Below are 53,530 nucleotides of genomic sequence, written 5' to 3' on the forward strand. Positions count from 1 at the left end.
CAGCGCCTCGGCCACATCGGCGGACGTCGCCGGGCCGTCCTGCCCGGCCCGGCGCCCGGCCAGCCCGTGGACGTACGCGGCCGAGACCGCCGCCCGGTCCGCGGGGAGCCCGGCGGCCAGCAACGACCCCAGCAGCCCCGCGAGCACGTCACCTGAACCCGCGGTCGCCAGCTCGGCGCTCCCGGTCGGATTGACCCACGCCTCGCCGGCCGGTGTCGCCACGATGGTGCGGTCGCCCTTGAGCAGCACCACCGCGTCGAGCTCGGCCGCCAGTCCCAGTGCCGCACCCAACCGATCGGCACCGGGCGCCGCCCCGGTCAGCCGGGCGAACTCCCCGTCGTGCGGTGTGAGCACCAACGGCGCGTCCCGACGCAGCTCATCGGCGTGCTGACCGTCGGCGAGCAGGGTCAGCGCGTCGGCGTCGAGCAGGACCGGGAGCGACGTCGCCAGGACACCGCGCAGCTCGGCGCGGGCATCCTCGCCGGTCCCCAGCCCGGACCCGCACACCCAGGCCTGGACCCGGCCGGACTCCGAGACCCGTTCCGTGGCGACCACCGACGGGTGTCCCGCCAGCACCTCCCGGGCCGCTGAGCCCGAATACCGGACCATGCCGGTGGGACCCGCCTGCGCACCGGTGACGGACAGCACCGCCGCGCCCGGATACCGCGCGGAACCGGTAGCCACCCCGACCACCCCGCGGTTGTATTTGTCCGACGACGCGGAGGGCCGTGGCCACCAGGACGAGATGTCGGACACATCAGCCACGCGTACGGCCGGATCAGCCCGCAATGTCGCACCGAGCCCGATATCGATCAGCTCGACGTGGCCCGCCAGAGCCGCGGCCGCACCCACCACATGGGCGGGCTTGAGGCACCCGAACGTCACCGTGACATCTGCACGCACCGCGTCCCCGGGCACGTCGCCGGTGTCGACAGTCACGCCACTGGGCACGTCGACGGCCACCACCGGAGCCCGGGCCCCGTCCCGCCCGCGAAGACCGGCGAGCCTGTTCACCAACGCGGCCGCCGGGGCACGTAGCCCTCCGGTGGCGCCGATGCCCACGATGCCGTCCACGACGAGGTCGGCCCTCGGTGGCAGATCGCCGGCCGTGCGACCACCGGCCCGCCGCAACGCCCGCAGCCCTTCGGCGTGCACCCGGTCGGGCTGGAGCAGGATCGCGAGCACCGCCGCACCCCGGGACGCGAGCCGCGCCCCGGCGTAGAGCGCGTCGCCACCGTTGTCACCACTGCCGACCAGCAGCACGACCGTCGCGCCGTAGACACCGCCGCTCTCCTGGAGCAGCAGCGCGCACCGGCGGGCCAGACCTGCCGCGGCACGCTGCATCAGGGTGCCGTCCGGAACGGTCGCCATCAGTGCCTTCTCGGCGGAGCGTACGTCCACCACCCGCCATGCCTGTCGCATCCGCTGCTCCCCTCGCCGTTGTGTCTCAGGTCTCGGCGACCACCATCGCCGAGGCAATACCGCCGTCGTGGGACAACGACAGGTGCCAGCGGTTGACCCCCCGCGCGGCCGCGGCGGCCGCGACCGTGCCGGAGACGGTCAGCCACGGCCGGCCGTCCGGATCCGAGACGATCTCGCAGTCGTGCCAGCGCAGCCCCGCCGGAGCACCCAGCGCCTTCGCCACGGCCTCCTTGGCCGCGAACCGGGCGGCCAGGGATTCCGGCGCGCGGGGGTTGCCGGACGACGTCGTCCGTTCCGAGTCGGTGAAGAGCCGGTCGGCGAGCAGAGGCGTTCTTTCCAGCGCCCGGCCGAACCGTTCCACCAGCACCACATCGATCCCGACAGACACGATCACACGGCCAACCCTATCGGGACCGAGTTATCCACAGCCCGGCTCCGGCGGCATACGAGGGTTATCCACAGGCCGGTCCCGGCCGGGCCCCGGACCTCCTAACGTCATCGGCCCGACTCCCCGTGACAAGGAGGTGGCCGATGAGATCCGATCTCGAGGTGGACACCGAGGCTCTGCGCGCCTGGGCCGCAACGCTGCGAAGAAGAAGTGACCGGATGGACCCTGATCCGCTGCCGCCGGCGGCCGGCCCGCGCTGGTCCTCGACCTCCGCCGGTGCCGCCGCGGCGCAGGCCGCACGCCGGGCGCTCACCCTTCTGCTCGGCGATCTGCAGGCGATCGGCCGGGCCGCCGAGGCCGCGGCCGGCGACTACGAGGACGTGGACGCTGGGGTCGCGACCCGGATGCGGGGCGAGCGATGACGCTGCTGCAGCAGACCGATCCCGCCCACTGGCGGGAGCTCGCGCTGGCCTGGCGCGGCTGGGCCGCGATCGCCGGCCGCTGGGTGGCCGAGATCAAGGAGTGCTCGGCGGCGCTGCGCGACATCTGGGTGGGCCGGTGCGCCGAGGCGGCGACCGCCGCCCTGGGCCGGATCGTGCTCCGGCTGACCCTGTTCCGGCTCGGCTGCTGGGCGGCCGACCAGGCGCTGAGCGAGTTCGCGGCGGCGCTGACCCGCGCGAAGCACGCCGATGATCCGATGGCCGCGCAGACGGTGGATGCCACTACCGCTGGGTTGCTCGACGACCTCTTCGTCAGCACGGCGACACCACCGGCGGTCGATCAACCGTCCTGCACCGCCTCGGCGACCGAGGTCCGCCGCTGGTGGGAGCGGCTCGGCCCGGCTCAGCGGGATCAGGCCCTGGCCACCCATCCGGGCCGGCTCGGCTCGCTCGACGGCATCCCCGCCGCCGCAAGGGACCGGGCCAATCGTCTGTTGCTCGACGAAGAGGGGCAACTGGCCGCGCGGCTCGCGGCGGGGGACGGGCCCCGGGCATACCTCATGGGTGTCGACCCGGCGGGCGACGGCCGTGCGGTGGTCGCACTCGGCGACCCGGATCGGGCCGGGGCCGTCCTCACCCACGTGCCGGGCATGACCGCGGACCTCGCGTCGTTCGATGGCGAGCTCGCCCGCGCGGAGCGGGTCGCCGTGCGGGCGGCCGAGATGGCACCGCAGAGCGCCACGAGCACGATCATGTGGCTCGGCTACGACGCGCCGGACGGCATCGTGCAGGCGGCGAGCCCGGCGCAGGCGATCTCCGGGGCCGACGGGCTACGGCGCTTCCAGGACGGGCTTCGCGCCACCCACCAGGGCGGACCCGCCCGGCAGACCGTGCTCGGGCACAGCTACGGATCGCTGGTGGTCGGCGAGGCCGCGGCGCGCCCTGGTCTGGCCGCCGACAGCGTGGTCTTCGTCGGCTCCCCGGGGGTCGGGGTGGATTCCGCGGCGGAGCTGGCCGTGCCGCGCGACGAGGTCTGGGCCGCCACGTCCCTGACCGACGTCATCCAATGGGCGGCGGTCTCCCCGGGCAGTTTCGCCGAGGATCTCGCGCTGAGCCGCACCGGCCCGATCGGTGCGGCGATCGCGTTCCTGACTCCCGAGAAGGACCTGTATTTCGGCACCAACCCGGCCGACCCGGCGTTCGGCGCCCGCACGCTCGCGGTGCAGCCGGGCGCCGGGCACCTCGGTTACTGGGATGAGGGGCGCCCGGCGCTGGACGCCCTCACCCGGATCACCCTGGGGCGGGGCGATGTCATTCCACAGTGACGGATTTGGCCAGGTTGCGGGGCTGGTCGACGTCGTGACCCCGGGCGGCGGCGATCTCGCAGGCGAGGATCTGCAGCGGCACCGTGGTCATGAGCGGCGCCAGCAACGTGGGCGTGCGCGGCACCGGGATCAGGTGGTCGGCGTATGCGATCACCTCGTCGTCGCCTTCCTCGGCGATGACGATCGTGCGGGCCCCGCGGGCGCGCACCTCCTGAATGTTCGAGACGACCTTGTCCCGCAGGACCCCCCGGCCGGCCGGCGACGGGACCACGCAGACCACCGGGGTGCCCTTGTCGATCAGCGCGATCGGGCCGTGCTTGAGCTCGCCGGCCGCGAAGCCCTCGGCGTGCATGTAGGCGAGTTCCTTGAGCTTGAGCGCGCCTTCCAGGGCCACCGGGAACCCGACGTGGCGCCCGATGAAGAGCACGGTCGACGCGGTCTTCAGGTCCCGGGCCAGCTCGCGGACGGATTCCATCTGGGTCAGCAGCTCACGCAGGTTGTCCGGGGTGCGCCGCAGACGGGAGACGACCGCCGCGACCTCGTCGGCGTACATCACGCCGCGGACCTGCGCGAGGTGCAGACCGATCAGGTAACAGGCGACCAGCTGGGTCAGGAACGCCTTCGTCGATGCGACGGCGATCTCCGGCCCACCGTGGGTGTACAGAACCGCGTCGGACTCGCGGGGGATCGTGGAGCCGTTGGTGTTGCAGATGGCCAGCACACGGGCCTTCTGCTCCTTGGCGTGCCGCAGCGCCATGAGCGTGTCCATGGTCTCACCCGACTGGCTGATCGCGATGACCAGCGTCGAGCGGTCCAGCACCGGGTCGCGGTATCGGAACTCGCTGGCGAACTCGACCTCGCACGGGATCCGGGTCCAGTGCTCGATGGCGTACTTCGCCACCATGCCGGAGTGGTACGCGGTGCCGCAGGCGATGATGAAGATCTTGTCGACGTCGCGCAGGTCCTGGTCGGTGAGGCGCACCTCGTCGAGGACGATCTCGCCGCGCTCGGAGAGCCGGCCGAGCAGCGTGTCCGCGATGGCCTGCGGCTGCTCGGCGATCTCCTTCAGCATGAAGTAGTCGTAACCGCCCTTTTCCGCGGCCGAGGCGTCCCAGTCGATATGGAATTCCTTGCCCGTGGCGGCTTCACCGTTGAAGTCGGTGATCTCGATGCCGGCCGGGGTGATGAGCACGACCTGGTCCTGGCCCAGCTCGATCGCCTCGCGGGTGTGCTCGATGAAGGCGGCGACGTCGCTGGCCAGGAAGTTCTCCCCCTGACCGCGGCCCACCACCAGCGGCGAGTTGCGACGGGCGGCGACCACCGCGTCGGGGACCTCGACATCGATCGCCAGCAGCGTGAACGCGCCCTCCAGGCGGTTCACCGTGCGGCGCATCCCCTCGGCCAGCAGGTGCGGACCGGTGAGGTCGGTGCCGGCCTCGCGCAGGGCCCGCATCTGGGCGGCGAGCAGGTGCGCGGCGCACTCGGTGTCGGTGTCGCTGACGAACTCGACGCCGGACGCCTCCAGCTCGGCCCGCAGCCGCCCGAAGTTCTCGATGATGCCGTTGTGGATCACGGCGACCCGGCCGTCGGCCGACAGGTGCGGGTGCGCGTTGCGGTCCGTCGGCCCACCGTGGGTGGCCCAGCGGGTGTGCCCGATGGCGGTCGAGCCGGTCGAGATCCCGTCGCTGCTCCGCTCAGCCAGAGCCTTTTCGAGGTTTGCCAGCTTGCCGGCCTTCTTCTCGGTCAGGATGACGTTGTCGTCCACCACCGCGATACCGGCGGAGTCATAGCCGCGGTACTCCAGGCGCCGGAGTCCGTCCAACACGATCGGCAGCGCCGGGCGCCCACCCACGTAACCCACGATCCCACACATGTGGGGCAGCGTAGCGGACTTTCGCTCACGAGGGATGCTCGAGAACCACACTTTCGAGCACGACTCTTGATCGAAAGGACCGTTGGGCGGCTGCTGCGCCGACGCCGGTGCAGGTCAGCGGCGATCGCGACACGTCCGGGTGATCCGCGACTGGCAGCGGGGGCGTACCGTCGGGCACAAGCCCTGCCAGGAGAGACAATTGAGCTACCCACCGCCGCCTTCGGACCCCACCGGTCCGCCCCCGCCCGAAGAACCGCACGCGCTCTCCGGCCCGCCCCCGTTCCAGCCGCCCCCGTTCCAGCAGCCCCAGTTCAAGCCGGGGCATGCGGCACTGCCCCCGAGCGGCCCGCCGGACGGCTACCCGCGCACCGAACAGTTCCCGGCGACCCCGCCCTACGGACAGCAGGGCTACGCCCCGCCGCCGAACTACGGCCCGGGTTATGGCCAACCCGGTTACGCCCAGCCGGGTTATGCCCAGCCGGGGTACGGCCCGCCACCCGGTCCGCCGCCGAAGCGCAACAAGGCGCCCCTGATCCTGGTGCTCGTCGCGATCACGCTGCTGCTGTGCGCGGGTGGGGTGACCGCGATCGTGCTGGCCGTGAACAAGGCCACCGACAAGGCCAAGGAAACGATCAACTCGCTGCCGGACGTGCCGGAGGTCCCGGACATCCAGGTCCCGGACGAGCCGACCGAGCTGCCCACCGACTTCCCGACCCTGCTGCCGAACCTGCCCGGCGAGGGTCCCGAGATCACCGTCGAGTACGAGGTCACCGGCGACGGCCCGGCCCAGATCCTGTACATCGACCAGCTGGACCAGGCCCCGAAACAGCTCCGGAACCAGGAGCTGCCGTGGAGCACCACGGTGAAGATCCGTGGCGCGGGCCTCGTCTCGGTGATCGCCGTCCGCGGCAACGTCACCACGGGCACCATCAGCTGCACAGCCACGGTCGACGGCGAGGAAGTGGCCCAGAAGACGGCCACGGGCGGCATCGTCACCGCCGGCTGCACCAAGCTCGTCTACTGAGCCGGGCCGCCCCAGGGCCTAGGCTGATCGATGTGACGTCGTCAATCTCGGCCGACCCGCTCGTCAGCCGTATGCGCCCGTTCGGCACCACCATCTTCACCGAGATGTCCGCGCTGGCCGCACGGACCGGAGCGGTCAACCTCGGCCAGGGGTTCCCGGACACCGACGGCCCGCCGGAGATGCTCGCCGCGGCCGCCGCGGCGCTGACCTCCGGCGCCAACCAGTACCCGCCGCTGCCCGGCATCCCGGCGTTGCGTCAGGCGGTCGCCGCTCACGAGCAGCGGTTCTGGGGGCTGTCGCGGGACCCGGACACCGAGGTCGTCGTCACCGCCGGCGCGACCGAGGCCGTCGCCGCCGCGATCCTCGGGCTGTGTGAGGCCGGGGACGAGGTGGTCTGCTTCGAGCCCTACTACGACTCGTACGCGGCCTCCATCGCGCTGGCCGGCGCGGTCAGGAGACCCGTCACGCTGCGGCCGGGGCCGGACGGCAGGTACGCCTTCGATGCCGGCGAGCTGCGGGCGGCGTTCGGGCCCCGGACCCGGATGGTGCTGCTCAACTCCCCGCACAACCCCACCGGCAAGGTCTTCACGACCGAGGAACTGACCCTGGTCGCCCAGCTCTGCCAGGACCACGATGTGTACGCGGTGACGGACGAGGTCTACGAGCATCTCGTCTTCACCGACGCGTCCACGCCGCACGTGCCGCTCGCCACCCTGCCCGGCATGCGGGAGCGCACGCTGCGGATCTCCTCGGCGGGCAAGAGCTTCTCGTGCACCGGATGGAAGGTCGGCTGGGCCACCGGGCCGGCCGCACTGGTCTCCACCGCACTGCGCGTGAAGCAGTTCCTGACGTTCGTCAACGCCGGGCCACTGCAGCCCGCGGTCGCCGTGGCCCTGGGGTTGCCGGACACCTACTTCACCGGTTTCCGGGACGGGCTCGAGGCGCGGCGGGACCGGCTGGTCGCGGGCCTGACCGACGCGGGGTTCGGGGTGCTGCCGTCCGAGGGCACCTACTTCGTGACAGCCGACATCAGGCCGCTGGGCGGGACCGACGGTGCTGACTTCTGCCGCGGCCTCCCGGAGCGTTGCGGCGTGGTCGCGGTGCCCACCCAGGTCTTCTACGACCGGCAGGAACACGGCCGGCACCTGATCCGCTTCGCCTTCTGCAAACGCGAGGACGTGATCGACGAGGCCGCTCGCCGCCTGCGCACCCTGGCCTGAGCACCCTGGGCTGAACACCCTGGCCTGAACACAGCGAAGCCGGCCCGTCGCGCACGGCGGGCCGGCTTCGGTGTGAAGGGTGGGTCAGGCGGGGCTGGCCGCCCGGACCTCGGCTGCGACGCGCTCCGCGACCGTACGCGCCTGGTCCTCGGTGGCGGCCTCGACCATCACCCGGACGAGGGGCTCGGTGCCGGACGGGCGGAGCAGGACCCGGCCGGTCTCGCCGAGTTCGGCGTCGGCCAGGGCCACCGCGGCCTGCACGGTGGGGGCGTTGGCTCCGGCCTCGCGGTCCTTGACCGCGACGTTGATCAGGACCTGCGGCAGTTTGTGCACGACCGACGCGAGGTCGGCCAGGGACTTGCCGGTGGAAGCGATCGTCGCCATCAGGTGCAGGCCGGTCAGGACCCCGTCGCCGGTCGTGGCGAACGCGGGCATGACGATGTGGCCGCTCTGCTCGCCGCCGAGGGCGAGGTTGCCCGCGGTGAGCTCTTCGAGGACGTAACGGTCGCCGACCTTGGTCTCGATCAGGCGGACACCGGCCTGCTTCATGGCCAGGCGCAGGCCCAGGTTGCTCATGACCGTGGCCACCAGCGTGTCATCCGTAAGAGTGCCCGCGTCCCGCATGGCGAGCGCCAGGATCGCCATGATCTGGTCGCCGTCGACGACCTCTCCGGTGGCGGTGACGGCGAGGCAGCGGTCCGCGTCACCGTCGTGGGCGAGGCCCAGGTCGGCGCCTTCGCGCAGGACCGCCTCGATGAGCGACTCCATGTGGGTCGAGCCGCAGTTGTCGTTGATGTTGAGGCCGTCCGGCTCGGCGTGCATCGAGACGACCTCGGCGCCCGCCTCCTGGTACGCGGTGGGGCCGACCTCGCTGGCCGCGCCGTTCGCGCAGTCGACCACGACCTTGACCCCGGCCAGCGGGTGCGGCGTGGCCGCGATGAGGTGCTTGATGTAGTGCTCGGCACCGTCGAGCAGGTCGTGGACCCGGCCCACGCCGGCGCCGGTGGGGCGGCCGACCAGGCCGTGCCCGTCGGCGACCGCGGCTTCGATCTTCTGTTCCAGCTCGTCCGGCAGTTTCAGGCCGCCGGGGGCGAACAGTTTGATGCCGTTGTCCGGCATCGGATTGTGCGAGGCGGAGAGCATCACGCCGAGGTCGGCCTGTGCCTGGCCGACCAGGTAGGCGACGGCCGGGGTGGGCAGCACCCCGACCCGGACGACGTTGGCGCCGGCGCTGGTCAGGCCGGCCACGACGGCGGCTTCCAGCATCTCGCCGCTGGCTCGTGGGTCGCGGCCCACGATCGCCAGTGGCTGGTGGCTCCGGTCGCTCTCGATGAGGACCCGGGCGGCCGCCACCGCGACCGCGAGCGCCAATTCCGGTGTGAGGAGCTCACCGTTGGCAAGTCCACGTACGCCGTCCGTGCCGAAGAGTCGCCCCATGGCGCCGTTCCTTTCGCCGATCCGAACCGCGGCCGGACCGGAGTGTCGTTCGGGGAGGGAAATGCGAAACGGCCGGGCGCGCCCCAAGCGAGGGGGCGCACCCGGCCGTCCCGTTCAGACGTGGTGCAAGTCGAGCGCTGCGATCAGCGCTTCGAGTACTGCGGAGCCTTACGGGCCTTCTTGAGGCCGTACTTCTTGCTTTCCTTGACCCGCGAGTCACGGGTGAGGAAGCCGGCCTTCTTGAGCGCCGGACGGTCGTCGGGCTCGTTGGTGATGAGCGCACGGGCGATGCCGAGGCGCAGCGCGCCGGCCTGGCCGGTGATGCCGCCACCACGGAGGTTCGCGATCACGTCGAACTGCTCGGTCTTCTCCGAGGTCACGAACGGCTCACGGATGAGCTGCTGGTGCACCTTGCTCGGGAAGTAGGCCTCGAGGTCGCGACCGTTACAGGTGATCTTGCCGGTGCCGGGCACGAGGCGCACCCGGACGATGGCCTCCTTGCGGCGGCCGACGGTCTGGATCGGGCGGTCACCCGGGCGGGCGACGCGGACGGTGGGCGCGGGCGCCTCGACGACCACGACGGTCTCTTCGACCGGGGCCTCGGCGGCCGGGGTCTCCTCGACCGATTCTTCAGCGACCGGAGTCTCAGCGGCGGGCTGCTCGACGGTCTCGACGACCTCGGGCTCGACGTTGTCGGACATGCTGTTTCCTTCGCCCGCGCTCACTGCGCGATCTGCTTGATTTCGAACGGCACCGGCTGCTGCGCGGCGTGCGGGTGCTCGGCGCCCGGGTACACCTTGAGCTTCTTGATGACCTGGCGGGCCAGCTTGTTGTGCGGGAGCATGCCCTTGACGGCCAGCTCGACCGCGTGCTCGGGGCGCTTCGTCAGCAGCTCTTCGTAGCCGACCTGCTTGAGACCGCCCGGGTAGCCCGAGTGGCGGTAGGCGACCTTGGTCTGGCGCTTGTTGCCGGTCAGAGCGACCTTGCCAGCGTTGATGATCACCACGAAGTCGCCGGTGTCGACGTGCGGGGCGAACGTCGGCTTGTGCTTTCCACGCAACAGCGTGGCAGCGTGGGTGGCCAGGCGGCCCAGAACGACGTCAGAAGCGTCGATAATGTGCCACTGACGCTCGATCTCACCCGGCTTCGGGCTGTACGTACGCACAGAATTACCTTGTCTCGTCGTCGGTCTGGGGGCGCGCGCTGGTCCGTAGCGAGCACGAACATCAAGCGTACCTGAAGCGGACGCTCGCAGCTGTCGCACAACAGCAGGCAACAATACCCGCCAGTGCGGCGCGCGGTCAAAACGGGCCGTAATCAGAACGAACCAGTGGCCCGTCACGGCGACGGACCGCCTAACTTATCGGTCCAGGATAGGGCGTGACGCACGGCACGCCGTCAGCGGGGGCAGTGATTCCACCCACCGGTGGTACCAGCGGGGATGAATGCCTCTTAGCAGGCTCGAAACATACGGGACCCGAGGCCGAAATTCCACAACGGCAGTCTTCCGTCATGGCGAGTGGTGCTTTCACCCCGATGACGCGGCCCGGGCTCCGGCCCGGACCCGCGCACGGACGCACCCTCGCCCCCGAGCCACCGCCAGGGTTGAGGACGGACCTGGCGGTGCCCACCGGGACGGGTGACCGTTCCGGCGGAGGGAAGCCGCGGTGTGTGCCGCCCGGAGGTACGGCGGAGAACGCAGGCGTGACATGGGAGCGGGTCGACGCTGAGGACGGCGGGCTCCGAGCGTGCCCTTCGGTGGACCGGTCGGCCATGCCGCGGCTTTTCAACAGGCAACGCAGAAGATGATCACGGCGGCCGCGCTCGCGGAGCCGGCGGCGTCGTTGTCCGGGTACACCATCGGGGTGACCTCCGACCGGCGCCGCGACGAGCTGGCGGGTCTGCTGGAGAGCAGGGGTGCCCGGGTGGTGCTGGCTCCGGCGCTGCGCATCGTGCCCATCGCCGACGACGCCGAGCTGCGGGCCGCGACCCGGGCCTGCCTCGAGACTCCCCCGGACGTCGTCCTGGTCAACACCGGCATCGGCATGCGCGGCTGGCTCGAGGCCGCCGAGGGCTGGGGCCTGGCCGAGGCACTGCGCGCGGTGCTCTCCCGGGCGTACCTCGTCGCTCGCGGACCGAAAGCACGCGCCGCGATCCGCTCCGCGGGTCTGCGGGACCACTGGTCTCCCGAGGGCGAGAGCTACGAAGAGGTCGTCGACCATCTGGCCGGCCGCGGCCTCGCCGGCCTGACGGTGGCGATGCAGCTGCACGGCGAGAGTCAGCCGGAATACACCGAGGCGCTGCGGGCCGTCGGTGCCCGGGTGATCGAGGTGCCGGTGTACCGCTGGGCCCCGCCCGTCGACCCGGCGCCGCTGCACCGGTTGGTGGATCTGATCACCGGCCGCCTGGTCGATGCCGTGACGTTCACGTCCGCACCCGCCGTCGGCGCCCTGCTGCGCGCGGCCGGGACCACCATCGATCCACTGCTGGAAGCCCTGCGTACGGACGTCCTGGTCGCCTGCGTGGGCCCGGTGACCGCGGCGCCGTTGCGCAAGCACGACATCCCGGTGGTGGCGCCGGCCCGCGCCCGGTTGAGCGCACTGGTCCGGACGATCGTCGACGAACTCCCCCGGCGGGCACTCAGCCTGGAGGTCTCGGGGCATTCGCTGACCCTGCGCGGCCACGCGGCGATCGTCGACGGTGATCTCAAACCGCTGGCCCCCGCGCCGATGGCGGTCCTGCGGGCGCTGGCGACCATGCCGGGGCGGGTGCTGTCACGCGCGGCGCTGCTGCGGGCGCTGCCTCGTGGCGCCGACGAGCATGCGGTGGAGATGGCCGTCGCCCGTCTCCGGGCCGGCCTCGGCACGCCCGGAGTCGTGCAGACCGTGGTCAAGCGCGGATACCGCCTGCCCACCTGACGGTGTGGCAGGCCCGCGAGGGAAAACGACCGGCGCCGACCGGGAAGGCCGGCGCCGGGTTCAGCCGACCGGGGTCGGGAAGCCTCTGCCCTGCTCGGCGACAAGGGTGCGCATCGCGTGTTCCACGACACCCACCAGCACCGCCTTGACCGAGTCCCGGTTGCGCGCGTCGCACAGGATCAGCGGCACGTGCGGTGAGATGGCCAGGGCCTCACGGACCTCCTCCGGTTCGTACCGGGGAGCACCGTCGAAATGGTTGAGCGCCACCAGATACGGCAGGTGGCGGTTCTCGAAATAGTCGAGCGGGGCGAAGGCGTCCGAGATGCGCCGGGTGTCCACCAGGACAGCGGCACCCACCGCACCTCTGATGAGCTCGTCCCACATGAACCAGAAGCGGGTCTGGCCCGGTGTTCCGAACAGGTAAAGGATCAGGTCGTCGGCCATGGTGATACGGCCGAAGTCCATCGCCACCGTGGTTGTCTCTTTGCCCGGCACCTTGGACGCGTCATCGATCCCCTGACCGGCCGAGGTCATCACGGCCTCGGTGGTCAGGGGCTCGATCTCGGAGACCGCGCCGACGAGCGTCGTCTTACCGACGCCGAAGCCACCAGCGACAACGATCTTCGCGGAGGTGATCTCCTTGGGTTGCGCCCCCGCCCGCTTAGAGCTTGCGAAGTCCACTCAACACCCTTTCCAGCAGATCCATCCGCTCCGTGAACCCTTCCTTGGGAGCGGCGCTGTGCAGCGACAACATCCCGTCGGCGACCATGTCGGCGACGAGTACCCGGGCGACTCCCAGCGGGAGCCGGCTGTAGGCCGCGATCTCGGCCAACGACTGAGCCCGCGGCTCGCACAGCACGGCGATGCGGTACTTGTCATGCCCGGCGAACCGGGCCTCCTGGACAGCGGCCTGGCTCGCGACCAGGACCGCTTCGATCGGTATGTCCCGGCGCGGCTCGGTCCGGCCCCGGGTGACCGCATACGGACGGACTAGGTTGCCACGGGGGTCATGCGGCTGGCCCATCGTGCGGTCACCTCCTTCCGGCTGTCGTCGGACGCGCTTGGGGACTCATTTCAGTGATTGGCGACGGCCTCGCGCGGGGCCGGCACAAGTGCCGCACCGACGCGCTCGACCAGCAACGCCATCTCGTAGCCGACCTGACCGACGTCGCAGCTGCGCGCGGCCAGAACGGCCATGGACGATCCGTCGCTGATGGACATCAGGAAGAGGTACCCGCTGTCCATCTCGATGATCGTCTGCTGCACCGCGCCGGCGTTGAACATGCGCGACGCGCCGTCGGTCAGGCTGACCACGCCGGAGGTGATCGCGGCGAGCTGGTCGGCACGATCCGCCGGCAGATCCCGCGAAGAGGCCAGCAGCAGCCCGTCTGCGGAAACCGCGACCACGTGGGCGATACCTGCCACGCTGTCGGCGAAGTTGCTGAGCAGCCAGCCCATGTCCTGCATGGTGGGGGGCCTGGTCACTGTCCGTTCTCCTTCGGAGAGGGGGCGCCCGCGGCAGCTTCCTCACTGCCAGCCGTACGCCCTCGTTGCACGCCTCGGTGATACGCGGAGAGGAGCCCGCGTACCTGGTCCGGGCTGCGCCGTGTCTGGTCGAGCGGAGTGTTCTGCACCCCACCCGGCACTAGCTGGGCCTGGGGTGTCCGCTTGGGCAGCCCGGAGCGGGTGGTGTCGTTGACGGTGGGTTCCGCCGCCGCCATCGCCCGCTGCCATCCTTCATCGGCGGCGGTGCGCCAGGCATCCTCGGCAGACCTGCGCTGCCGCGGGAGGGCCTGGGTCGCACCGCTGTCCGGACCGGCTTGCGCCGGTCGCGCTCCATTCTGCCCCGCGATTCCGGGACCTGTCGCGGCCGGCGCTGGGGACGTCGGTGCCGCGGGAGAGACCTGAGCCGCCGGAGCCGGGGCGGAGACCGCCGCGGCCGGGGCGGAATTGGGGGATGCGGCCGGTACGGCCTGGGGAGCAGCCGGGGCGGCGACGGTGCCGTTCGGCTGGTTCGGCGGTGGGGCGTAGCCCGCTGTCGGCATGCTCCACTCCTCGTTGGCGGCGTCTTCTTCCTGACCCTTGAACCAGCTCTGCTGCATCTGCAGGAAGATCGGCGCGGCCTCGGTACGTTCCTCGGTCTGCACGGACGCGAGCGGCGGGGCCGGCGGCATGGCCGCGAGCGCGGCACCCCAGCCGTTCCCGTTCGGGGCGGCGGCGGGTTCCGGGGCGGTGTACGCCGTCGGGGCCGGGATCCGCTGGGTGGCCGAGAGGTCCGTCGCGGCCCGTTGCTGCATCGTCGGGTACGCCATCGTGGGCGAACTGGTCGCCGCGTCGTACGTCGGGGTGGGCGCCGGAGCCGGAGCCGGTTCGGCCGGCGGGGCGACCCGGGTCGGGAGTGCCCGGTCCTCGGCCCCCCGCTTCGGCAGCATCGGGCGGTTCGGGGTCGGGAAGCCTTCCCCGGTCGCGCCGGTCTGCGAGGGCTGTGCCGGGAGCAGCGGGTGGGCCGCGGGCGCGGGCGGCTGCGGTGCGGAGATGCCGCTGGAACCGGCCCGGGCGAACGTGTCCTCCGGGCGCTGCTGCCAGGGTTCGGGTGCGATGGCCGGGAGGGTGGCGGTCGCCGAGGTGGAGCGGCCGATGGTCATCGGGTCGTTCCAGCCGGTCGGGGCCGGGTCGAGCTGGCGGGCACCGCGTCCCGGCGGGTCCAGCGGCCGGTTGCTGGGCAGCTCGACGATGCTGTTCGGCAGGATCACCTGGGCGACCGTGCCACCCTCGATGTTGGCGCGCAGCTCGACGCGGATGCCGTACCGGTTGGCGAGCCGGCTGACCACGGCCAGGCCCATGAGCCGGAACGCCGCCACGTCGACGTCGGGCGTCTCGGCGAGCCTGCGGTTCAGGCTGTCCATCTGTTCCTCGGACATCCCGAGGCCGCGGTCCTCCACCTGGATCACCACGTAGTCACGGATGCGGCGGCCGTCGGCCACCACCACCGTGTTGGGCGGCGAGAACCGGGTCGCGTTGTCGAGCAGTTCGGCGACGAGCCGTACGACGTCGTTGACGGCGATGGCGGTGATCGAGATGTCGGTGTCGACCGTGCCGAACTCGATGCGGTTGTAGAGCTCGACCTCCGACTGGGCGGCGCGCAGGGCGTCGACCACGAGGGCGTCCTCGCGACGCGGCGCGCTGGAGTCGGCACCGGCCAGCACCAGCAGGTTCTCGTCGTTGCGGCGCATCCGGGTGGCCAGGTGGTCCAGTTCGAAGAGCTGGGCGAGCCGCTTCGGGTCCTCCTCGCCGCGCTCGATCTGGTCGAGTTCGCCGATCATCCGGTCGACCAGGCTCTGCGAGCGGCGGGCCAGGTTGAGGAACATCGCCGAGACGCTGGTCCGCAGTGCGGCCTGCTCGGCCGCGATCCGGACCGCCTCACGGTGCACGACGTTGAACGCCTGGGCGACCTGCCCGATCTCGTCCCGGTTGGTGAGCCGGATCGGGTCGCGGACCTGGCGGACGATGTCGTCGGCACCGCCGTCGCCGAGGTTGCGCACGTCGCGGAGCCGGGCGACGGCGTCGGGCAGGTCGCGGTTGGCCACCGCGAGGGCACCCTCCCGCAGCCGGCGCAGCGACGTGTTGAGCGAGCGGGCCAGCATGATCGCCAGGGCGACGGCCAGGACCAGGGTGAGCAGCACCAGACCGGCTTCGACGGCGGCCTGCCGGCTGACCGTGGCACTCTCGTCGATGGACTGCTGCAGGGCCTGCGACTCGAGCTGCTGCTCGGCCCAGCGCATGAGGTCGACGACCGAGCCGAGCGAGTCGGTGATCTCTTTCGGCTGGACGCTCTCACCGCGGTTGAGCAGGCTGGAGGTCTGGTCCGCGAGGTTGACCGCGTCGCCGGTGACCGTACGGTCGACCAGGCTCTGCTGGTCGGGGGAGGCCACGAGGGAGAAGCTCTCGAGCGCTTCCTGCTGGCTGGTCTGTGTCGCGGTGAAGACGGAGAGCTGTTCCTTGCTGATGGCGCTGCCGGACAGCAGGGCGGCGTAGGCGACGGCTTCCTGCTCGGCGGTGCCGGCCTTGGCCCGGGCGAACGCGGAGACCGCGCGGAGGCTGTTGGCGACCCGGCCCTCACCGGCGTACTGGCCGAGGGTCTCGCCGTAACCGATGAGGTCGGTCATGACGACGCCGTAGCGCAGCACCGCCTCGGAGACGGCGATCCCTTCCCGCTTCTCGATCTGCTTGCGGGTGGAATCCATGAGGCGCAGGTGGTCGTCGATGCGGCCGAGCGGGCCCGCCACCGAGGCCGGCGGGCTGTCCAGCTCACGGCGGTCGGCGGTGTACCGCTGGATCCGGTCGTCGCTGTCGCCGATAGCGATCTTGTACTGGTCGACCTTGGCGGCGGGGTTCCCGAGATACTCGGCCGCGGCCATCCGCTCCTTGTGAAAAGTCTGGGTCAGTTCGGAGACATCGGTCGAAAGCCGGGTGAGATCCTCGACCCGGCTGGCATCGATGGCCTGACTACCGACGTCGAGAAGACGCACCGTAGCCAGTGCCAGAACCGCAAGCAGCGGCACGAAAAGAATTAGAGCCAGTTTCGAACGGATACGGGCGTCCTGGAGCCTCGGCATACGGCTCCGGCGCTCCCGCCCGTCCGTGCCATCGTCCCGTGCCCCGTCGTCGCTGCCTGCGGCAGGACTGACGGCGGAGCCGGCAGGATGCGTCGAAGCCTGGGTCGAAGATCCGGTGCTCACGACATCTCCTCGCTGATCATTCCCCGCATCTCGTCGCCCGCCCGGAAATGAATCACCGGGCTCAGCCGACCCTTCGCGGCAAGGCATGTGCCGCACGCGACACGGCCGCGATTTCATCAGAGTCGGGAACCCTTTGGGAAGTCCGAGAAGGCCCTTAGGAGGGGTTCACGAACCGGAGACAATGGCCCGAACATGTCGACAATCGACAGTCGGTGGGCGTTGACGTGCACTGATGTAACACCAGACACGTTCCGTGTTGGGGCAGTTACAGGTTTCCATCAAGATTCCAACCACTATGTGAGATGATCATCCCGCGAAGCACACCTATCGCGGCTTGACCAGGGACCCTCACGTTGGCAAGGTTTGGCGCGATCGGACGGACGGACTGTCCGTGTTCGCACGGTCCATTCCGGACAACGTTGCGTTCCGCGGGACACATCGCGTCCCGTCTCCGCCCCCTAGGAGGCACCCCCAGTGAGGCTCCCCCGTCGTCTGACGGCGTCCATCACCGCCTCGGCGCTCGTCCTGCCCGCCCTGGCGGCCTGCGACTCGGGCTCCGAGTCCAGCGGCGCCAAGACCGACATCGTGATCGGCGCCGACCTGGCCCTCGGCACGGCGTCCGACACCGCGTTCGCCCGGGCCCTGCAGCTGCGCGTCGACCAGGTCAACGCGTCCGGCGAGCTCGCCGACCACAACCTGGTGCTGCGCATCCAGGACAACCGGTCGGACTCGACCGCGTCGGCGCGCAACATCAGCACCCTCGCCGATGACCCGCAGGTGGCCGCGCTGATCGCCGGCTCCTGCGACAAGTGCATCGAGGACGCCGCCAAGACCATCGACGACAGCAAGATCCCGACCATCTCGCTCGGCGCGTCCGACCAGATCGCCACGCCGCTCGACGGCCGTCGATACGTGTTCAAGGTCGGGCCCAACAGCGCCGACAACGCGGCGGCCCTCACCTCCGAGCTGGTCCGCACCGGCCGCAAGAAGGTGGCACTGCTCTACTCCGACGACCTGTACGGCCGGGGCGCCCACGAGCACATGGTCTCCGAGCTCACCGGCGCCAAGCTGGACATCAGCGACGAACTGCCGGTCAAGCCCACCTCCACGGACCTGTCCGAGAGCATCGCCGACCTGGTCGGCGGAAAGGCTGACGCTCTGGTGGTGCTGACCGGATCTGATCAGGCCACACTGGCCGTGACACAGGCCAAGAAGGCCGCTTTCAAGGGTCAGGTCTTCTTCGACGCCGCGGCGGCCGGCGACCTCTTCCTGCCGCAGCAGGCGGCCGCCGCCGCCGAGGGCACCACGATGGTCTTCACCCAGATCCTCGCGATCGACGACGTCATCGCCACCACCCCGGCCAAGGCCGCCAGCAAGCAGTGGTTCCGGGACTACACGTCGCGGTACGGCAGCTACTCCGGGGTCGCCTCGTTCGGCGCCGACGCGGTCAGCCTCATCGCCGACGCCGTGCTCCGGGCCGGCGGCGACCGCCAGCGCATCCGCGACGTGCTCGAGACCTCGCAGACCGACGGTTTCTCCGGCCCGCTGCGGCTCACCCCGGACAACCACTCCGGGCTGATGCCGCAGGCACTGACGCTGCTGGTCGTGCGCAGCGGCCGCTGGCGCCTGCTCAGCTGAGCCGATGCGAAGAGGGGGTGCCGGACCGACCGACCGGCACCCCCTCTTCGCGTCCGCGTCAGCGGGCCGAGGTGGTCGCCCTGACCCAGGGCAGGGCCATGCGCTCGGCCAGGGTCAGCAGGTAGAACAGCACGATGCTGAGCACGGCCAGCAGGATGATCGCCGCGAACGCGGTCGCCGTGTCGCCCTGGCCGCTGGTCTGCACGATGATCATGCCGAGACCGGTCTCGCCGTACTGCATCTCGCCGACCACCACGCCGATCACCGCGAGCGGCAGGCCCACCTTGAGGCCCACGAAGATCTGCGGTAGCGCGGCGGGCAGCCGGACCCGCAGGAACGTCTGCACCCACGACGCGTCCATCGCCCGGGCGAGTTCGGCCAGCTCGGCGGGGGTGCTGGCCAGGCCGGTCGCGGTGGAGAGCACGATCGGGAAGAAACAGACCATGAAAGCCATGGCGAGGACGGGGGTACGCCCGTAGCCGAACCAGATCAGCATCAACGGAGCGAGCGCCACCTTGGGTACGGCGTTGAACGCCACCAGCAGCGGCGAGAACATCCGCTCGAACGGGCGCCACGCGGCGATCGCGACGCCGATGAGGACGCCGACGGCCACCGACAGGGCGAAGCCGAGCAGCGTCGCCACTGTGGAATGGCCCAGCTCCTTGAACAGGGTGTCCGAGTAGCGCCGGAAACCGTCGGCGACGTCGGACGGCGCCGGCAGCACCACCGGGTTGACGGCGAACACGATCGTGGCCGCCCACCAGGCACCGACCGCGACGGCCAGGCCCAGCAGCGGCCAGAGGACCAGCGAGGCCCCGGGACGGCGGCGCGGCACCGTGGTCGCGGGTGCGACCGCCAGATCAGTAGTCATGTCTCATCGTTCCCTTCCGCCCCGGGCGGGGCCTGCGTGACGGCAGGCCCCGCACCGGACGTGGATCAGGCGTTCGGGACCAGGTCGAACGAGATGACCTGCTCGGGGGTCAGACCGGCCGGGATCTGGCCGGCACCCTGCAGGATCGCGATGCTGCGGGCGACCCGCTGGCTGTCCAGCGCGCCGACCGGCACGCCGGCGGCCTCCGACTTGACGAACGCGCCCATCAGGGTCAGCTCGGCGGCGGCGGATTCCGGGACCGCGGTGTCGACGTACTTCTTGAGAATGGTGCCCGCCTCGGTCGGGTTGGTGATCGAGTCCTGCAGACCCTTGAGCAGGGCCGCGCTGAACTTCTTGACCTTCTCCGGGTCCTTCTTGGCGTACTCGCTGTTGGTGATCAGCACGTTGCCGTACAGGTCCTGCAGGACGTCGCTGTAGGGCAGCAGCACCGCGGGCTTCTTGGCGATGTTCTCGATGGTGGGCTTGCCGACCACGAACTGGCCGATGCCGTCCACCTTGTGCTGTGCGAGCGTGCCGAACAGCGTCTGCGCCGTGCCGGGCACGAACTTGACCTTGCTGGCGTCCACGTTGGCCAGCTTCGCGTACGTCGGGAAGAGGTTCTTCACGACCGAGCCGGGAGTGTCCGCGATGGTCTTGTTCTCGAGGTCCTTCGGCGTCTTGATGCCGTAACCGTCGAGCGACATGATCGCCGCCATGGTGCGCTGCTGGATCGCGGCGACCGCGGTGAAACCGGTGAGCTTCGGCGCGTTGTTGGCGCCACCGGCGGCGAGCAGGCCACCGGTGAGGTCGATCGGCGTGAACTGCACCTGGCCGCCGACGATCGCCTTCGCGTTCTCGAGGCTGCCGTTGCCGGGCTTGATCTCGACGTCGAAGCCGGCGTCCTTGAAGTAGCCCTTCTCCTTGGCCACGTACGCGTACGAGTCACGGCCGAAGTTGCCGAACGAGGTGAGGTACGTGACCTTCTCCAGCGACTGCGAACCGCCGGAACCACTACCCGCGTCGTCCGCGTCGTCGCTGCAACCGGCTGCGGCGGCGAGCGTCATGGCCAGAGCACCGGCCATGAGCGTACGAGTGAAAGTCCTTCTTTGCACCGTGATCCTTCCCAACCGAGGGGTGTTGAGGGGTCCGGTGCCGGGGCGGAGGGTGCCCCGGCATCGGAGGGTGTTCGAGTGAAACTCGCGCGTAACTGTAGGGGAAATACGGGCCGTCATCGATGACAGGTCGGTCTCGGAAACCCTTGTGGACAGCCAGGTCGACACGGCGCACCATGGTGTGGCTAAAGTGGCAGCCCACCGAGTAGATCTGCACGGGAGCACGCACGGATGATCAGTCTCACTGGCGTTTCCCGAACCTTCACCGGACGTTCCGGCACCGTGGAGGCATTGCGGGGAATCGATCTCGACGTCGCCGAGGGAGAGTTCGTCGCGATCCTCGGGCGCTCGGGTTGCGGCAAGTCCACACTGCTCCGGTTGATCGCCGGGCTGCTGCCGGCGACCGGTGGCGAGGTGCGGGTGTCCGGCGATCGGGTGACCAGACCACGCCGCGACATCGCCATGATGTTCCAGCGCCCGGCGCTGCTGCCGTGGCGTACGGTGCTCGACAACGTGCTGCTGCCCGTGCAGATCTTCGGCTGGAAGAAGGCCGATCACCGGGAACGCGCCGATCAGCTGCTGACCATGACCGGCCTGGCCGGGTTCGAGAAGCGACTGCCGCACGAGCTGTCCGGCGGCATGCAGCAGCGGGTGGCGCTCTGCCGCTCGCTGATCGCCAACCCGCGCGTGATGCTCATGGACGAGCCGTTCTCCGCACTGGACGCGCTCACCCGCGAGGAACTCTCCGGCGAGCTCCAGCGGGTGCACATGGAGCTCGGCACCACGATCGTGTTCGTCACCCACTCGATCGACGAGGCGGTGCTGCTCGCCGACCGGGTCGTGGTGCTCAGCCCCCGGCCGGGCCGGATCCGCGAGGTGCTGGACGTGACCATCCCGCGCCCGCGCACCCTGGGCCGCGGCGCGCACCTCGAAGACGTGGCGCTGGCCAGCGCCGAGCTGCACGAACTCCTGATGGCATAAGGACCGGGAATGCGCGTCACCCTTTTCATCGAACCCCACCGCGGTGCCACGTACGACGATCAGCTGCGCATCGCCCGGCACGCCGAGGACGCCGGTTTCGAGGGCTTCTTCCGGGCTGATCATTACCAGTCGATGGGCGCCGACCCCGGGCTGCCCGGGCCCACCGACGCGTGGCTGACGCTGGCCGGACTGGCCCGGGAGACGACCCGGCTGCGGCTCGGCACGCTGGTCAACTCCGTCACGTTCCGGCTGCCCGGACCGCTGGCGATCATGGTCGCCCAGGTGGACGCGATGAGCGGCGGCCGGATCGAGGTGGGCATGGGCGCGGGCTGGTTCGAGCGCGAGCACACGTCGTACGGCATCGACTTCCCGCCGGTCGGCGAGCGTTTCGACCGGCTGGCCGAGCAGCTCGCGATCATGACCGGGCTGTGGGCGACGCCGGACGGCGCGACGTTCTCCCACGACGGCAAGCACTACCGGCTGCAGGACGCTCCCGCGCTGCCCAAACCGCTGCAACGACCGGGCCCGCCGGTGATCATCGGTGGTAAGGGCCCGAAGCGCACCCCGGAACTCGCGGCCCGCTTCGCGGACGAATACAACGTGCCGTTCAAGTCGGTCGAGCTGACGGCGGCGGCTTTTCAGCGGGTACGGGACGCCTGTGACAGGTACGAGCGTCCGGTCGAACGTCCGTTGATCTTCTCGGCGGGGGTTGTGGCGGCCATCGGGCGCACGGACGCGGAGGCCCACCGGCGGGCCGCACCCCTGCACGTGCCCAGCGCCCTGCCGCCCGAGGACCCGGTGATCGGCTCGCCCGACGCCCTCGTCCAGCGCCTCGGCGAACTCGCCGCGACCGGTGCCTCCCGGGTGCACCTGCGGGTGATCGACATGTCCGACCTCGACCACGTCAGCCTCATCGCCGACACGGTCCTGCCCCAGCTAGGAGCGCTGTGACCGAGCAAGTCCTCGGCCCCGTCGGCCAGGAGATCATGCTGGACAACGACAAGGTGCGCATCTGGCACATCTCACTGAAACCGGGTGAGACCCAGCCGCTGCACCACCACGGCCTCGCGTACGTCGTGGTCGCCGTCCAGGGCGCACAGAACGTGATCCACACCGCGGACGGTAAGCGGATCGAGGTCACCGAGGAGACCGGTGGCATCGTCTTCCGCGAACCCGGTCAGATTCACAAGCTGACGAACGTCGGTGACACTGTGTATATCGGCCGCATCATCGAACTCAAGACCGGCGTCGATGCGTCCTAATCGGAATTTTTGCAAAGCTTAAGAGTTGCCCGCTGGACTGGCGGGCGCCCGGGCCTTTCCGTAACCTGCCGGTCATGGCATTTCGGACCTGGGCCAGGGTGTTGTCCGCCACTCTCGGTATTGCGGCTCTCGCGGGCGCCGGCGAGCTGGGCATGGCGTACGGACTCGGCATCGTGCGCCTCACCCGGGTCGTCGACATCACCGCGCGTGATCAGTGGACCGCGCAACTGGCGTGGGTCGCCTGGTTCCCGATGGTGGCCGCGGTGGTCGGCGCCGTCGCCGGCTCCCGCCTCATGCGCCGCTGGGCCCCCGGCTTCCGCGGCGGCGTCGGTACCGAGATCGCCCTGTCGTTCGCGGCGGCCATCGGCGCGGCCGTGGTCATCCCGCTGACCATGCAGCCCGCCCGCACCGCCCAGGTCACCGGCGTCGACCCGGTCGTGGTGATCGCCATCTGCACCGGCCTCGGCGCGCTCGTCGGCGTGTTCGCGGCCTGGGGAGCCCTCGCCCAGGCGGTGGCCCGCTGGAGCCTCGCCGTCACCGGCATCGCGGTCGGCGTCGTCGCCCTCGTCTCGGTCTCCCCGTCCCTCGCCCCGAGCGACCCCCTGCCCGCCGTCCGCCTCGGCGTCCTGGACGCGACGTCGCTGTCGGAACAGGTGCTCTCCCGGACCGCGCTGGCCACGATGCCGGCCCTGGCCCTGCTGATCGGCCTGGCCCTCGGCTGGATCGCCCGCCGCCGCGACCTGCCCACGCTGACCATCGCGCTGGCCGGCCTCCCGGGCCCGGCCCTGCTCACGGTCTCCTACCTCATCGCGGGCCCCGGCTCCGGAGCCGACCGCTACCAGATGACGCCCTACTGGGCCGCGATGACCGCCACCGGCGCGGGCGTCCTGGGCTCGGTCCTGGCCGCGGTCCTACGCCGCAACCCGGCCCCGGACGACGACCAGCTCCCCCCGGCCGACGACCGCCCGGCCCTCCCCCGCCGCCCCGACCAGAACGAATCCGCCATCGCCGCAGCCGGCGCCGGCACCCCCACGGCCGCAGGCCCCACCGCCGGACCCGCGGGCCCCGCCTCCGGTCCCACCGCTGGCACCCCAGGTCACCCCTTCGGCAGTCCCGGTCATCCCTCCGGCCTCGCGGGTCCCGCCGCCGGACCCGCTGGGGCAGGCACCGCGGGTCCGGGCTCCGGCACCGCGACCCCGCCGGCCGCCACCGGCCAGCCGCTACGCCCCGTCGATACCGCCGTCTTCGACCTCCCCCGCCAGGAGAGCCGGCGCGGCCAGGACAACCGGCAGCCCCATGGCGCACAGTCCCCTGGCGGGCGGCACGGCGCCCACTCCGCCGAGGCACCCGGACACTTCGACGGTTTCTCGCAGGGGGCGCACGCCCAGGCCCCGGGTCAGTACGTCCCGGAGCCCGCGACCAGGCCGCTCCCGCCGGAGGCCCGCCAGCAGCCGTCGTCCCGGCCGACCGGTGGCCCCCTCGGCCGCAACCTGCGCCCGGCAGCCCGCAGCCGCGGCCGCGCCACCGCCGAGCCGATGGTCCCGGAACCCACCGCGATCAGCGCACCCCTGCCCCAGCCGGAACCGCTGACCCCGGCGCAGCCGTCCGTCCCGCCGCGCCTCTCCCGCCCGATCACCACCCTGGAACCCCACGCCGCACCAACCCCCCGCTCCACGCCCGGCCCGAACCCGGCCCAAGGCACCCACTCCGCGCCCGGCACCAGCCCGGCGACCGGTAACCGCCCGGCTCCGGCCGGCAACCGCCCAGCCCCGGCCGGCAACCGCGCCGCGCAGGCCGGGTCGTCGTCGGACAACCCGGCTGACACGACGCCGCGGCTGTCGCTGCCGATCGGGGAGCCGGTCACCGACCCGCGGGCCGGGGACCAGGACGCCAAGGACAACGGCCGTGGGCGCTTCGGGCTGCGGCGCCGTAAGGACGAGGACTACGTCGACTGGGTCAGCGGCCTCGGCAACTGAACGCCGGTCAACACATAGTCGAACATCGATGTAATGACGCGTTGGATATGTACCGTGGCGGCGCGGACCATCGCACGATGAGTGCATGACTCTGCACGCAACGGCATCCCGTCCGTCCCGTACACGTCGTCTGCTGTCGGCCGTCGCGGTCGTCTTCGCTCTCGCCGGCGGCTCGCTCGTCGCGCCCGCCGTGGTCGCGCCGGAGAGCACCACCGCCGCCGAGGCCGCGGTGTACTCGAGCTGCACCCTGTCCCGCTGTTCCGCCGCCCGGACCGCCCGCACCGGCTGGAGCCAGCTCGGCTGGCCGACGAGCGCGGGCTGGTACTCCTGGCCGTACGGGCAGTACAACTACACCGGCGGGACCTTCCGCAACAACGAGGGCCAGCTGCCCACCGGCGCGACCTACAGCGAGTACGACGTGTACTCCCGGGCCCGCGGCGCGTCCCGCGACGCCTACCGGATCGTGGTGAACCGGTCCACCCGCGAGACCTGGTTCACCCCCGACCACTACGTCAACTTCTACAAGCTCTGAAGCGGCAGATACACCTTTCCGCCGGCGGACTGGAATTCGTCGCTCTTCTGCTCCATGCCCCGGGCCGCGTACTCCTTGAGTTCCTGGGTGATCTTCATGGAGCAGAACTTGGGCCCGCACATGGAGCAGAAGTGCGCGGTCTTCGCCGGTGCCGCCGGCAGTGTCGCGTCGTGATATGCCCGCGCCATCTCGGGATCGAGTGACAGGTTGAACTGGTCTTCCCAGCGGAACTCGAAGCGGGCCTTGGACAGCGCGTCGTCCCAGTCCTGCGCGCCCGGGTGGCCTTTGGCGAGGTCGGCCGCGTGGGCCGCGATCTTGTACGCGATCACGCCCGCCTTCACGTCGTCGCGGTCGGGCAGGCCGAGGTGTTCCTTCGGCGTCACGTAGCAGAGCATCGCGGTGCCGAACATGCCGATCATCGCGGCGCCGATGGCCGAGGTGATGTGGTCGTACGCGGGTGCAATGTCCGTGGTCAGCGGCCCGAGGGTGTAGAAGGGCGCCCCGCCGCACAGCTCCTGCTGCAGGTCCACGTTCTCCTTGATCTTGTGCATGGGCACGTGGCCGGGCCCCTCGATCATGACCTGGACGTCGTGCTCCCAGGCGACGTGGGTGAGTTCGCCCAGTGTGCGCAGCTCCGCGAACTGCGCCTCGTCGTTGGCGTCCGCGATGGATCCGGGGCGCAGCCCGTCGCCGAGCGAGAACGTCACGTCGTAGCGGGCCAGGATCGTGCACAGCTCGGCGAAGTTCTCGTACAGGAAGTTCTCGCGATGGTGGGCGAGGCACCACGCCGCCATGATCGAACCACCGCGCGAGACGATGCCGGTGACCCGGTCGACGGCGAGCGGCACGTACGGCAGCAGCACCCCGGCGTGCACCGTCATGTAGTCGACGCCCTGTTCGGCCTGTTCGATCACCGTCTCGCGGAAGATCTCCCAGGACAGTCGCACCGGATCGCCGTCGACCTTCTCGAGCGCCTGGTAGATCGGCACCGTGCCGATCGGCACCGCGGAGTTGCGGACGATCGACTCGCGGGTCTCGTGGATGCGCTTGCCGGTGGACAGGTCCATGACGGTGTCCGCGCCCCACCGGGTCGCCCAGGTGAGTTTCTCGACCTCGTCGGCGATCGAGGACGACACCGCCGACGTACCGATATTGGCGTTGATCTTGACCAGGAAGCGTGAGCCGATGATCATCGGCTCGATCTCCGGGTGGTTGACGTTGGCCGGCAGCACCGCCCGGCCGGCGGCGATCTCGTCCCGGACCACCGTCGGGTCGACGTTCTCGCGGATCGCGACGAACTCCATCTCGGCGGTCACGATCCCGGCCCGTGCGTAGGCGAGCTGCGTGGGCCGTTTCCCGGCGAGCGGCGTGCCGGCTCCGGCCACCGGGGCGACATCCCCGCGCGCCGCGATCCACGGTCCGCGCAGTGGCGGCAGGCCGACCTCGGGGTCACTGCCGGGCCCTGACGTGTCGTACAGCCGCACCGGCGGGTTGTCCCCGGTCAGCTCGATCTCCGCGAACGGCACCCGGACGTCCGGGCGCGACCCCTCCACGTACACCTTGCGCCTCATGCTTTTCCCCTCAAATAGTGATCAACCGGGCGTGACAGGGCCGCAAAGGGCCACGATGCCCGGCAAGAAACCTCAGACGAAGTGGTGCAGGGGACCCGGCCCGGAGCCGAGCTTCCAATCCCGACCGCCGGCCAGCGCCCGCGCGACGTAGTCCTTCGCGAAGAGAACGGCGTCCCCGATGTCGTCACCCAGCGCCAGACGGACGGCGATCGCGGACGAGAAGGTGCAGCCGGAACCGTGGTTGTTGATCGTGGGTACCGGCACCCCACGCAGCACCGAGGTCCGGCCGGCGTGGTGCAGCACATCGACGGCACGTTCGCTGCCGGTCACCACGACGGCTTCCGGTCCTCTCGCGGCGAGCGCCCGCGCCATCTCCGCGTCCCCGCGATCGGCAAACCCCAGCTCGGCAAACCCCAGCAGGGCGCCGGCTTCGGTCCGGTTCGGCGTCAGGATCCGGGGGTACGCGAGCAGGGGCGCAACGGCATCGACGTTCGACAGCCGGCTCCCGCTGGTGGACACGAGCACCGGGTCCACGACCAGGTTCGGCAACGAGGCGGCCCGCTCGGCGATCACCGCGGCCACCGCCGGATCGGCGACCATCCCGACCTTCACCGCCGCCACCGCGAAGTCACCGAGCACCGCGTCGAGCTGGGCCGCGACGATCTCCGCGGGCACCGGATGGACGGCGGTGACCCCGAGCGTGTTCTGCGCCGTGATCGCGGTGAGCACCGAGACCCCGTACGTCCCGAGCGCGGCGAACGTCTTCAGATCGGCCTGGATCCCCGCCCCACCCCCGGAATCCGACCCCGCGATGGTCAGGACGACAACCGGTGTCCCGCCCCCGGAGCCACCAGCCGGCTGGTCCGGGTCTCGTGGGAGCGCGGTCATGACGCCACCGCCTCGGCGAGTTCGCTGACCACCCGGGCCGGGTCGGCGGCCCGCATCACCGCGCCCATCACGGCCACCCCGGCGGCTCCGGCGGCCATGCACGCGGCGGCGCGCTCCGGCGAGTCGACCCCGCCGAGCGCCAGCCACGGCCGCGATCCGGCCAGCCCCGCGGCTTGACCTGCCCCAAGGGCCGGACCATAACCTGGCTTCGACGACGTCGGATAGACCGGCGACAGCGTCACATAGTCCTCGTCGGACAGCGTCTCGGTGCCGTGCCAGGAGCGTCCGACAAGCTCCACCCGCTGATCACAAGCATCCTGGGAGGACAGATGAACAGCGTTGCCACCCAACGGATCCGGGCCCGCGACGATCACCCGCCCCGGCGCGATCTCCCGCAGTTCACGGGCCAGGGCCGCGCGTACGGCGTACCCCAGGTCCCGGTCCCGGAGGATGACCCACGACGCGCCGCCGCGGACCGCTTCCCGGACCAGCGGGATCAACGGCCCGGCGGCGAGCCGGCGGTCGGTGACCACGACGACGCCCGACGGGATCACCATGCGGGCATCCCCTCGTCGGACGTCGAGGCCAGCGCGTGATAGCGCCTGGGGATGCGCCCCGCACCCGCCGCGAGCCGCCCCGCCACCACCGCGTGCCGCATCGCCGCGGCCATCCGGGCCGGGTCCGCGGCCCGGGTCACCGCGGACGCGACCAGCACCCCATCGCAGCCCAGCTCCATCGCCAGCGCCGCGTCGGACGCGGTGCCCAGGCCCGCGTCGAGGATCACCGGCACCGCGACGCTGTCCCGGATCAGCCGGATGTGATGCGGGTTGCCGATGCCCAGCCCGGAGCCGATCGGCGACCCCGCGGGCATCACCGCGGCACAGCCCACGTCGGCGAGCCGGCGGGCCAGGATCGGGTCGTCGCTGGTGTACGCGAGCACCCGGAAACCGTCGTCCACCAGGGTTTCGGCGGCCTTGAGCAGTTCGATCCCGTCCGGCAGCAGGGTGCGCTGATCGCCGATGACCTCAAGCTTCACCATCGCGGTCTCGAACGCGTCCCGACCCAGCCGGGCGGCCTTGACCGCGTCGCCGGCGGTATAACACCCGGCCGTGTTCGGCAGCACCCGCATGCCGAGCCGGTCCAGCAGCGGCATCAGGCCCGGGCCGGCGGCGTCGATCCGGCGCAGCGCCACGGTGACCATCTCGGTGCCGGAGGCGACGATCGCGGACTCCAGCGCCGCGAGGCTCTCCGCGCCGCCGGTGCCCAGGATGAGCCGCGACTCCCCGAAGATCTCCCCCATGCCTCAGCCGCCCTGTGCGGCGGTGAGGACCTCGACCCGGTCGCCCTCGCGCAGTTCGGCGGCGGGCCAGGTCGAGCGGGGCACGACCTCGCCGTTGACCGCGACCGCGACCCCGCGCCGGGCCGGGGTCACCGAGGCGACCAGGCCTTCGATCGTGCTGGCGGCCTCCACCGTGCGATCGGAGCCGTTGACGTTGACCCTCATGTGAACCTCCCGGGTGTGAACGCGGCGAGCAGGGGATCGGGCCGGCCGGTGCGGACCAGGTCGGCGATGAGATCGGCGGTGACCGGGGCGAGCAGCACCCCGTTGCGGTGATGTCCGGCCGCGACGATCACGTCGTCCTTCCAGTGGCCGAGCAGCGGCGCGTTGTCCGGGGTGCCGGGCCGGTGCCGGACGACGGTTTCGGTGAGTTCCAGTTCGGCGAGCTCCGGCACCAGGTCGGTGGCGGAGCGCAGGAGCTCGAGCACGGCCCCGGCGGCCACCGTGGTGTCGGCGCGTTCCTCCTGCGTGGCGCCGACGACGACCTCGCCGTCCGCCCGGGGCACCACGTAGACGTGCCGCCCGTCGACGTACCCGTTGATCACGTGGCGCAGCAGTCCCGGCTCGCCCCGCAGCCGCAGCACCAGCCCTTTGACCGGGCGCACCGGCAACCCGGTCAGCGCGGCGGTGCCGGTGCCGGCCGCGATCACCGTCGGGCCGTCCGGGATCGTGCTCACGCGTTTCGCCACGACGGCGTCGCCCAGGGCCGCACGCAGCGCCGCGACTGTCCGGCGAGGATCAACCTGATGATCACCGGGCCGGAACGCACCACCGCGGACCCGTGGCGACAGCGCCGGCTCCCGCTCCCGCAGCTCGCTCGCGGTCAACGGCTCGGGCCGTTCGGAGTATGCCCACATCCGCCGCGCCTCGGCCAGATCATCGCTGGTGAGAGCGACGTCCAGGGCCCCGGACCGGTCGTATCCGATGTCGTCGCCCAGCTCGGCGGCGAACCCGGGCCACCGCCGCGCCGACTCGGTCAGCAACCCGGTCAGGGCCTCCTGCCCGAACGAGGTCTCCCCCGCCGGAGCCAGCATCCCCGCCGCCGCGAACCACGCACCGTTGTCGCCGCCGTCGTCATAGACGGTCACCCGCAGCCCTCGCCGCACGCACCGCCACGCGATGCTCAGCCCGATGATCCCCCCACCGACCACGGTGAGGGCGGTCATGACAGGACCTTCAGCAGGCGCTCGGTCGCGTCGCCGGGGTCGGCCGCGTTCGCCACGGCACCCACGACCGCGACCCCGGTGGCACCGGCCCGGATCAGGTCGGCCGCATTGCCGAGGGTCACGCCACCGATCCCGAGCACCGGGGTGCCGGGCACCGACCGCGCGACGTCGCCGATCCGCCCCGGTCCGATCGGCGCCGGCAGGCCGGACTTCGTCACGGTCAGAAAAGCCGGGCCGACCCCGAGGTACGTGGCACCGGCCGCGACCGCGTCCACTGCGGACGCCACCTCCCGGCACGTCGCACCCACCACCGCCCCGGCACCCAGCACCCGCCGCGCCGCCGCCACGGGCAGATCGTCGGCGCCGACGTGACCACCGTCCGCCCCCGCCGCGAGCGCCACGTGCAGGCGGTCGTTGACCAGGCACAACACCCCGGCGGGGCGGCACCGGGCGAGGATCGCGACGGTCAGCTCGTACGCCGAACGGTCGGTGACGCCGTCCTCGACGCGCACCTGGACCGCCAGCCGATGCGGCTCACCCAGCCGCACCGCCGCGGCGATCGCGGCCGTGACGACCTCGACCGGCCGGTGTCCCGCACGAGCATCGGTGATGACATGAAGGCACGGAAAAACCACAACACGCTCCTCCCTGCGCCGGCATGATCCGGATCAGGTTCGACGGTCGGAGGCCGCGACAGCCTCCCTCTCAGCCCGGTGCACCGGACTCCCGTGGGGTTGGTTCCGTGACGGACCATAACCCCGGCGTGTCACATCCGTCTAGCGCACGTCCCAGACGGGCTCGGGGGTCTCGACGACCTCGCCGTCGCCCTGGAACAGCACGAAACGATCGAAACCCCGGGTGAACCAGCGGTCATGGGTCACCGCGATGACCGTGCCCTCATACGCTTTCAGACCCTCTTCCAATGCCTCGGCGGAAGCGAGGTCGAGGTTGTCCGTCGGTTCGTCGAGCAACAGCACGGTCGCACCGGAAAGCTCCAGCAACAGCACCAGGAACCGGGCCTGCTGACCGCCGGAAAGGGTGCCGAAACGCTGATCGCCCTGGGCCGCCAGCTCGTATCGGTTGAGTGCTTTCATGGCACCCGCGCGGTCCATTCCGGACCGGTGGTCGTCACCGCGCCACAGAATCTCGGCGAGAGTGCGTTCCTGCAGCTCGGGCCGGTCGTGGGTCTGCGAGAAATGGCCCGGCCGGACCCGGGCCCCGAGCCGCGCCACACCGTGGTGCGCGACGTGTGCCAATGGCGCTCCGTCGACCGGCTTGTTGTCGACATCCGGTGCGCTTCCGCCGGCCGCCAGCAACCGCAGGAAATGCGATTTGCCGGTGCCATTGGCGCCGAGAACCGCGACCCGGTCGCCGTACCAGATCTCGAGGTCGAAGGGGAAGGTGAGGTTTTCCAGCTCGAGGTGCTCGCAGATCACCGCGCGCTTTCCGGTGCGGCCACCGCGCAGGTTCATCTTGAGCGATTGTTCCTTGGGCGGCTCCGGTGGCGGCCCGGCTTCCTCGAACTTGCGGAGCCGGGTCTGCGCCGCCTGATAGCGCGAGGCCAGGCCGTCGTTGAACGCGGCCTTGTTCCTCAGGGTGAGGACGAGTTCCTTGAGCTTCTCGTGTTCCTCGTCCCAGCGCCGGCGCAGCTCCAGCAGGCGTTCGTGGCGGTCCGAGCGGGCCGCGTGCCACGACGCGAAGCCGCCCGGGTGGGTCCACGCGCCGCCGCCCTCGACGGCCACCACCCGGTCGGCGGTCTGGGCCAGCAGCTCCCGGTCGTGCGAGACGAAGAGCACAGATTTCGCCGACTCCCGCAGCCGCGCCTCCAGCCAGCGTTTGCCCGGCAGGTCGAGGAAGTTGTCCGGTTCGTCGAGCAGCAGCACCTCGTCGCCGCCGCGCAGCAGCAGGTCGAGGGCGAAACGTTTCTGCTGGCCGCCGGAGAGCGTGCGGACCGGCCGGGAGCGGACCTCCTCCCACGGTTTGTCCAGGATGGAGACCGCGACAACGTCGAACAGCACCTCGGCGTCGTAACCGCCGGCCTCGCCCCACCCGGACAGCGCGTTCGCGTACGCGATCTGCGCCTTTTCCGATTCCGGCTGCGCGGTGAGCGCGGCGGTCGCGGCGGCCAGGTCGGCTCCGGCCTTGCGCAGCGGCGGGGCGACCAGCGACAGCGCCAGGTCCTCCAGCGTGCGGTCGTCACCGATCATGCCGATGAACTGGCGCATCACACCGAGACCACCGGCCCGTGCGATCGTCCCGACCGGGACCGGGGTGTCCCCGGCGACCATCCGCAACAGGGTGGTCTTGCCGGCACCGTTCGGGCCGACCAGCGCCACCTTGGCGCCCTCGCCGACCCGGAACGACACGTCGGAGAACAACTCGCGGCCGTCGGGCAGCACGAGACCGGCACCGGAGACATCTACATAACCCACGAGGTCATCCTCCTCTCGTCACCTTGAGCACGCGGAATCCTCGCTGGCTCGCCGTCCTTTCCACAACCCAGTTATTGCCGGTGAGGTAGGCGTGCAGCGAGTCGCCGCCGAGATTGCGGTTGATCACCAGCCAGGCCACGCCCGCCGGGGCCAGCCGGGCCAGCCAGCGGTCCATCAGCTCCTGCAGCCCCGCCTTGCCGATGTGGGTGGGCGGGTTGCTCCAGATCTGGTCGAACTCGACACCGGCCGGGACCTCGTCGGGTTCGTACACCTCGACCCGGTCGGCCAGGCCCAGCGCGGCGGCGTTCTCCACGGTCAGCGCCCGGGCGCGGGAGTTCACGTCGATCGCGAAAACGGTGGCGGCCGGCGCCTCGGACGCGAGCACACACGAGATCGGGCCGTAACCGCACCCGACGTCGAGGAACGTGCCGGTGGTCGCGGGGGTGGGCAGGTCGCCCTTGCGCAGCAGGACCGCCGTGCCGGGGTCCAGCCGCCCGGCCGAGAACACGCCGCGCGAGGCCGTGAGGGTATAACCGCGCCCGCCCACGGAGAACTCGATCCGCTCCCTGGTCTCCGGGGCGGAAGGCTCGGCACTGAAGTAATGGTCGGGGCTCACCCAGCAAGTTTCCCGCCGCGTAACGACCCCCGGTGCACCGGGGTGCCGCACATCCAGTGCGCCCATCGATCATCGTGCGCTCCTAGCGTGAATCCATGTCTCACGCCGCCCATCGCGCTCCCACCGTCGTCCTCGAGCCGCGGCAGACCCTGCAACTCCTCCTCACCGGGCTGGCCGCGCTGATCCTCACGTCGATCGTCGGGCTGGTCGGTTACTTCGTCGTCGTCGAGCAGCTCCGCACACCGAGCACCACCTCGTCGGTGCGGTCCACGCCGGCCGAGATCAGCTCGCGGGCCGTCGACCCGGCGCCGCTGACCCGCCAGGAGGTCTTCCCCGCACCGGAGATCCAGCTGGTCGCCGGTGCCCCGCCCTACCGGGTCTCGGTGACCCACATGGACTCCGACTGCGCCCAGGCCACCAGCGGTGAACTCACCACGATGCTCGCGGACAACGGCTGCGACCAGATCGTCCGGGCCACGATGACGGCACCCTACGGCGGCTACGAGGTGACCGCCGGCATCTTCAACCTCGACAACGACATCGGGGCGGAGGCCACCACCGAGCGGGCCGGGAACCTCATCGAGTCGGGCCGCGGCACGTTCACCCCGATCGGCGCGCTCGGCAGCTTCGGCGACGAACCCACCGGGCCGGTCGCGCAGGCCGGCTGGCGGGCCCGCGGGCACTTCCTGATCTACTGCCTCATCTCGCGCCCGGACGGGCGCCTGGTCGGCGACGATGATCCGTACGCGGGCCGGATCACCGCCGACATCATCGACCAGTACCTCGTGGACAAGGTCGTCAACGCCCGGTCACGGAACCCGTAGCCGCCGGGTGGCCTCGGCGCGACCGGCGTACTCCGCCTCGTCCGGATAGCCGACCTCGACCAGCGTGAGCCCGTGTGCCGGCGCGACCGTCACCTCGCTGGAGCGCTCCCGCAGCACCAGCAGCCCGGCGGGCCACTCCGGCTCCCGGCGCCCGTCACCCACGGTCAGCATCGCCCCGACCAGGCTGCGCACCATCGCCTGGCAGAACGCGTCGGCCCGCACGGTGGCCACGGCGACCCCGTCCGGTTCGCGGTGCCACTGCAGACGATCGATCGCCCGTACGGTCGTCGCGTGCTCTTTGCGTTTGCAGTACGCGGCGAAGTCGTGCAACCCGACCAGGCCCTCGGCCGCCACGTTGAGCCGCTCCAGGTCGAGCGGGCGCACCCAGTGCAGCGTGTCGTTACGCCGCAACGGCTGCGGTCCGTAGACGGTGTCCGCGACCCGGTACTCGTACCGCCGGAATGTGGCCGAGAACCGCGCGTCGAACGTCTCCGGCACCGGGGTGATCGCACGCACCCGGGCGTCCGGCGGCATGAGCGCGGCGAGCCGGCGCAGCAGCGAGGCCCGCAACGTCTCCCACAGCTCGTCGGGCAGGTCGACGTGGCACACCTGGCCGGTCGCGTGCACCCCGGCGTCCGTGCGCCCGGCCACCGTCAGGCCCAGCTCCACCTCGGGCCCGGTCAACCGCGCGAAAGCCTCGATCAAGACCCCTGCGACCGTACGCCGGGAGGGCTGCACCGCCCATCCCGAGAAGTCCCCGCCGTCGTACGAGACGTCCAGCCGTAGCCGCGTCACCTGGTAACCCTCCCTGGGATACGAAACGGCCCGGCGCCCCTCGCGGGGTGCCGGGCCGTCGGTTGCCGTGCTCAGGCCTTGGCGTCGTCGCCCTCGGCCTTGTCGCCGGAAGCGCTGACCGGCGCCTCGGCGTCCTGGTCCGCGGCGGGCTCCGTCGTGGCGGCGGCGGGCTCCGTCGTGGCGGCGGCGGCCGGAGCGGCCTCCTCGTCACGGGTCAGGGCCTCGACCTTGTTCTGCTGCGCGGCGGCCTTGCGGGCCTCCTTGCTCGGGCCGGTGACGGCCGCGACCTGCAGCTCCTCGACCAGCTCGATGACCGCCATGGGGGCGTTGTCACCCTTGCGCGGGCCGGTCTTGGTGATCCGGGTGTAGCCACCCGGACGGTTCGTGTACCGCGGCGCGATCTGCTCGAACAGCGAGTAGACGATGTCCTTGTCCTTGACGACACCCAGCACCCGGCGACGGGAGTGCAGGTCACCGCGCTTGGCCTTGGTGATCAGCGTCTCCGCCAGGGGGCGAAGGCGCCGCGCCTTGGTCTCGGTGGTCTTGATCTTCCCGTGCCGGAAGAGCTCCGTGGCCAGGTTGGCCAGCAGCAGCTTCTCGTGCGCCGGGCTGCCGCCGAGGCGGGGACCCTTAGGGGGCGTGGGCATTGTTGCTCCTTCGAGGAATTTACCTTGCAGTGCGGCGGAGCCGCCTAGTTGCCGCAGAGCATGGCGGCAGCCGAGTTACAGCTGCTCGGTCTCGCGGTAGTCGTCGGTGTCGTAGTCCACGTCGCCGAACGAGTCGACCACGTGCGCCGGGTCGAAGGACGGCGCGCTGTCCTTGAGGCCCAGGCCCATTCCGGCGAGCTTCATCTTGACCTCGTCGATCGACTTCTGACCGAAATTCCTTATATCCAGAAGGTCGGCCTCCGTCCGCCCGATGAGTTCCCCGACGGTGTTGATGCCCTCGCGCTTGAGGCAGTTGTACGACCGGACGGTGAGGTCCAGCTCCTCGATCGGCAGCGCCAGATCGGCGGCCAGCTGCGCGTCCTGCGGGGACGGGCCGATGTCGATGCCCTCGGCGGTCTCGTCCAGCTCACGGCAGAGACCGAAGAGCTCGACGAGCGTCGAGCCGGCCGACGCCAGCGCGGTACGGGGCGAGATGGACGCCTTGGACTCGACGTCGATGATCAGACGGTCGAAGTCGGTGCGCTGCTCGACACGGGTCGCCTCGACGCGGTAGGTCACCTTCATGACCGGCGAGTAGATCGAGTCGACCGGGATCCGGCCGATCTCGGCGCCGGCGCTCTTGTTCTGCGCCGCCGTGACGTAGCCACGGCCCCGCTCGACGGTGAGCTCCATGTCGAGCCGGCCCTTGCTGTTGAGCGTGGCCAGCTTCAGGTCGGGGTTGTGCACGGACACGCCGGCCGGGGGCTGGATGTCACCAGCGGTGACGTCACCCGGGCCCTGCTTGCGCAGGTACATGCTGACCGGCTCGTCGTGCTCGGAGCTGACGGTGAGCTCCTTGACGTTCATGACGAGCTCGACCACATCCTCCTTGACACCGGGGATGGTAGTGAACTCGTGCAGCACGCCGTCGATCTTGATGCTGGTGACCGCCGCGCCCGGGATGGACGACAGCAGCGTCCGCCGGAGCGAGTTGCCAAGGGTGTAGCCGAAACCCGGCTCCAGCGGCTCGATGGTGAACCGGGAACGGGTCTCGCTGATCGTCTCTTCGGAGAGAGACGGCCGCTGGCTGATGAGCACGCTTTTCTTCTTTCTGTCAGGGCAACCGCTATTTGCTGCCCGTCCGTTTCAAAGGGCCGCCGGCCTCTCGACCGGCGGCCCCGAAAGCTGCTACTTGGAGTAGAGCTCGACGATCAGCTGCTCCTGGACCTGGGTGTCGATGACACCGCGGGCCGGGAGCGAGTGCACCAGAACCTTGTGCTCGCTCGGGATCGTCTCCAGCCAGGCCGGGACGGGACGCGAACCGGCCTGGGCCTGCGCGACGACGAAGGGAGTCATTTCCTTCGACTTCTCACGGGCCTGGACGATGTCGTGCTCCCGGATCCGGTACGACGGGATGTCGACCTTCACGCCGTTGACCAGGAAGTGGCCGTGCTTGACCAGCTGACGCGCCATGTCCCGGGACTGCGCGAGGCCGGCCCGGTAGACGACGTTGTCGAGACGGGTCTCGAGGATCTGCAGCAGCACCTCGCCGGTCTTGCCCGGCTTGGTGACAGCCTCCTCGTAGTAACCGCGGAACTGCTTCTCCAGCACGCCGTAGGTACGACGGGCCTTCTGCTTCTCGCGGTGCTGCAGGAGGTACTCGGTCTCCTTGGTCCGGCCGCGGCCGTGCTGCCCGGGCGGGAACGGCCGGGACTCGAACGGGCACTTCGGACCATCGCACTTGCTGCCCTTGAGGAACAGCTTCATCTTCTCGCGGCGGCAGCGCTTGCAGTCCGCCCCTGTGTAACGAGCCATTGCTTCTAACTCTCCCTTAGACCCGACGACGCTTCGGCGGACGGCATCCGTTGTGCGGCTGGGGCGTGACGTCGGAGATCTGCCCGACCTCGAGGCCCGCGGCCTGCAGCGAACGGATCGCGGTCTCCCGGCCGGAGCCGGGACCCTTCACGAACACGTCGACCTTGCGCATGCCGTGCTCCATGGCCCGGCGAGCAGCGGCCTCGGCGGCCAGCTGCGCGGCGAACGGAGTCGACTTGCGGGAGCCCTTGAAGCCCACCTGGCCCGAGGAGGCCCAGGAGATGACAGCACCGGTCGGGTCGGTGATCGACACGATGGTGTTGTTGAACGTGCTCTTGATGTGCGCCTGCCCGTGGGCGACGTTCTTGCGTTCCTTGCGCCGGACCTTCTTGACAGGGGCCCCAGTGCGCGCCTTCGGTGGCATAAGTCAGTGCGCTCCTATTACTTCCGACCGGGCTTCTTCTTACCGGCAACCGTGCGCTTCGGACCCTTACGGGTACGCGCGTTGGTCCGGGTCCGCTGACCGCGGACGGGAAGACCCCGGCGGTGGCGAATGCCGGCGTAGCAGCCGATCTCAACCTTGCGGCGGATATCGGCGGCGACCTCGCGGCGCAGGTCGCCCTCAACCTTGAAATGGCCCTCGATGTAGTCGCGGAGCTGGACCAGCTCCTCGTCCGTGAGGTCCTTAGCGCGCTTGTTCAGGTCAATCTCGGTCGCCGTCAGTGCCTCGACGGCACGGGTACGACCGATTCCGAAAACGTAAGTGAGCGCGATCTCCATCCGCTTGTCGCGGGGAAGATCGACGCCGACGAGTCGAGCCATAAGTGGGCTTGCTCCTCAGATGTCTCACGGAGGTCTGTGCCCGTCCCGATCCCGCCTGCCCGGGCGGGCCCCGGCCTCCGACCGGGGGTGGAACCACGTGTCATCGCCATAACAATGACTGCGGCTGGAACGAGCTTGTGCAGAAATACGGATCTGGCAGCGAGAAGCTGAAATCAGCCCTGGCGCTGCTTGTGGCGCGCGTCGGTCTTGCAGATGACCATGACGCGCCCGTGCCGCCGGATGACCCGGCAGTTGTTGCAGATCCGCTTGACGCTCGGCTTGACCTTCACGGTTTGCCTTAACTCTCAGTCGGACGGGACTAGATCCCCGCGACCCTCTACTTGTAGCGGTAGACGATGCGCCCACGGGTCAGGTCGTACGGCGAAAGCTCGACGACGACCCGGTCCTCGGGAAGGATGCGGATATAGTGCTGCCGCATCTTGCCGGAGATGTGAGCCAGCACCTTGTGACCATTGGCGAGCTCGACGCGGAACATAGCGTTCGGCAACGGCTCGATCACTCGGCCTTCGATCTCGATGGCTCCGTCTTTCTTTGGCATGTCCTCCGCTACCTGTACATCGGGATCGTGGGGCAGGCTCACAGCATTCATCCCAACCCCAAGGGGAAGGACCAGCCGCGGCTCCGAGGCACCATCAGAAGCGCTTGATGGACACGTCAGAGTGGACGCTGTGCGCCAGCATGCCAGTGTACGCGTGCTAAGCATCGACACCAAACCGAGCCCCCCGTACCCCGGGGTCGGGTGTGTCGACACCCTCGAAAATCGGACGCGAAGGCATGTTCGACCCCAACCTTACGCCCGGTTCCGGCAAACCCCACCCCCACAGGCAAGCCCAACCCACCACCCGCCCACTCAGGCACAACAACCCGTCCAGCCCAAGCAGCGCGAAGCCACCCGACGAGCCCAAGCAGGCCGAGACCGCCCAGCCAACGCAGGCTCCACTCGATCCGGCCATCCAGGAGGACGATCGCCCGGTTCACCCAGAGCAAGACCATCCATACCGCCGACCTGCCCGGACTGCGACCACCCGGGCCGCCCACACCGGGCATGACCACCCGGGGCATCACCACCCAGGGCATGACCATCCAGCCAGCCGAGGCACGGCCACCGGGCCCGCCCACTCCCGGGGAGGGCCACTCGGGAAACGGTCACCCAGCGCCAGCCCACTCGAAGGGACGGCCACCCGGGGGCCAGGCACCCGGCCCACCCACTCCGGGGCCAGCCAACCGGCCCGCCCACTTGGGAAACGGCCACCCGGCCCGCCCAATCAGGGAAACGGCCACCCGGCCCGCCCACCCGGCCCACCCGCCCCACCCGGCCCACCCGGCCCACCCGGCCCACCCGGCCCACCCGGCCCACCCGCTCAGGGTGATGACCACCGGCCCGCCCACCCAGGGGGACTCACCCGGGGAACGGCGACGCGGCCCACCCAATCAGGGGGACGTCCACGCGGCCCGCCCGCTCGACGCAATGCCCACCCGATCCGCTCAGCCGGGGAAAACCGCCCAGCCCGCCCACTCAGAGCGAGACCTCCCGCCCAAGGCACAACCACCTGGACCCGCCATACGGGAACACCCCCCGCCCACTCAGGGCAGGGACTCCCACTCCCCCGCCCAGGGCCCTGGCACTCAGTCCGCCCGCACGGGAGAGACCACCCGCGAGCTGTCAGGCGCGGTTGTCCCGGGTCCGTTCCCGCTCGGTCCGCGGCTCGGGATTCCACACCGGCGCAGCCTCACCGTCCCGGGTAGCCGAGATCGCCGGCGTCTCCCCCACATACCCGGCCTGCCCGGCCTGCGCCGTCTGGCCCGGGTGCGCTTCCTGGCCTGCCTGCCCAGCCTGGCCCGGGTGCCCTGCCTGCCCTGCCTGGCCCGGGTGCCCTGCCTGCCCTGCCTGGCCCGGGTGCCCTGCCTGGCCTGCCTGGCCCGCTGGCTCGGCCGAATCTGCCGGCTGGGCCGGGCCCGCCTGCGCCGTCCCGTCGGCCTCCAGCGCTCTCCGCTCCCGCTTGGCCTGCCGATCGGCCCGCTTACGGGCCTTCTTCTCGGCATCCCGGCGCGGCGCTCCCGCGGCCACCCCCGCGATCGACGACCAGACCAGCACCGCTCCCCAGGGCCCGGCCACCCACATGGGCCAGAAGTAGAGGAGTTCCCTGTTCCCGAGGCAGGTGAGGACCCAGATCACCGTCGTGATCCCCACCACGGATGCCCAGGAGCCCCATACCGCCGCCAGCCAGCGCATTGTCAGCTCGCGGTCCGAGGCGGTCGTCGTCGCCGTGCCGGGTACGGGATCGGGCACCCGGCCGACCGGCAGATCGTGCACCAGCGGACGAAGTTCACCGTACGTCCTGGCCGCATAGACCTGCTGCAGCCGCTCGTCGTACTCGTGCAGGTCCAGCCGGCCCTCGTTGAGCGCTGTCCTGAGCTGTTCGGCGACGACCTCCCGGTCGGCGTCCGCGGCTCGCATCTCGTCCCGCCCCATGCGTACCAGCATGACAGCGTCACGCTCCCAGGTCACCCCGCGCCGTCGGTGGCCTGGTCCAGCCGCAGAGCGCGTACGGGCACGGAGACTCCCCGAACGCCGTGCCGGCGGAGATATCGCCGCAGAGCGCCTCTGGGAGACGGAAACGGGCCAGAGGGATTCCCTCCGGCCCGTCAGCGTGTCAGTTCCTCTTGGTCACTCCACCGCGGCGGTGGCAGCCGGCTGGCGGGACGTCACGAGGTCGCCCAGCCGGGCCCGGCCGCCGTCGTGGGCGGTGGTCACCCAGACGCCGTCCTCGAGGAGCGCCATGGTGTGCTCGACGTGTGCCGCCACCGAGGCGTCCCGGGTGACGACCGTCCAGCCGTCGTCGAGTTCGACCGTGCGGGGCGAGCCCATGGTGATCATGGGCTCGATGGCCAGCGCCAGGCCGGGGACCAGACGGGGGCCCTTGCCGGGCTTGCCGTGGTTGAGGACGTGCGGGTCCTGGTGCATCTCCGTGCCGATGCCGTGGCCGCCGTACCCGTCGACGATGCCGTAGCGACCGCCCTTGCGGACGGTCTTCTCGACGTTGAAGGAGATGTCCGTGAGCCGGCCCCGGCCGTTGGCGGCACCTCGCGCCGCCGCGGCGATTCCGGCCCACATCGCGTCTTCCGCGACCTCGGCCAGCCGAAGCAGCGCCGGGTCGGTCTCGCCGACGCCGACAGTGATGGCCGAGTCGCCGTGCCAGCCGTCGAGGATCGCGCCGCAGTCGAGCGACAGCAGGTCGCCCTCTTTCAGCACCTGGCCGGTCGACGGGATGCCGTGCACGACCTGCTCGTTGACGGACGCGCAGATCGACGCGGGGAAGCCGTGGTAGCCCTTGAACGACGGGACCGCGCCCGCGTCGAGGATGACCTTCTCCGCGATGGCGTCGAGGTCGCCCGTCGAGACGCCCGGGGCCACGGCCTCGCGCATCGCGTCCAGGGCGGCCGCGACCACGAGGCCGGCACCCCGCATCAGTTCGATCTGCTCGGGGGTTTTCAGCTGGATGTCCAGCTGTTGGCGACGCATCTCAGCCTCCGTACGACCGAAGTGCGTCGATAGCCCGCACAGTGACATCTTCGACCGGTCCGGTCGCGTCGATCCCGACCAGCTTGCCCTGGGCGCCGTAGAAGTCGACTAGGGGTGCTGTCTTGTCCGCGTACTCGACGAGACGGTTGGCGATGGTTTCCGCCCGGTCGTCGTCACGCTGGAACAGCTCGGAGCCACACCTGTCGCAGATGTTCTCTTTGCTGGTGGGATCGAACTCGACGTGCCAGATCTTGCCGCAACCCCGGCAGGTACGCCGCCCGGACAGCCGCCGGATGACCTCGTCGTCGTCGACCACGAGTTCCATCACGAGGTCGAGCGCCGTGCCGAGGTCGGCCAGCAGCTTGTCCAGTGCCTGCGCCTGCGGGACCGTCCGCGGGAACCCGTCCAGCAGGAAACCATCGGCCGCGTCCGGCTCGGCGAGCCGGTCCCGGACCATGTTGATGGTCACCTCGTCGGGGACCAGGTTTCCCGCGTCCATGTACCGCTTCGCCTCGAGGCCCAGCGGCGTGCCCTGGGAGACGTTGGCCCGGAAGATGTCACCGGTCGAGATCTTCGGTACGGCGAGATGGGCAGCGATGAACTCAGCCTGGGTCCCCTTGCCGGCCCCCGGAGGGCCCACCAGTACCAGCCGCACCTACATCGCCTCGCTTCGGTGAGAACGAGCCTCGCAAACCACGGACGCGAGAGCCCCCCGGCTCCGCGCCCCCACTACCGGAGGAACCCTTCGTAGTTGCGCTGCATCAGCTGGCTCTCGATCTGCTTGACCGTCTCCAGACCCACGCCGACCATGATCAGCACCGCTGTACCACCGAACGGGAAGTTCTGGTACTGGTCCGCGTTGAGCCAGATGAAGAAGAAGTTCGGCAGGACCGAGATCAGGCCCAGGTAGAGCGCACCCGGCAGCGTGATCCGGCTGAGGATGAAGTCCAGGTAGTCAGCGGTCGGCTTACCGGGCCGGATGCCCGGTACGAACCCACCGTACTTCTTCATGTTCTCCGCGACCTCGGTCGGGTTGAACGTGATCGACACGTAGAAGTACGTGAAGAAGATGATCATGAGGAAGTAGGTCGTGATGTAGATCCAGCTCGTCGGGTCGACGAGGTACTGCTGGATCCACTGCTGGTAACCCTTGAGGTTGTTCGGGTCGAAGAACTGCAGGTACAGCTGCGGCAGGTAGAGCAGCGACGACGCGAAGATGACCGGAACGACACCGGCCTGGTTGACCTTGAGCGGGATGTACGTCGAGGTACCGCCGTACATGCGCCGGCCGATCATGCGCTTCGCGTACTGCACCGGGATCCGGCGCTGTGCCTGCTCGATGAAGACGACAGCGGCGATGACCAGCAGCACCAGCCCGATGACGAGCCAGAACTTGCCGAAGCCGTTGCTCTCCTTGATCGTCCAGCCCTCGCCGGGGAGGCGGGCGGCGATCGAGGTGAAGATCAGCACCGACATGCCGTTACCGACGCCGCGGTCGGTGATGAGCTCGCCGAGCCACATGACCACGCCCGTGCCGGCGGTCATCGTGATGACCAGCATGATCAGCGTGAGCCACATCGGGATACCGGTGTTGGTCGGGACGATCTGCAGGTTCGACTGCTCCTGCGGGCACGCGTTGCCGAACAGCTGGCCGGAGCGGGCCAGGGCAACGAACGCGGAGGACTGCAGAACGGCCAGACCCAGGGTCAGGTACCGGGTGTACTGGGTGATCTTCGCCTGGCCGGACTGGCCCTCCTTACGGAGTTGCTCCAGCCGCGGGATCACCACGGTCAGCAGCTGCAGGATGATCGACGCCGTGATGTACGGCATGATTCCGAGCGCGAAGACCGAGAGCTGGAGCAGGGCGCCGCCGGAGAACAGGTTCAGCAGGTTCAGAACCCCGCTGCCCGAGTCCGCGGCGCTCACGGAGTCCAGGCAGTTCTGGACGTTGGTGTAGGACACGCCTGGGCTGGGCAAGGTTGCGCCGAGCCGGTAGACCGCGATGATCGCTACTGTGAACAGCAGTTTCTTGCGCAGGTCGGGCGTCCGGAACGCACTGGAAAAGGCGGAGAGCAACTTCTTCCTCCTGCGCGAGGTGGCCGCCTGAAACCGGCGGATGGGGGGAGGCATCGGTCCGGACGACCGATATCCCTAGCTGGGAACGGACTTTAACAGCCTGACGGGCCTCTCGTGAGGCACGGTCGCCGCTTGTGTAACACCCGGGGACGAAGAGCTATGCCCCGGTCAGTGCGACATTCTTGCCCGTCCCGGCGAAATGCCAGGTCAGACGCCACAACGGGGATGCCGGCCCGGGTATCACGACGGACACCCGGGCCAGCACCCCCGGCAGAAATCACAGCGCGGTGGCGGAACCACCGGCTGCGGCGATCTTCTCCTTGGCGGACTCACTGAACGCGTGCGCCGAAATCTGCAGCGACACACCGCCCAGGTCGCCCGTACCGAGGACCTTCACCGGCTGGTTACGACGGACCGCACCGGCGTCGGCGAGCTCCAGCGGACCGACCTCGCCACCGTTCGGGAACAGTTCGGCGAGACGGTCCAGGTTCACGACCTGGAACACGACCTTGTTCTTGTTCTTGAAGCCCTTCATCTTCGGCAAGCGCATGTGGATAGGCATCTGCCCACCCTCGAACGCAGCCGAGATGTTCTTCCGGGCCTTGGAACCCTTGGTACCGCGACCGGCGGTCTTGCCCTTGGAGCCCTCACCGCGACCCACACGGGTCTTCGCGGTCTTGGCTCCGGGCGCCGGCCGGAGGTGGTGGACCTTGATCGCCATTACTCGACCTCCTCGACGCTGACGAGGTGGTTCACGGCGAAGATCATGCCCCGAATCTCGGGGCGGTCCTCCTTGACCACCACATCATTGATCCGCTTCAGCCCGAGCGACCGCAGGGAGTCCCGCTGGTTCTGCTTGCGGCCGATGCCGGACCGGAGCTGGGTGACCTTCAAGCGTGCCATCAGTGCACCGCCGCTTCCGCACGCGCCGCCAGCATGGCAGCGGGCGCGACGTCCTCGACCGGCAGGCCACGGCGAGCCGCGACCGCTTCCGGAGACTCGAGACCCTTGAGAGCAGCAACCGTCGCGTGGACGATGTTGATCGGGTTCGAAGAGCCGAGGCTCTTGCTCAGGATGTCGTGAATACCGGCACACTCGAGCACGGCACGCACCGGGCCACCGGCGATAACACCGGTACCAGCCGACGCCGGCTTGAGGAGCACGACACCCGCGGCAGCTTCGCCGGTGATCGGGTGCGGGATGGTGGCGCCGATGCGCGGCACCTTGAAGAAGTGCTTCTTGGCCTCTTCGACACCCTTGGCGATAGCCGCGGGCACCTCCTTGGCCTTGCCGTAACCGATACCGACGGTGCCGTCACCGTCTCCGACGATCACGAGGGCGGTGAAGCTGAAGCGACGACCACCCTTCACGACCTTCGCGACACGGTTGATCGCGACGACCCGCTCAAGATGCGGGGTCTTCTCGACGGGCGCGTTACCGCGGCCGCCCTCACGGCGGTTGTCGCGGCGGCCACCTTCGTTGTTACCGCCGGACCCGCCGCCTCGGCGCTGCTGACCAGGCATTGGTCAATCCCTCCTAGAACTCGAGTCCGGCTTCGCGGGCGGCGTCCGCAAGCGCGGCGATCCGCCCCGCGTACTTGTTGCCACCGCGGTCGAAGACGACCTTGGACACTCCCGCAGCCTTGGCCCGATCGGCGAGCAGAGCACCGACCTTGCCGGCCAGGGCGCTCTTGTCACCCTCGGTGCCCCGCAGGGAGGCGTCGAGCGTGGAGGCAGAAGCCAGCGTGTGACCCTTGAGGTCGTCGACGATCTGCGCGGTGATGTTCCGCGTGGACCGGGTGACGACCAGGCGCGGACGCTCGGCAGTGCCGCGGACGTTCTTCCGAACCCGGAAGTGCCGACGCGCCTTGCCGACGGCGCGCTTGTAGCTGGCACCCCCGCCATTGCGGCGCTTGAGCAGCGTGGCGGTCACTTCTTACCTGCCTTTCCAGCCTTGCGGCGGATGACCTCGCCCTGGTACTTGACGCCCTTGCCCTTGTAGGGCTCCGGCGGGCGGATCTTCCGGATGTTCGCGGCGACCTCGCCGACCAGCTGCTTGTCGATACCGGCGACCGTGAACTGCGTCGGCCGCTCCACCGAGAAGGTGATGCCGGCCGGCGGAACAACGTTGACCGGGTGCGAGAAGCCGAGCGCGAACTCGAGGTCCTTGCCCTTGGCCGTCACGCGGTAACCGGTGCCGTTGATCTCGAGGGTCTTCTTGTAACCCTCGGTCACGCCGACGATCATGTTCGCCACGAGGGTACGAGACAGGCCGTGGAGTTCCTTGGCCTTGCGCTCGTCGTTGGGGCGGTTGACGTGCAGCTCGCCGTTCTCCGCCTTCTCGACCGTGATCGGTTCGGCGACGGTGTGCGAGAGCTCGCCCTTAGGGCCCTTGACCTTGACGGTCCGGCCCGAAATGGTGATGTCGACGCCGGTCGGGACCGGGATCGACTTACGTCCAATTCGCGACATGTCTAAGTCTCCGTTACCAGACGAAGGCGAGGACTTCCCCGCCAACGCTCCGCTTGCGGGCCTGCCGATCGGTCAGGAGGCCCTGGGACGTCGAGATGATCGCGACGCCCAGGCCGCCGAGCACCCGGGGGAGCTCGTCGGACTTGGCGTAAACCCGGAGGCCGGGCTTGGACACGCGCTTGATCCCGGCGAGGCTGCGCTCGCGGCTCTGGCCGTACTTCAGTTCAACGACCAGGCGCTTGCCGACTTCGCCTTCCTCAGGCTCCTCGGCCGACCAGGAGGCGATGTATCCCTCTGCCTTGAGGACCTCGGCGATGTTCGCCTTGATCTTCGAGAAGGGCATGGTCACCTTGTCGTGGTACGCCTGGTTGGCGTTACGCAGACGCGTCAGCATGTCTGCGATCGGGTCCGTCATCGTCATGGGTATTCGTCAACCTTTCTCGCCGGGGTTCCCGGTGAACCGGGCCTACGGCGAAGCGGTATTACTCCAGATCCGCCTTTGCCCCGGGTGAGGGGCGCGGGCGGTGTGGTTGGCAGGATTACCAGGAAGCCTTGGAAACGCCGGGCAGCTCACCACGGTGAGCCATGTCCCGCACGCACACCCGGCACAGACCGAACTTGCGGTACACCGAGTGCGGGCGACCGCACTTCTGGCAACGCGTGTACGCCCGGACGGCGAACTTCGGCTTCGCGGCTGCCTTGATCTTCAGCGCCTTCTTAGCCATTCTCAGTTCTCCTTGAACGGGAAGCCGAGGAGCTTGAGCAGCTGCCGGCCCTCCTCGTCGGTCGTGGCGGAAGTGACCACCGTGATGTCCATGCCCCGAGTGCGATCGATCCGGTCCTGGTCGATCTCGTGGAACACCGACTGCTCGGTCAGACCGAACGTGTAGTTGCCGTGCCCGTCGAGCTTGCGCCCGTCGAGCCCGCGGAAGTCACGGATACGCGGCAGCGCGATCGACAGCAGCCGGTCCAGGAACTCCCACATGCGGTCGTTGCGCAGGGTGACCTTCGCGCCGATCGGCATGCCCTCACGGAGCTTGAACTGCGCGATCGACTTGGTCGCCCGGCGCACCAGCGGCTTCTGACCGGTGATGGTGGTCAGGTCCCGCACGGCGCCGTCGATCAGCTTGGCGTCGCGGGCAGCCTCGCCCACACCCATGTTCACGACGACCTTGACCAGGCCGGGGATCTGCATGGGGTTGCCGTACTTGTACTGCTCCTGAAGCGATGCGACAACCTCGCCGCGGTACTTCTGCTTCAGCCGGGGCAGGGTCTTGGTCTCGGTAGCGGCAGTCATCACAGGTCCTTACCGGTGGAACGCGCGACTCGGACCTTCTGGCCGCTGTCATCGATCCGGAACCCGATGCGAGTCGGGTTGCCCTGGTCGTCCACGATCTGCACGTTCGAGATGTGGATCGGGGCTTCCTGAGTGACGATGCCGCCGGTCTTCGAACCACGCTGGTTCGTCTGAATGCGCTCGTGCTTCTTCATACGGTTGACGCCCTCGACGAGGACCTTGTCCCGGCGGGGGTAGGCCGCAATGACCTTGCCCTTCGCGCCTTTGTCCTTACCGGCGATGACGACGACCGTGTCGCCCTTCTTGATCTTCACGGTCAGAGCACCTCCGGCGCCAGGCTGATGATCTTCATGAACCGCTTGTCGCGCAGCTCGCGGCCGACCGGGCCGAAGATGCGCGTACCGCGGGGGTCCCCGCCGTCCTTGATGATGACGGCGGCGTTCTCGTCGAAGCGGATGTACGAGCCGTCGGGACGGCGCCTCTCCTTGGCGGTGCGAACGATGACCGCCTTGACGACGTCACCCTTCTTCACACCCGCACCCGGGATGGCGTCCTTGACCGTGGCCACGATGACGTCGCCGATGCTCGCGTAACGGCGGCCGGAGCCGCCCAGTACGCGGATGCACAGAATTTCCCGGGCACCCGTGTTGTCGGCGACGCGCAGTCGCGACTCCTGCTGGATCACGTCTGTCTCCTATGTCTGCCAGTTCTCCGGATCAAGAACACCGAAGCTTGGCGGAACGATGGTGAGCTGGGCCGGCTTTCACCGGCCCAGCGCACTCACTTGGCCTTTTCGAGGATCTCCACGACCCGCCACCGCTTGGTGGCGGACAGCGGACGGGTCTCCATCAGCAGGACCCGGTCGCCGGTGCCGCAAGCATTCTGCTCATCGTGCACCTTGAGCTTGCGGGTGCGACGGATGACCTTGCCGTAGAGGGCGTGCTTGACGCGGTCCTCAACCTCGACGACGACAGTCTTGTCCATCTTGTCGCTGACCACGAGACCCTCGCGCGTTTTGCGCTGAGCCCGCGGTGCAACGGCTTCAGTCCCCTGCGGGGCGGTTTCACTCATGCTGTCACCTCACTCGGCGCGGCCGAGAGCCCCAGCTCACGTTCACGCATGATCGTGTAGATCTTCGCGATGTCCTTGCGGACAACCTGCAGCCGACGGTGATTGTCGAGCTGACCGGTTGCACCCTGCACGCGAAGATTGAACAGCTCCGCCTTGGCCTCCCGCAACCGCGCGATCAGATCCTCTTCGGAGAGCTCGCGCAGCTCGGCCGGCTTAACGCCCGCTGCCATCAGTTTTCACCCACTTCGCGTGTCACGATGCGGCACTTCATCGGGAGTTTGTGGATCGCGCGACGCATTGCCTCACGCGCGATCGTCTCGTTCGGGAACGACATCTCGAAGAGAATGCGTCCCGGCTTGACGTTCGCCACCCACCACTCCGGCGAACCCTTACCGGAACCCATGCGGGTCTCGGCAGGCTTCTTGGTCAGCGCCTGGTCCGGGAAGATCGAGATCCAGACCTTACCGCCACGCTTGATGTGGCGGGTCATGGCGATACGAGCCGACTCGATCTGACGGTTGGTCACGTACGCAGGCTCGAGAGCCTGGATACCGAATTCACCGAAGACCACGCGATTGCCGCCCTTGGACGCGCCGTGGCGGTCCGGGTGGTGCGGCTTGCGGAAGCCCTTCGGGGGCTTACGCGGCATCAGCATGTGTCAGCCCTCCTGCTGCGGTTCGGCCGCGGCCGGAGCAGCGGCGGTCTCGGTCGTCGGCTCGGTCTGCGCGGCCTGAGCCTGCGCGGCCCGGCCGGCCTCGGTGCCGCCCGCGGTGGTGCCGGACGAACCGGAACGACCCCGGCGCGGACGGTCGGGACGGTCACCACGGTCGCGACGCGGACGCGCCGGCGCCTCGGGGGCAACCTCGCGACCCGGAACGGCGTCGCCCTTGTAGATCCAGACCTTCACGCCGATACGACCGAAGGTGGTACGCGCCTCGAAGAAGCCGTACTCGATGTCGGCCCGCAGCGTGTGCAGCGGAACGCGACCCTCACGGTAGAACTCGGTGCGGCTCATCTCCGCGCCGCCGAGGCGGCCGGAGACCTGAACCCGGATGCCCTTGCAGACGGGGTTCTTCATCGCCGACTGCATGGCCTTGCGCATCGCCCGGCGGAAGCTGACCCGGCTGGACAGCTGCTCGGCGACGCCCTGCGCCACGAGCTGTGCGTCCGATTCCGGGCTCTTCACCTCGAGGATGTTGAGCTGGACCTGCTTGCCGGTGAGCTTCTCGAGCTCACCGCGGATCCGGTCGGCCTCCGCACCCTTACGGCCGATGACGATGCCCGGCCGGGCGGTGTGGATGTCGACGCGAACCCGGTCACGGGTGCGCTCGATGTCCACCTTGGAGATACCGGCGCGCTCGAGGCCCTTGGACATCATGCGGCGGATCTTGACATCCTCGCCGATGTAGTCCTTGTAGAGCTTGTCGGCGAACCAGCGGCTCTTCCAGTCGGTGGAGATGCCGAGGCGGAACCCAGTGGGGTGAACTTTCTGACCCATTACTCGGCACCTTCCGTGCTGCTCTGGGACTCGGCCGGCGCAGCCTCGGTGGCCGGAGCCGCCTTCTTGGCCGGCGCGGCCTTCTTCGCGGAGCCCTTACGAGGAAGAACCTCGACGGCCTCTACCGCGATCGTGATGTGGCTCGTGCGCTTGCGGATCCGGTACGCCCGGCCCTGCGCCCGCGGCCGGAACCGCTTGAGCGTGGGACCCTCGTCCACGAACGCCTCGCTGACCAGGAGCGCGTCCGGGTCGAGCCGCTCGTTGTTCTCCGCGTTCGCGATGGCGCTGGCGAGCACCTTGTAGACCTGCTCACTCGCAGCCTGCGGCGCGAACTGCAGGACCGTGAGAGCCTCCTTCGCGGGCAGACCGCGGACGAGGTTGATCACACGGCGCGCCTTGTTCGGCGAGATACGCACGTGGCGCGCAACGGCCCGAGAGCCGGGAAGCGCCGGAGCATCGCTCTTGACTGGCATCGCTGTAACCCCTTTCTTATCCGTGGACTGACTAGCGACGACGGCTCTTGCGGTCGTCCTTCTCGTGACCCTTGAACGTACGGGTCAGAGCGAACTCGCCGAGCTTGTGACCGACCATGGCCTCGGAGATGAACACCGGGACGTGCTTGCGCCCGTCGTGCACGGCGATCGTGTGCCCGAGCATGTCGGGGATGATCGTCGAGCGACGCGACCAGGTCTTGATGACGTTCTTGGAGTTCTTGTCGTTCTGGACTTCCACCTTCTTGAGCAGGTGGTCGTCGACGAACGGGCCCTTCTTCAGGCTGCGAGGCATTTTCTTCTACTCCCGTTATCCGCGCTTGCGGGTGGCGTAGCGGCGGCGAACGATCATGCGGTCGCTCTCCTGGCCCTTGCGGCGGGTACGACCCTCGGGCTTACCAGCCGGGTTAACCGGGTGGCGACCACCGGAGGTCTTACCCTCACCACCACCGTGCGGGTGGTCGACAGGGTTCATGGCGACACCACGGACGGTCGGGCGCTTGCCCTTCCAGCGCATGCGGCCGGCCTTGCCCCAGTTGATGTTCGACTGCTCGGCGTTGCCGACCTCGCCGACCGTGGCGCGACAACGGATGTCGACACGACGGATCTCACCGGAAGGCATCCGCAGCGTGGCGAACGCACCTTCACGGCCGAGCAGCTGAATGCCGACGCCGGCCGAACGGGCCATCTTGGCGCCACCGCCGGGACGAAGCTCCACACTGTGGATCGTCGTACCGACCGGGATGTTGCGGAGCGGCAGGTTGTTGCCGGGCTTGATGTCCGCGCCCACACCGGATTCGATGCGGTCGCCCTGCTTCAGGTCCTTCGGCGCGAGGATGTAGCGCTTCTCGCCGTCGGCGTAGTGCAGCAGTGCGATGCGGGACGTGCGGTTCGGGTCGTACTCGATGTGAGCGACCTTGGCCGGCACGCCGTCCTTGTCGTTCCGGCGGAAGTCGATGAGCCGGTACTGCCGCTTGTGACCGCCACCCTGGTGCCGCGTGGTGATGCGACCGTGGACGTTGCGGCCACCCTTCTTGGGCAGCGGGACCAGCAGCGACTTCTCCGGCGTCGACCGGGTGATCTCTGCGAAGTCGGCGACGCTCGAGCCGCGACGGCCCGGCGTGGTCGGCTTGTACTTACGGATAGCCATGATTTACAACCCCTTAGCTGACCGGGCCGCCGAAGGCCTCGATGCGGTCACCGTCAGCCAGCTTCACCAGGGCACGCTTGGTCGCTTTACGCTGACCGAAGCCCGTCTTGGTGCGCTTGCGCTTGCCCTGGCGGTTGTTGGTGTTCACCGTCAGCACGCGGACATCGAAGATCTGCTGGATAGCGATCTTGATCTCGGTCTTGTTGGCGTCCGGGTGGACCAGGAACGTGTACCAGTTCTGGTCGAGAACGCTGTAGCTCTTCTCGGAGACCACGGGGGCGACGATGATGTCGCGCGGGTCGGCAACGGTGCTCACTTGTCGCCCTCCTCGGCGGCCTCGGCCGGAACGCCCAGGAACTCGTCGAGCGCGTCCTTCGTGAAGACCACCTCGTCGGCAACCAGCACGTCGTACGTGTTGAGCTGGCCGGCCTCGATGAGGTGGACGGACGGCTCGTTGCGCAGCGAGATCCAGTTGAGCTCGTCCAGGCTGGTCAGCACGACCAGGACCTTGCGGGACTCAGTGGCCTTGCGCAGCGTCGTGATCGCGGCCTTGGTGGACGGCTTGTCGCCGGTCACGAAGGACTCGATCACGTGGATGTGGCCGTCACGGGCCCGGTCCGAGAGGGCACCGCGCAGGGCGGCGGCCTTCATCTTCTTCGGGGTCCGCTGGCTGTAGTCGCGCGGCACGGGACCGTGCACGACGCCACCACCGGTGAACTGAGGCGCGCGGATCGAGCCCTGACGGGCGCGACCTGTGCCCTTCTGCTTGTACGGCTTCTTGCCGCCACCGGCGACCTCGCCGCGGTTCTTGGCCTTGTGCGTACCCTGACGGGCCGCGGCCAGCTGTGCCACGACGACCTGGTGCATGAGCGGGATGTTCGCCTGCACGTCGAAGATGTCGCCGGGCAGCTCGACCGAGCCGGCCTTGGTGCCCTCGGCGTTGATCACGTCAACGGAGCTCACTTCTTGACACCGCCCTTCTTCGCCGCCGTGCGGACCAGAATCAGCGCGCCCTTGGGGCCGGGAACGGCACCCTTGACGAGCAGCAGGTTGTTCTCCACGTCGACCGCCTGAACCGTGAGGTTCTGCACGGTGAAGCGCTCGCCACCCATACGGCCGGCCATCCGGACGCCCTTGAAGACGCGACCCGGGGTGGCGCAGGCGCCGATGGAGCCGGGGTGGCGGTGCTTGCGCTCGACACCGTGGCTGGCCTTCAGGCCGTGGAAGCCGTGGCGCTTGATGACACCCGCGTAGCCCTTGCCCTTGGTCTTACCGGTGACGTCGATCGGCGTACCGACCGCGAACGCCTCGACGGTGACTTCCTGGCCGAGCTCGTATTCGCCCGCGTCAACGGTGCGCAGCTCCACCTTGTGGCGCCGCGGCGACACGCCCGCCTTGGCGAAGTGACCGCTCTCGGGCTTGTTGACCTTGCGCGGGTCGATCTGGCCGTAAGCCAGCTGTACGGCTGCGTAGCCGTCTGCCTCGGGGGTGCGAACCTGGGTCACGACGCAAGGGCCGGCCTGCACCACGGTCACCGGGACAACTTTGTTGTTGTCCCAGACCTGGGTCATGCCGAGCTTGGCGCCCAGGATCCCCTTCACTTGCCTGTCCATTGTCCGGATCCCTACAGCTTGATCTCGATGTCGACGCCAGCCGGGAGGTCGAGGCGCATGAGCGAGTCGACCGTCTTCGGTGTCGGGTCGATGATGTCGATCAGACGCTTGTGCGTGCGCATCTCGAAGTGCTCGCGCGAGTCCTTGTACTTGTGCGGCGACCGGATCACGCAGAAACGGTTGATCTCCGTGGGCAGCGGCACCGGGCCCGCAACCGATGCCCCGGTACGTGTCACCGTCTCGACG

66 protein-coding genes and 1 riboswitch (2 of these 67 only partly in view) are annotated in these 53,530 nt (G+C 69.7%); of the genes, 12 read left to right on the forward strand and 54 right to left on the reverse strand.

Going from position 1 to position 53,530, the window contains the following annotated elements; genetic code table 11:
* Both ACIA6A_RS26205 and ACIA6A_RS26210 read right to left on the reverse strand, forming a co-directional pair.
* On the reverse strand, nt 1–1,422 hold the 5' portion of the coding sequence (locus ACIA6A_RS26205; protein ID WP_396100500.1) for an NAD(P)H-hydrate dehydratase. 27 nt of this gene lie to the left of the window's left edge; only the first 1,422 of its 1,449 coding nucleotides appear in the window; its start codon is at nt 1,420–1,422; the stop codon falls past the left edge of the window.
* 25 nt (nt 1,423–1,447) lie between these two features.
* The gene (locus ACIA6A_RS26210; RefSeq protein WP_396100501.1) at nt 1,448–1,816 is read right to left on the reverse strand and encodes a holo-ACP synthase; all 369 of its coding nucleotides are present in this window, start codon (nt 1,814–1,816) and stop codon (nt 1,448–1,450) included.
* 137 nt (nt 1,817–1,953) lie between these two features.
* Here ACIA6A_RS26210 and ACIA6A_RS26215 point away from each other — a divergent pair, with 137 nt between their 5' ends.
* Nucleotides 1,954–2,232, forward strand: coding sequence for a hypothetical protein (locus ACIA6A_RS26215; protein WP_396100502.1), 279 nt, complete (start codon nt 1,954–1,956; stop codon nt 2,230–2,232).
* Complete coding sequence (locus ACIA6A_RS26220) at nt 2,229–3,575, forward strand: alpha/beta hydrolase (protein WP_396100503.1); 1,347 nt, start codon at nt 2,229–2,231, stop codon at nt 3,573–3,575. Before ACIA6A_RS26215 ends, ACIA6A_RS26220 begins: the two co-directional genes overlap by 4 nt.
* Here ACIA6A_RS26220 and glmS read toward each other — a convergent pair.
* Nucleotides 3,562–5,448, reverse strand: coding sequence for a glutamine--fructose-6-phosphate transaminase (isomerizing) (gene glmS, locus ACIA6A_RS26225; protein ID WP_396100504.1), 1,887 nt, complete (start codon nt 5,446–5,448; stop codon nt 3,562–3,564). The genes ACIA6A_RS26220 and glmS overlap by 14 nt on opposite strands.
* Before the next feature lie 199 nt (nt 5,449–5,647).
* Here glmS and ACIA6A_RS26230 point away from each other — a divergent pair, with 199 nt between their 5' ends.
* Both ACIA6A_RS26230 and ACIA6A_RS26235 read left to right on the forward strand, forming a co-directional pair.
* A complete protein-coding gene (locus ACIA6A_RS26230) occupies nt 5,648–6,472 on the forward strand; it encodes an MmpS family transport accessory protein (protein WP_396100505.1) in 825 nt (274 codons plus the stop codon).
* Nucleotides 6,473–6,516: 44 nt separating this feature from the next.
* Entirely contained in the window at nt 6,517–7,692 is a 1,176-nt protein-coding gene (locus ACIA6A_RS26235) for a pyridoxal phosphate-dependent aminotransferase (RefSeq protein WP_396100759.1), read from the forward strand.
* 84 nt (nt 7,693–7,776) lie between these two features.
* Here ACIA6A_RS26235 and glmM read toward each other — a convergent pair whose 3' ends face one another.
* The 3 genes from glmM to rplM all read right to left on the reverse strand — a co-directional run bounded on the left by glmM (nt 7,777) and on the right by rplM (nt 10,294).
* Nucleotides 7,777–9,129 carry a phosphoglucosamine mutase gene (gene glmM / locus ACIA6A_RS26240; protein WP_396100506.1) on the reverse strand — a complete coding sequence of 451 codons (1,353 nt, stop codon included), beginning with the start codon at nt 9,127–9,129 and terminating at the stop codon, nt 7,777–7,779.
* A 143-nt stretch (nt 9,130–9,272) separates the two neighbouring features.
* Complete coding sequence (gene rpsI / locus ACIA6A_RS26245) at nt 9,273–9,830, reverse strand: 30S ribosomal protein S9 (RefSeq protein ID WP_396100508.1); 558 nt, start codon at nt 9,828–9,830, stop codon at nt 9,273–9,275.
* Nucleotides 9,831–9,850: 20 nt separating this feature from the next.
* Nucleotides 9,851–10,294, reverse strand: coding sequence for a 50S ribosomal protein L13 (rplM, locus tag ACIA6A_RS26250; protein ID WP_396100509.1), 444 nt, complete (start codon nt 10,292–10,294; stop codon nt 9,851–9,853).
* 640 nt (nt 10,295–10,934) lie between these two features.
* Here rplM and ACIA6A_RS26255 point away from each other — a divergent pair.
* Nucleotides 10,935–12,047, forward strand: a complete 1,113-nt coding sequence (locus ACIA6A_RS26255) for a uroporphyrinogen-III synthase (RefSeq protein ID WP_396100510.1) — start codon at nt 10,935–10,937, stop codon at nt 12,045–12,047.
* Nucleotides 12,048–12,107: 60 nt separating this feature from the next.
* Here ACIA6A_RS26255 and ACIA6A_RS26260 read toward each other — a convergent pair whose 3' ends face one another.
* From ACIA6A_RS26260 to ACIA6A_RS26275, 4 genes are read right to left on the reverse strand one after another with little or no spacing between them, the layout of a single operon-like run.
* Entirely contained in the window at nt 12,108–12,728 is a 621-nt protein-coding gene (locus ACIA6A_RS26260; RefSeq protein WP_396100511.1) for a GTP-binding protein, read from the reverse strand.
* The gene (locus tag ACIA6A_RS26265) at nt 12,709–13,071 is read right to left on the reverse strand and encodes a DUF742 domain-containing protein (protein ID WP_199515803.1); all 363 of its coding nucleotides are present in this window, start codon (nt 13,069–13,071) and stop codon (nt 12,709–12,711) included. The genes ACIA6A_RS26260 and ACIA6A_RS26265 overlap by 20 nt, the downstream gene beginning before the upstream one ends.
* A gap of 50 nt (nt 13,072–13,121) precedes the next feature.
* Nucleotides 13,122–13,532, reverse strand: coding sequence for a roadblock/LC7 domain-containing protein (locus ACIA6A_RS26270; protein WP_203836371.1), 411 nt, complete (start codon nt 13,530–13,532; stop codon nt 13,122–13,124).
* Nucleotides 13,529–16,663 (reverse strand): nitrate- and nitrite sensing domain-containing protein, encoded by a 3,135-nt coding sequence (locus ACIA6A_RS26275; RefSeq protein ID WP_396100760.1) that lies wholly within the window; start codon nt 16,661–16,663, stop codon nt 13,529–13,531. Before ACIA6A_RS26275 ends, ACIA6A_RS26270 begins: the two co-directional genes overlap by 4 nt.
* Nucleotides 16,664–17,260: 597 nt before the next feature.
* Between ACIA6A_RS26275 and ACIA6A_RS26280 the strand changes: the two genes are divergently transcribed.
* Entirely contained in the window at nt 17,261–18,424 is a 1,164-nt protein-coding gene (locus tag ACIA6A_RS26280) for an ABC transporter substrate-binding protein (RefSeq protein ID WP_396100512.1), read from the forward strand.
* Nucleotides 18,425–18,482: 58 nt separating this feature from the next.
* On the opposite strand, the gene ACIA6A_RS26285 is transcribed toward ACIA6A_RS26280, so the two are convergent.
* Nucleotides 18,483–19,295: an ABC transporter permease gene (locus ACIA6A_RS26285; protein WP_396100514.1), complete on the reverse strand. Its 813-nt coding sequence runs from the start codon at nt 19,293–19,295 to the stop codon at nt 18,483–18,485.
* A gap of 65 nt (nt 19,296–19,360) precedes the next feature.
* The gene (locus ACIA6A_RS26290; protein WP_396100761.1) at nt 19,361–20,377 is read right to left on the reverse strand and encodes an ABC transporter substrate-binding protein; all 1,017 of its coding nucleotides are present in this window, start codon (nt 20,375–20,377) and stop codon (nt 19,361–19,363) included.
* A 261-nt stretch (nt 20,378–20,638) separates the two neighbouring features.
* Here ACIA6A_RS26290 and ACIA6A_RS26295 point away from each other — a divergent pair, with 261 nt between their 5' ends.
* The 5 genes from ACIA6A_RS26295 (at nt 20,639) to ACIA6A_RS26315 (ending at nt 25,158) form a co-directional block, all read left to right on the forward strand.
* Nucleotides 20,639–21,388, forward strand: coding sequence for an ABC transporter ATP-binding protein (locus ACIA6A_RS26295; RefSeq protein ID WP_396100515.1), 750 nt, complete (start codon nt 20,639–20,641; stop codon nt 21,386–21,388).
* Between the two features lie 9 nt (nt 21,389–21,397).
* Complete coding sequence (locus ACIA6A_RS26300; protein ID WP_396100517.1) at nt 21,398–22,339, forward strand: LLM class F420-dependent oxidoreductase; 942 nt, start codon at nt 21,398–21,400, stop codon at nt 22,337–22,339.
* A 35-nt stretch (nt 22,340–22,374) separates the two neighbouring features.
* Nucleotides 22,375–22,650, forward strand: a complete 276-nt coding sequence (locus tag ACIA6A_RS26305) for a cupin (protein WP_396100762.1) — start codon at nt 22,375–22,377, stop codon at nt 22,648–22,650.
* A gap of 74 nt (nt 22,651–22,724) precedes the next feature.
* A complete protein-coding gene (locus ACIA6A_RS26310) occupies nt 22,725–24,626 on the forward strand; it encodes a hypothetical protein (protein ID WP_396100518.1) in 1,902 nt (633 codons plus the stop codon).
* An 85-nt stretch (nt 24,627–24,711) separates the two neighbouring features.
* Nucleotides 24,712–25,158 carry a ribonuclease domain-containing protein gene (locus ACIA6A_RS26315; RefSeq protein ID WP_396100519.1) on the forward strand — a complete coding sequence of 149 codons (447 nt, stop codon included), beginning with the start codon at nt 24,712–24,714 and terminating at the stop codon, nt 25,156–25,158.
* Here the strand turns inward: ACIA6A_RS26315 and thiC are convergent.
* The 9 genes from thiC to ACIA6A_RS26360 form a co-directional block, all read right to left on the reverse strand.
* Nucleotides 25,146–26,729 (reverse strand): phosphomethylpyrimidine synthase ThiC, encoded by a 1,584-nt coding sequence (gene thiC / locus ACIA6A_RS26320; RefSeq protein WP_396100520.1) that lies wholly within the window; start codon nt 26,727–26,729, stop codon nt 25,146–25,148. The genes ACIA6A_RS26315 and thiC overlap by 13 nt on opposite strands.
* A gap of 72 nt (nt 26,730–26,801) precedes the next feature.
* The gene (thiD, locus tag ACIA6A_RS26325) at nt 26,802–27,617 is read right to left on the reverse strand and encodes a bifunctional hydroxymethylpyrimidine kinase/phosphomethylpyrimidine kinase (protein WP_396100521.1); all 816 of its coding nucleotides are present in this window, start codon (nt 27,615–27,617) and stop codon (nt 26,802–26,804) included.
* Entirely contained in the window at nt 27,614–28,174 is a 561-nt protein-coding gene (locus ACIA6A_RS26330; RefSeq protein WP_396100522.1) for a thiamine phosphate synthase, read from the reverse strand. Before ACIA6A_RS26330 ends, thiD begins: the two co-directional genes overlap by 4 nt.
* Nucleotides 28,168–28,917, reverse strand: a complete 750-nt coding sequence (locus ACIA6A_RS26335; protein WP_396100523.1) for a thiazole synthase — start codon at nt 28,915–28,917, stop codon at nt 28,168–28,170. The genes ACIA6A_RS26330 and ACIA6A_RS26335 overlap by 7 nt, the downstream gene beginning before the upstream one ends.
* A gap of 3 nt (nt 28,918–28,920) precedes the next feature.
* Nucleotides 28,921–29,121, reverse strand: a complete 201-nt coding sequence (thiS, locus tag ACIA6A_RS26340; protein ID WP_396100524.1) for a sulfur carrier protein ThiS — start codon at nt 29,119–29,121, stop codon at nt 28,921–28,923.
* Nucleotides 29,118–30,122, reverse strand: coding sequence for a glycine oxidase ThiO (gene thiO / locus ACIA6A_RS26345; RefSeq protein WP_396100525.1), 1,005 nt, complete (start codon nt 30,120–30,122; stop codon nt 29,118–29,120). The genes thiS and thiO overlap by 4 nt, the downstream gene beginning before the upstream one ends.
* On the reverse strand, nt 30,119–30,757 hold the full coding sequence (locus tag ACIA6A_RS26350; protein WP_396100526.1) for a thiamine phosphate synthase: 639 nt from the start codon (nt 30,755–30,757) through the stop codon (nt 30,119–30,121). Before ACIA6A_RS26350 ends, thiO begins: the two co-directional genes overlap by 4 nt.
* Nucleotides 30,751–30,862: riboswitch (TPP riboswitch) on the reverse strand. Its footprint overlaps the gene before it by 7 nt.
* 36 nt (nt 30,863–30,898) lie before the next feature.
* Nucleotides 30,899–32,554 carry an ATP-binding cassette domain-containing protein gene (locus ACIA6A_RS26355; protein WP_396100527.1) on the reverse strand — a complete coding sequence of 552 codons (1,656 nt, stop codon included), beginning with the start codon at nt 32,552–32,554 and terminating at the stop codon, nt 30,899–30,901.
* Between the two features lie 4 nt (nt 32,555–32,558).
* On the reverse strand, nt 32,559–33,170 hold the full coding sequence (locus tag ACIA6A_RS26360) for a class I SAM-dependent methyltransferase (RefSeq protein WP_396100528.1): 612 nt from the start codon (nt 33,168–33,170) through the stop codon (nt 32,559–32,561).
* 95 nt (nt 33,171–33,265) lie between these two features.
* On the opposite strand from ACIA6A_RS26360, the gene ACIA6A_RS26365 reads away from it, so the two are divergent.
* Complete coding sequence (locus ACIA6A_RS26365; RefSeq protein WP_396100530.1) at nt 33,266–33,994, forward strand: hypothetical protein; 729 nt, start codon at nt 33,266–33,268, stop codon at nt 33,992–33,994.
* Here the strand turns inward: ACIA6A_RS26365 and truA are convergent.
* From truA to rpsJ, 33 genes are all read right to left on the reverse strand, one after another.
* Nucleotides 33,980–34,789: a tRNA pseudouridine(38-40) synthase TruA gene (gene truA, locus ACIA6A_RS26370; RefSeq protein ID WP_396100531.1), complete on the reverse strand. Its 810-nt coding sequence runs from the start codon at nt 34,787–34,789 to the stop codon at nt 33,980–33,982. The genes ACIA6A_RS26365 and truA overlap by 15 nt on opposite strands.
* Before the next feature lie 71 nt (nt 34,790–34,860).
* Complete coding sequence (gene rplQ, locus ACIA6A_RS26375; protein WP_396100532.1) at nt 34,861–35,436, reverse strand: 50S ribosomal protein L17; 576 nt, start codon at nt 35,434–35,436, stop codon at nt 34,861–34,863.
* A 75-nt stretch (nt 35,437–35,511) separates the two neighbouring features.
* Nucleotides 35,512–36,534 (reverse strand): DNA-directed RNA polymerase subunit alpha, encoded by a 1,023-nt coding sequence (locus tag ACIA6A_RS26380; RefSeq protein ID WP_396100533.1) that lies wholly within the window; start codon nt 36,532–36,534, stop codon nt 35,512–35,514.
* A gap of 90 nt (nt 36,535–36,624) precedes the next feature.
* Entirely contained in the window at nt 36,625–37,251 is a 627-nt protein-coding gene (gene rpsD / locus ACIA6A_RS26385; protein ID WP_396100535.1) for a 30S ribosomal protein S4, read from the reverse strand.
* Nucleotides 37,252–37,267: 16 nt separating this feature from the next.
* On the reverse strand, nt 37,268–37,675 hold the full coding sequence (gene rpsK / locus ACIA6A_RS26390; protein WP_396100536.1) for a 30S ribosomal protein S11: 408 nt from the start codon (nt 37,673–37,675) through the stop codon (nt 37,268–37,270).
* A 17-nt stretch (nt 37,676–37,692) separates the two neighbouring features.
* The gene (gene rpsM, locus ACIA6A_RS26395) at nt 37,693–38,073 is read right to left on the reverse strand and encodes a 30S ribosomal protein S13 (protein ID WP_396100538.1); all 381 of its coding nucleotides are present in this window, start codon (nt 38,071–38,073) and stop codon (nt 37,693–37,695) included.
* 173 nt (nt 38,074–38,246) lie between these two features.
* Complete coding sequence (gene rpmJ, locus ACIA6A_RS26400; RefSeq protein ID WP_015619018.1) at nt 38,247–38,363, reverse strand: 50S ribosomal protein L36; 117 nt, start codon at nt 38,361–38,363, stop codon at nt 38,247–38,249.
* Between the two features lie 47 nt (nt 38,364–38,410).
* On the reverse strand, nt 38,411–38,632 hold the full coding sequence (gene infA / locus ACIA6A_RS26405) for a translation initiation factor IF-1 (RefSeq protein ID WP_007073013.1): 222 nt from the start codon (nt 38,630–38,632) through the stop codon (nt 38,411–38,413).
* Between the two features lie 1,125 nt (nt 38,633–39,757).
* Nucleotides 39,758–40,579: a DUF1707 domain-containing protein gene (locus ACIA6A_RS26410; RefSeq protein WP_396100540.1), complete on the reverse strand. Its 822-nt coding sequence runs from the start codon at nt 40,577–40,579 to the stop codon at nt 39,758–39,760.
* A gap of 183 nt (nt 40,580–40,762) precedes the next feature.
* Nucleotides 40,763–41,617, reverse strand: coding sequence for a type I methionyl aminopeptidase (gene map, locus ACIA6A_RS26415; RefSeq protein ID WP_396100541.1), 855 nt, complete (start codon nt 41,615–41,617; stop codon nt 40,763–40,765).
* Between the two features lies 1 nt (nt 41,618).
* Nucleotides 41,619–42,272 carry an adenylate kinase gene (locus ACIA6A_RS26420; RefSeq protein WP_396100542.1) on the reverse strand — a complete coding sequence of 218 codons (654 nt, stop codon included), beginning with the start codon at nt 42,270–42,272 and terminating at the stop codon, nt 41,619–41,621.
* 74 nt (nt 42,273–42,346) lie between these two features.
* Entirely contained in the window at nt 42,347–43,693 is a 1,347-nt protein-coding gene (gene secY, locus ACIA6A_RS26425; protein WP_396100543.1) for a preprotein translocase subunit SecY, read from the reverse strand.
* 277 nt (nt 43,694–43,970) lie between these two features.
* Nucleotides 43,971–44,414, reverse strand: a complete 444-nt coding sequence (gene rplO / locus ACIA6A_RS26430) for a 50S ribosomal protein L15 (protein ID WP_396100544.1) — start codon at nt 44,412–44,414, stop codon at nt 43,971–43,973.
* Entirely contained in the window at nt 44,414–44,596 is a 183-nt protein-coding gene (rpmD, locus tag ACIA6A_RS26435; protein WP_023358201.1) for a 50S ribosomal protein L30, read from the reverse strand. The genes rplO and rpmD overlap by 1 nt, the downstream gene beginning before the upstream one ends.
* Nucleotides 44,596–45,216 (reverse strand): 30S ribosomal protein S5, encoded by a 621-nt coding sequence (gene rpsE, locus ACIA6A_RS26440; RefSeq protein WP_396100545.1) that lies wholly within the window; start codon nt 45,214–45,216, stop codon nt 44,596–44,598. The genes rpmD and rpsE overlap by 1 nt, the downstream gene beginning before the upstream one ends.
* A gap of 13 nt (nt 45,217–45,229) precedes the next feature.
* The gene (rplR, locus tag ACIA6A_RS26445) at nt 45,230–45,613 is read right to left on the reverse strand and encodes a 50S ribosomal protein L18 (protein ID WP_396100763.1); all 384 of its coding nucleotides are present in this window, start codon (nt 45,611–45,613) and stop codon (nt 45,230–45,232) included.
* An 8-nt stretch (nt 45,614–45,621) separates the two neighbouring features.
* Nucleotides 45,622–46,164, reverse strand: a complete 543-nt coding sequence (gene rplF, locus ACIA6A_RS26450; protein WP_396100546.1) for a 50S ribosomal protein L6 — start codon at nt 46,162–46,164, stop codon at nt 45,622–45,624.
* Between the two features lie 13 nt (nt 46,165–46,177).
* A complete protein-coding gene (gene rpsH, locus ACIA6A_RS26455; RefSeq protein ID WP_067495887.1) occupies nt 46,178–46,585 on the reverse strand; it encodes a 30S ribosomal protein S8 in 408 nt (135 codons plus the stop codon).
* A 118-nt stretch (nt 46,586–46,703) separates the two neighbouring features.
* The gene (locus tag ACIA6A_RS26460) at nt 46,704–46,889 is read right to left on the reverse strand and encodes a type Z 30S ribosomal protein S14 (protein ID WP_305786127.1); all 186 of its coding nucleotides are present in this window, start codon (nt 46,887–46,889) and stop codon (nt 46,704–46,706) included.
* A 2-nt stretch (nt 46,890–46,891) separates the two neighbouring features.
* Nucleotides 46,892–47,461, reverse strand: coding sequence for a 50S ribosomal protein L5 (rplE, locus tag ACIA6A_RS26465; RefSeq protein WP_396100547.1), 570 nt, complete (start codon nt 47,459–47,461; stop codon nt 46,892–46,894).
* Nucleotides 47,461–47,781, reverse strand: coding sequence for a 50S ribosomal protein L24 (gene rplX / locus ACIA6A_RS26470; protein ID WP_396100764.1), 321 nt, complete (start codon nt 47,779–47,781; stop codon nt 47,461–47,463). The genes rplE and rplX overlap by 1 nt, the downstream gene beginning before the upstream one ends.
* A complete protein-coding gene (gene rplN, locus ACIA6A_RS26475; RefSeq protein WP_023358185.1) occupies nt 47,778–48,146 on the reverse strand; it encodes a 50S ribosomal protein L14 in 369 nt (122 codons plus the stop codon). Before rplN ends, rplX begins: the two co-directional genes overlap by 4 nt.
* A 95-nt stretch (nt 48,147–48,241) precedes the next feature.
* Nucleotides 48,242–48,532, reverse strand: a complete 291-nt coding sequence (gene rpsQ / locus ACIA6A_RS26480; RefSeq protein WP_396100548.1) for a 30S ribosomal protein S17 — start codon at nt 48,530–48,532, stop codon at nt 48,242–48,244.
* Entirely contained in the window at nt 48,529–48,762 is a 234-nt protein-coding gene (rpmC, locus tag ACIA6A_RS26485) for a 50S ribosomal protein L29 (protein ID WP_396100549.1), read from the reverse strand. Before rpmC ends, rpsQ begins: the two co-directional genes overlap by 4 nt.
* Nucleotides 48,762–49,187 carry a 50S ribosomal protein L16 gene (gene rplP, locus ACIA6A_RS26490; protein WP_023358180.1) on the reverse strand — a complete coding sequence of 142 codons (426 nt, stop codon included), beginning with the start codon at nt 49,185–49,187 and terminating at the stop codon, nt 48,762–48,764. The genes rpmC and rplP overlap by 1 nt, the downstream gene beginning before the upstream one ends.
* A 3-nt stretch (nt 49,188–49,190) precedes the next feature.
* Entirely contained in the window at nt 49,191–50,030 is an 840-nt protein-coding gene (gene rpsC / locus ACIA6A_RS26495; RefSeq protein WP_396100550.1) for a 30S ribosomal protein S3, read from the reverse strand.
* Nucleotides 50,030–50,503, reverse strand: coding sequence for a 50S ribosomal protein L22 (gene rplV / locus ACIA6A_RS26500; RefSeq protein WP_396100551.1), 474 nt, complete (start codon nt 50,501–50,503; stop codon nt 50,030–50,032). The genes rpsC and rplV overlap by 1 nt, the downstream gene beginning before the upstream one ends.
* Before the next feature lie 31 nt (nt 50,504–50,534).
* Nucleotides 50,535–50,816 (reverse strand): 30S ribosomal protein S19, encoded by a 282-nt coding sequence (gene rpsS / locus ACIA6A_RS26505; protein ID WP_396100552.1) that lies wholly within the window; start codon nt 50,814–50,816, stop codon nt 50,535–50,537.
* Nucleotides 50,817–50,831: 15 nt separating this feature from the next.
* The gene (gene rplB, locus ACIA6A_RS26510) at nt 50,832–51,671 is read right to left on the reverse strand and encodes a 50S ribosomal protein L2 (RefSeq protein ID WP_396100553.1); all 840 of its coding nucleotides are present in this window, start codon (nt 51,669–51,671) and stop codon (nt 50,832–50,834) included.
* A gap of 13 nt (nt 51,672–51,684) precedes the next feature.
* On the reverse strand, nt 51,685–51,987 hold the full coding sequence (gene rplW, locus ACIA6A_RS26515; protein WP_396100554.1) for a 50S ribosomal protein L23: 303 nt from the start codon (nt 51,985–51,987) through the stop codon (nt 51,685–51,687).
* Nucleotides 51,984–52,634: a 50S ribosomal protein L4 gene (rplD, locus tag ACIA6A_RS26520; protein ID WP_396100555.1), complete on the reverse strand. Its 651-nt coding sequence runs from the start codon at nt 52,632–52,634 to the stop codon at nt 51,984–51,986. Before rplD ends, rplW begins: the two co-directional genes overlap by 4 nt.
* Nucleotides 52,631–53,284, reverse strand: a complete 654-nt coding sequence (gene rplC, locus ACIA6A_RS26525) for a 50S ribosomal protein L3 (protein WP_396100556.1) — start codon at nt 53,282–53,284, stop codon at nt 52,631–52,633. The genes rplD and rplC overlap by 4 nt, the downstream gene beginning before the upstream one ends.
* Before the next feature lie 11 nt (nt 53,285–53,295).
* Nucleotides 53,296–53,530: the 3' portion of a 30S ribosomal protein S10 gene (rpsJ, locus tag ACIA6A_RS26530; RefSeq protein WP_097322778.1), read on the reverse strand. Its footprint extends 74 nt past the window's final position; only the last 235 of its 309 coding nucleotides appear in the window; its start codon lies beyond the right edge, outside the window — the gene reads right to left on this strand; its stop codon occupies nt 53,296–53,298.

Origin of the sequence: Actinoplanes sp. NPDC051494, assembly GCF_044454705.1 — a bacterium.
GTDB lineage: Bacteria > Actinomycetota > Actinomycetes > Mycobacteriales > Micromonosporaceae > Actinoplanes.

Excerpts from the sequence above, each read along its gene's own strand:
- ACIA6A_RS26215 (WP_396100502.1), top strand. The coding sequence starts at position 1,954 with ATGAGATCCGATCTCGAGGTGGACACCGAGGCTCTGCGCGCCTGGGCC.
- ACIA6A_RS26220 (WP_396100503.1), top strand. The coding sequence starts at position 2,229 with ATGACGCTGCTGCAGCAGACCGATCCCGCCCACTGGCGGGAGCTCGCG.
- glmS (WP_396100504.1), bottom strand. The coding sequence starts at position 5,448 with ATGTGTGGGATCGTGGGTTACGTGGGTGGGCGCCCGGCGCTGCCGATC.
- glmM (WP_396100506.1), bottom strand. The coding sequence starts at position 9,129 with ATGGGGCGACTCTTCGGCACGGACGGCGTACGTGGACTTGCCAACGGT.
- rpsI (WP_396100508.1), bottom strand. The coding sequence starts at position 9,830 with ATGTCCGACAACGTCGAGCCCGAGGTCGTCGAGACCGTCGAGCAGCCC.
- ACIA6A_RS26255 (WP_396100510.1), top strand. The coding sequence starts at position 10,935 with ATGATCACGGCGGCCGCGCTCGCGGAGCCGGCGGCGTCGTTGTCCGGG.
- ACIA6A_RS26265 (WP_199515803.1), bottom strand. The coding sequence starts at position 13,071 with ATGGGCCAGCCGCATGACCCCCGTGGCAACCTAGTCCGTCCGTATGCG.
- ACIA6A_RS26275 (WP_396100760.1), bottom strand. The coding sequence starts at position 16,663 with ATGCCGAGGCTCCAGGACGCCCGTATCCGTTCGAAACTGGCTCTAATT.
- ACIA6A_RS26285 (WP_396100514.1), bottom strand. The coding sequence starts at position 19,295 with ATGACTACTGATCTGGCGGTCGCACCCGCGACCACGGTGCCGCGCCGC.
- ACIA6A_RS26290 (WP_396100761.1), bottom strand. The coding sequence starts at position 20,377 with ATGGCCGGTGCTCTGGCCATGACGCTCGCCGCCGCAGCCGGTTGCAGC.
- ACIA6A_RS26295 (WP_396100515.1), top strand. The coding sequence starts at position 20,639 with ATGATCAGTCTCACTGGCGTTTCCCGAACCTTCACCGGACGTTCCGGC.
- ACIA6A_RS26300 (WP_396100517.1), top strand. The coding sequence starts at position 21,398 with ATGCGCGTCACCCTTTTCATCGAACCCCACCGCGGTGCCACGTACGAC.
- ACIA6A_RS26305 (WP_396100762.1), top strand. The coding sequence starts at position 22,375 with ATGCTGGACAACGACAAGGTGCGCATCTGGCACATCTCACTGAAACCG.
- ACIA6A_RS26310 (WP_396100518.1), top strand. The coding sequence starts at position 22,725 with ATGGCATTTCGGACCTGGGCCAGGGTGTTGTCCGCCACTCTCGGTATT.
- ACIA6A_RS26315 (WP_396100519.1), top strand. The coding sequence starts at position 24,712 with ATGACTCTGCACGCAACGGCATCCCGTCCGTCCCGTACACGTCGTCTG.
- thiC (WP_396100520.1), bottom strand. The coding sequence starts at position 26,729 with ATGAGGCGCAAGGTGTACGTGGAGGGGTCGCGCCCGGACGTCCGGGTG.
- thiD (WP_396100521.1), bottom strand. The coding sequence starts at position 27,617 with ATGACCGCGCTCCCACGAGACCCGGACCAGCCGGCTGGTGGCTCCGGG.
- ACIA6A_RS26330 (WP_396100522.1), bottom strand. The coding sequence starts at position 28,174 with ATGGTGATCCCGTCGGGCGTCGTCGTGGTCACCGACCGCCGGCTCGCC.
- ACIA6A_RS26335 (WP_396100523.1), bottom strand. The coding sequence starts at position 28,917 with ATGGGGGAGATCTTCGGGGAGTCGCGGCTCATCCTGGGCACCGGCGGC.
- thiS (WP_396100524.1), bottom strand. The coding sequence starts at position 29,121 with ATGAGGGTCAACGTCAACGGCTCCGATCGCACGGTGGAGGCCGCCAGC.
- thiO (WP_396100525.1), bottom strand. The coding sequence starts at position 30,122 with ATGACCGCCCTCACCGTGGTCGGTGGGGGGATCATCGGGCTGAGCATC.
- ACIA6A_RS26365 (WP_396100530.1), top strand. The coding sequence starts at position 33,266 with ATGTCTCACGCCGCCCATCGCGCTCCCACCGTCGTCCTCGAGCCGCGG.
- rplQ (WP_396100532.1), bottom strand. The coding sequence starts at position 35,436 with ATGCCCACGCCCCCTAAGGGTCCCCGCCTCGGCGGCAGCCCGGCGCAC.
- rpsD (WP_396100535.1), bottom strand. The coding sequence starts at position 37,251 with ATGGCTCGTTACACAGGGGCGGACTGCAAGCGCTGCCGCCGCGAGAAG.
- rpsK (WP_396100536.1), bottom strand. The coding sequence starts at position 37,675 with ATGCCACCGAAGGCGCGCACTGGGGCCCCTGTCAAGAAGGTCCGGCGC.
- rpsM (WP_396100538.1), bottom strand. The coding sequence starts at position 38,073 with ATGGCTCGACTCGTCGGCGTCGATCTTCCCCGCGACAAGCGGATGGAG.
- infA (WP_007073013.1), bottom strand. The coding sequence starts at position 38,632 with ATGCCAAAGAAAGACGGAGCCATCGAGATCGAAGGCCGAGTGATCGAG.
- ACIA6A_RS26410 (WP_396100540.1), bottom strand. The coding sequence starts at position 40,579 with ATGCTGGTACGCATGGGGCGGGACGAGATGCGAGCCGCGGACGCCGAC.
- map (WP_396100541.1), bottom strand. The coding sequence starts at position 41,617 with ATGCGTCGCCAACAGCTGGACATCCAGCTGAAAACCCCCGAGCAGATC.
- rplO (WP_396100544.1), bottom strand. The coding sequence starts at position 44,414 with ATGGCGATCAAGGTCCACCACCTCCGGCCGGCGCCCGGAGCCAAGACC.
- rpmD (WP_023358201.1), bottom strand. The coding sequence starts at position 44,596 with ATGGCACGCTTGAAGGTCACCCAGCTCCGGTCCGGCATCGGCCGCAAG.
- rpsE (WP_396100545.1), bottom strand. The coding sequence starts at position 45,216 with ATGCCTGGTCAGCAGCGCCGAGGCGGCGGGTCCGGCGGTAACAACGAA.
- rplF (WP_396100546.1), bottom strand. The coding sequence starts at position 46,164 with ATGTCGCGAATTGGACGTAAGTCGATCCCGGTCCCGACCGGCGTCGAC.
- rpsH (WP_067495887.1), bottom strand. The coding sequence starts at position 46,585 with ATGACGATGACGGACCCGATCGCAGACATGCTGACGCGTCTGCGTAAC.
- ACIA6A_RS26460 (WP_305786127.1), bottom strand. The coding sequence starts at position 46,889 with ATGGCTAAGAAGGCGCTGAAGATCAAGGCAGCCGCGAAGCCGAAGTTC.
- rplE (WP_396100547.1), bottom strand. The coding sequence starts at position 47,461 with ATGACTGCCGCTACCGAGACCAAGACCCTGCCCCGGCTGAAGCAGAAG.
- rpsQ (WP_396100548.1), bottom strand. The coding sequence starts at position 48,532 with ATGAGTGAAACCGCCCCGCAGGGGACTGAAGCCGTTGCACCGCGGGCT.
- rpmC (WP_396100549.1), bottom strand. The coding sequence starts at position 48,762 with ATGGCAGCGGGCGTTAAGCCGGCCGAGCTGCGCGAGCTCTCCGAAGAG.
- rplP (WP_023358180.1), bottom strand. The coding sequence starts at position 49,187 with ATGCTGATGCCGCGTAAGCCCCCGAAGGGCTTCCGCAAGCCGCACCAC.
- rpsC (WP_396100550.1), bottom strand. The coding sequence starts at position 50,030 with ATGGGTCAGAAAGTTCACCCCACTGGGTTCCGCCTCGGCATCTCCACC.
- rplV (WP_396100551.1), bottom strand. The coding sequence starts at position 50,503 with ATGCCAGTCAAGAGCGATGCTCCGGCGCTTCCCGGCTCTCGGGCCGTT.
- rpsS (WP_396100552.1), bottom strand. The coding sequence starts at position 50,816 with ATGCCTCGCAGCCTGAAGAAGGGCCCGTTCGTCGACGACCACCTGCTC.
- rplB (WP_396100553.1), bottom strand. The coding sequence starts at position 51,671 with ATGGCTATCCGTAAGTACAAGCCGACCACGCCGGGCCGTCGCGGCTCG.
- rplC (WP_396100556.1), bottom strand. The coding sequence starts at position 53,284 with ATGGACAGGCAAGTGAAGGGGATCCTGGGCGCCAAGCTCGGCATGACC.